The organism is Aeromicrobium sp. YIM 150415 (genome assembly GCF_016918125.1).
Classification (GTDB): domain Bacteria; phylum Actinomycetota; class Actinomycetes; order Propionibacteriales; family Nocardioidaceae; genus Aeromicrobium; species Aeromicrobium piscarium.
The window spans coordinates 1-57,671 of sequence record NZ_JAERWM010000005.1 but is presented as its reverse complement, the minus strand read 5'-3'; the positions used below and the strand labels follow the sequence as shown (position 1 = coordinate 57,671).

General features: G+C 68.4%; 50 protein-coding genes (1 of these 50 running past the window's edge). 19 read left to right on the top strand and 31 right to left on the bottom strand.

The genetic code is table 11. The features are described 5' to 3' along the window. From JL108_RS03675 to JL108_RS03665, 3 genes are all read left to right on the top strand, one after another. Nucleotides 1-179: the final stretch of an IniB N-terminal domain-containing protein gene (locus JL108_RS03675; RefSeq protein WP_205197140.1), read on the top strand. 2,242 nt of this gene lie to the left of the window's left edge; the window shows 179 of its 2,421 coding nt (coding positions 2,243-2,421); its start codon lies beyond the left edge, outside the window; its stop codon occupies nt 177-179. A 97-nt stretch (nt 180-276) separates the two neighbouring features. Beyond that, the gene (locus JL108_RS03670; protein WP_205197139.1) at nt 277-2,121 is read left to right on the top strand and encodes a dynamin family protein; all 1,845 of its coding nucleotides are present in this window, start codon (nt 277-279) and stop codon (nt 2,119-2,121) included. Further along, nucleotides 2,118-3,617 (top strand): dynamin family protein, encoded by a 1,500-nt coding sequence (locus JL108_RS03665; protein WP_205197138.1) that lies wholly within the window; start codon nt 2,118-2,120, stop codon nt 3,615-3,617. Before JL108_RS03670 ends, JL108_RS03665 begins: the two co-directional genes overlap by 4 nt. Here the strand turns inward: JL108_RS03665 and JL108_RS03660 are convergent. Continuing rightward, complete coding sequence (locus JL108_RS03660; protein ID WP_205197137.1) at nt 3,604-4,272, bottom strand: hypothetical protein; 669 nt, start codon at nt 4,270-4,272, stop codon at nt 3,604-3,606. The genes JL108_RS03665 and JL108_RS03660 overlap by 14 nt on opposite strands. Further along, the gene (locus tag JL108_RS03655; protein WP_205197136.1) at nt 4,269-5,042 is read right to left on the bottom strand and encodes a thioredoxin domain-containing protein; all 774 of its coding nucleotides are present in this window, start codon (nt 5,040-5,042) and stop codon (nt 4,269-4,271) included. Before JL108_RS03655 ends, JL108_RS03660 begins: the two co-directional genes overlap by 4 nt. A gap of 184 nt (nt 5,043-5,226) precedes the next feature. Between JL108_RS03655 and helR the strand changes: the two genes are divergently transcribed. Next, complete coding sequence (helR, locus tag JL108_RS03650; protein WP_205197135.1) at nt 5,227-7,386, top strand: RNA polymerase recycling motor ATPase HelR; 2,160 nt, start codon at nt 5,227-5,229, stop codon at nt 7,384-7,386. Between the two features lie 71 nt (nt 7,387-7,457). On the opposite strand, the gene JL108_RS03645 is transcribed toward helR, so the two are convergent. Genes JL108_RS03645 through JL108_RS03625 form a run of 5 tightly spaced genes read right to left on the bottom strand, consistent with a single transcriptional unit; the run spans nt 7,458 to nt 12,108 of the window. Next, nucleotides 7,458-9,821, bottom strand: coding sequence for an excinuclease ABC subunit UvrA (locus JL108_RS03645; protein WP_205197134.1), 2,364 nt, complete (start codon nt 9,819-9,821; stop codon nt 7,458-7,460). Between the two features lie 4 nt (nt 9,822-9,825). Continuing rightward, nucleotides 9,826-10,236, bottom strand: coding sequence for a VOC family protein (locus tag JL108_RS03640; protein WP_143912283.1), 411 nt, complete (start codon nt 10,234-10,236; stop codon nt 9,826-9,828). Nucleotides 10,237-10,241: 5 nt separating this feature from the next. Next, entirely contained in the window at nt 10,242-10,688 is a 447-nt protein-coding gene (locus JL108_RS03635) for a helix-turn-helix transcriptional regulator (protein ID WP_205197133.1), read from the bottom strand. A 27-nt stretch (nt 10,689-10,715) separates the two neighbouring features. Then, nucleotides 10,716-11,501 (bottom strand): alpha/beta fold hydrolase, encoded by a 786-nt coding sequence (locus tag JL108_RS03630; protein WP_205197132.1) that lies wholly within the window; start codon nt 11,499-11,501, stop codon nt 10,716-10,718. 25 nt (nt 11,502-11,526) lie between these two features. Next, complete coding sequence (locus JL108_RS03625) at nt 11,527-12,108, bottom strand: DinB family protein (RefSeq protein ID WP_205197131.1); 582 nt, start codon at nt 12,106-12,108, stop codon at nt 11,527-11,529. Nucleotides 12,109-12,415: 307 nt separating this feature from the next. Between JL108_RS03625 and JL108_RS03620 the strand changes: the two genes are divergently transcribed. Next, nucleotides 12,416-13,483 (top strand): alpha/beta hydrolase, encoded by a 1,068-nt coding sequence (locus tag JL108_RS03620; RefSeq protein WP_205197130.1) that lies wholly within the window; start codon nt 12,416-12,418, stop codon nt 13,481-13,483. Between the two features lie 3 nt (nt 13,484-13,486). On the opposite strand, the gene JL108_RS03615 is transcribed toward JL108_RS03620, so the two are convergent. Beyond that, on the bottom strand, nt 13,487-13,978 hold the full coding sequence (locus tag JL108_RS03615; protein ID WP_205197129.1) for a phosphoribosyltransferase: 492 nt from the start codon (nt 13,976-13,978) through the stop codon (nt 13,487-13,489). 17 nt (nt 13,979-13,995) lie between these two features. Between JL108_RS03615 and JL108_RS03610 the strand changes: the two genes are divergently transcribed. The 5 genes from JL108_RS03610 (at nt 13,996) to JL108_RS03590 (ending at nt 18,895) form a co-directional block, all read left to right on the top strand. Further along, a complete protein-coding gene (locus JL108_RS03610) occupies nt 13,996-14,646 on the top strand; it encodes an MBL fold metallo-hydrolase (RefSeq protein ID WP_205197128.1) in 651 nt (216 codons plus the stop codon). Between the two features lie 56 nt (nt 14,647-14,702). Next, a complete protein-coding gene (locus JL108_RS03605; protein WP_143912272.1) occupies nt 14,703-16,238 on the top strand; it encodes a UDP-N-acetylglucosamine 1-carboxyvinyltransferase in 1,536 nt (511 codons plus the stop codon). Between the two features lie 164 nt (nt 16,239-16,402). Beyond that, complete coding sequence (locus tag JL108_RS03600; RefSeq protein ID WP_205197127.1) at nt 16,403-17,167, top strand: glycerophosphodiester phosphodiesterase; 765 nt, start codon at nt 16,403-16,405, stop codon at nt 17,165-17,167. Then, entirely contained in the window at nt 17,164-18,474 is a 1,311-nt protein-coding gene (locus JL108_RS03595; RefSeq protein WP_240190605.1) for an MFS transporter, read from the top strand. Before JL108_RS03600 ends, JL108_RS03595 begins: the two co-directional genes overlap by 4 nt. A 34-nt stretch (nt 18,475-18,508) precedes the next feature. Next, on the top strand, nt 18,509-18,895 hold the full coding sequence (locus JL108_RS03590; protein WP_143912266.1) for an RNA polymerase-binding protein RbpA: 387 nt from the start codon (nt 18,509-18,511) through the stop codon (nt 18,893-18,895). On the opposite strand, the gene lnt is transcribed toward JL108_RS03590, so the two are convergent. Beyond that, a complete protein-coding gene (gene lnt, locus JL108_RS03585; protein WP_205197123.1) occupies nt 18,892-20,349 on the bottom strand; it encodes an apolipoprotein N-acyltransferase in 1,458 nt (485 codons plus the stop codon). The two genes, JL108_RS03590 and lnt, sit on opposite strands and share 4 nt — an antisense overlap. Further along, complete coding sequence (locus JL108_RS20410; protein WP_205197121.1) at nt 20,346-21,431, bottom strand: Xaa-Pro peptidase family protein; 1,086 nt, start codon at nt 21,429-21,431, stop codon at nt 20,346-20,348. The genes lnt and JL108_RS20410 overlap by 4 nt, the downstream gene beginning before the upstream one ends. Nucleotides 21,432-21,511: 80 nt before the next feature. Here JL108_RS20410 and JL108_RS03575 point away from each other — a divergent pair, with 80 nt between their 5' ends. Both JL108_RS03575 and JL108_RS03570 read left to right on the top strand, forming a co-directional pair. Next, nucleotides 21,512-23,095, top strand: a complete 1,584-nt coding sequence (locus JL108_RS03575; RefSeq protein ID WP_205197119.1) for a M28 family peptidase — start codon at nt 21,512-21,514, stop codon at nt 23,093-23,095. Between the two features lie 22 nt (nt 23,096-23,117). Further along, nucleotides 23,118-24,086 carry a 5'-3' exonuclease gene (locus tag JL108_RS03570; protein WP_205197117.1) on the top strand — a complete coding sequence of 323 codons (969 nt, stop codon included), beginning with the start codon at nt 23,118-23,120 and terminating at the stop codon, nt 24,084-24,086. Nucleotides 24,087-24,297: 211 nt separating this feature from the next. On the opposite strand, the gene JL108_RS03565 is transcribed toward JL108_RS03570, so the two are convergent. The 8 genes from JL108_RS03565 to JL108_RS03530 form a co-directional block, all read right to left on the bottom strand. Next, the gene (locus JL108_RS03565) at nt 24,298-27,018 is read right to left on the bottom strand and encodes an RNA helicase (protein ID WP_205197115.1); all 2,721 of its coding nucleotides are present in this window, start codon (nt 27,016-27,018) and stop codon (nt 24,298-24,300) included. A gap of 54 nt (nt 27,019-27,072) precedes the next feature. After that, nucleotides 27,073-27,876, bottom strand: a complete 804-nt coding sequence (gene tatC / locus JL108_RS03560) for a twin-arginine translocase subunit TatC (protein ID WP_240190604.1) — start codon at nt 27,874-27,876, stop codon at nt 27,073-27,075. Nucleotides 27,877-27,950: 74 nt separating this feature from the next. Further along, nucleotides 27,951-28,214, bottom strand: coding sequence for a Sec-independent protein translocase subunit TatA (locus JL108_RS03555; protein WP_143912254.1), 264 nt, complete (start codon nt 28,212-28,214; stop codon nt 27,951-27,953). An 8-nt stretch (nt 28,215-28,222) separates the two neighbouring features. Then, nucleotides 28,223-29,182 (bottom strand): YafY family protein, encoded by a 960-nt coding sequence (locus tag JL108_RS03550; RefSeq protein ID WP_205197111.1) that lies wholly within the window; start codon nt 29,180-29,182, stop codon nt 28,223-28,225. Continuing rightward, on the bottom strand, nt 29,179-30,135 hold the full coding sequence (locus JL108_RS03545; protein WP_205197109.1) for a YafY family protein: 957 nt from the start codon (nt 30,133-30,135) through the stop codon (nt 29,179-29,181). Before JL108_RS03545 ends, JL108_RS03550 begins: the two co-directional genes overlap by 4 nt. Nucleotides 30,136-30,148: 13 nt before the next feature. After that, a complete protein-coding gene (locus tag JL108_RS03540; protein ID WP_205197107.1) occupies nt 30,149-31,063 on the bottom strand; it encodes an FKBP-type peptidyl-prolyl cis-trans isomerase in 915 nt (304 codons plus the stop codon). Nucleotides 31,064-31,149: 86 nt separating this feature from the next. Beyond that, nucleotides 31,150-32,511 (bottom strand): Pup--protein ligase, encoded by a 1,362-nt coding sequence (gene pafA / locus JL108_RS03535; RefSeq protein WP_143912246.1) that lies wholly within the window; start codon nt 32,509-32,511, stop codon nt 31,150-31,152. 140 nt (nt 32,512-32,651) lie between these two features. Continuing rightward, a complete protein-coding gene (locus JL108_RS03530) occupies nt 32,652-35,621 on the bottom strand; it encodes a hypothetical protein (protein WP_205197105.1) in 2,970 nt (989 codons plus the stop codon). A gap of 289 nt (nt 35,622-35,910) precedes the next feature. Between JL108_RS03530 and JL108_RS03525 the strand changes: the two genes are divergently transcribed. Then, a complete protein-coding gene (locus JL108_RS03525) occupies nt 35,911-36,201 on the top strand; it encodes a GIY-YIG nuclease family protein (protein ID WP_143912243.1) in 291 nt (96 codons plus the stop codon). Between the two features lie 266 nt (nt 36,202-36,467). Here the strand turns inward: JL108_RS03525 and prcA are convergent, their stop codons facing one another. The 8 genes from prcA to JL108_RS03485 all read right to left on the bottom strand — a co-directional run bounded on the left by prcA (nt 36,468) and on the right by JL108_RS03485 (nt 44,393). Then, complete coding sequence (gene prcA / locus JL108_RS03520; protein ID WP_205197103.1) at nt 36,468-37,160, bottom strand: proteasome subunit alpha; 693 nt, start codon at nt 37,158-37,160, stop codon at nt 36,468-36,470. Beyond that, nucleotides 37,157-38,005 (bottom strand): proteasome subunit beta, encoded by an 849-nt coding sequence (prcB, locus tag JL108_RS03515; protein WP_143912239.1) that lies wholly within the window; start codon nt 38,003-38,005, stop codon nt 37,157-37,159. Before prcB ends, prcA begins: the two co-directional genes overlap by 4 nt. Continuing rightward, nucleotides 38,002-38,196, bottom strand: a complete 195-nt coding sequence (locus tag JL108_RS03510; RefSeq protein WP_205197101.1) for a ubiquitin-like protein Pup — start codon at nt 38,194-38,196, stop codon at nt 38,002-38,004. Before JL108_RS03510 ends, prcB begins: the two co-directional genes overlap by 4 nt. A gap of 59 nt (nt 38,197-38,255) precedes the next feature. Next, complete coding sequence (dop, locus tag JL108_RS03505; protein ID WP_143912236.1) at nt 38,256-39,773, bottom strand: depupylase/deamidase Dop; 1,518 nt, start codon at nt 39,771-39,773, stop codon at nt 38,256-38,258. A gap of 334 nt (nt 39,774-40,107) precedes the next feature. Further along, nucleotides 40,108-40,557, bottom strand: a complete 450-nt coding sequence (locus JL108_RS03500) for a GNAT family N-acetyltransferase (RefSeq protein ID WP_205197100.1) — start codon at nt 40,555-40,557, stop codon at nt 40,108-40,110. A gap of 47 nt (nt 40,558-40,604) precedes the next feature. Then, the gene (gene arc / locus JL108_RS03495; RefSeq protein WP_205197098.1) at nt 40,605-42,323 is read right to left on the bottom strand and encodes a proteasome ATPase; all 1,719 of its coding nucleotides are present in this window, start codon (nt 42,321-42,323) and stop codon (nt 40,605-40,607) included. Between the two features lie 253 nt (nt 42,324-42,576). Continuing rightward, nucleotides 42,577-43,464: a tRNA (adenine-N1)-methyltransferase gene (locus JL108_RS03490; protein WP_205197096.1), complete on the bottom strand. Its 888-nt coding sequence runs from the start codon at nt 43,462-43,464 to the stop codon at nt 42,577-42,579. Beyond that, nucleotides 43,461-44,393 (bottom strand): site-2 protease family protein, encoded by a 933-nt coding sequence (locus tag JL108_RS03485; RefSeq protein WP_205197094.1) that lies wholly within the window; start codon nt 44,391-44,393, stop codon nt 43,461-43,463. The genes JL108_RS03490 and JL108_RS03485 overlap by 4 nt, the downstream gene beginning before the upstream one ends. A 69-nt stretch (nt 44,394-44,462) precedes the next feature. On the opposite strand from JL108_RS03485, the gene JL108_RS03480 reads away from it, so the two are divergent. Beyond that, the gene (locus JL108_RS03480; RefSeq protein ID WP_240190603.1) at nt 44,463-45,380 is read left to right on the top strand and encodes a PD-(D/E)XK nuclease family protein; all 918 of its coding nucleotides are present in this window, start codon (nt 44,463-44,465) and stop codon (nt 45,378-45,380) included. On the opposite strand, the gene JL108_RS03475 is transcribed toward JL108_RS03480, so the two are convergent. Further along, complete coding sequence (locus JL108_RS03475; protein ID WP_143912224.1) at nt 45,338-45,985, bottom strand: HAD family phosphatase; 648 nt, start codon at nt 45,983-45,985, stop codon at nt 45,338-45,340. The two genes, JL108_RS03480 and JL108_RS03475, sit on opposite strands and share 43 nt — an antisense overlap. 163 nt (nt 45,986-46,148) lie before the next feature. Between JL108_RS03475 and metH the strand changes: the two genes are divergently transcribed. Together metH and JL108_RS03465 are read left to right on the top strand one after the other, a co-directional pair. Beyond that, on the top strand, nt 46,149-49,823 hold the full coding sequence (gene metH, locus JL108_RS03470; RefSeq protein ID WP_205197214.1) for a methionine synthase: 3,675 nt from the start codon (nt 46,149-46,151) through the stop codon (nt 49,821-49,823). A gap of 44 nt (nt 49,824-49,867) precedes the next feature. After that, nucleotides 49,868-50,710 (top strand): PAC2 family protein, encoded by an 843-nt coding sequence (locus tag JL108_RS03465; protein WP_205197092.1) that lies wholly within the window; start codon nt 49,868-49,870, stop codon nt 50,708-50,710. 364 nt (nt 50,711-51,074) lie between these two features. Here the strand turns inward: JL108_RS03465 and mgtE are convergent, their stop codons facing one another. Next, nucleotides 51,075-52,409, bottom strand: coding sequence for a magnesium transporter (gene mgtE / locus JL108_RS03460; protein WP_205197090.1), 1,335 nt, complete (start codon nt 52,407-52,409; stop codon nt 51,075-51,077). Continuing rightward, nucleotides 52,406-53,635: a cysteine--1-D-myo-inosityl 2-amino-2-deoxy-alpha-D-glucopyranoside ligase gene (mshC, locus tag JL108_RS03455; protein WP_205197088.1), complete on the bottom strand. Its 1,230-nt coding sequence runs from the start codon at nt 53,633-53,635 to the stop codon at nt 52,406-52,408. Before mshC ends, mgtE begins: the two co-directional genes overlap by 4 nt. A 30-nt stretch (nt 53,636-53,665) precedes the next feature. On the opposite strand from mshC, the gene corA reads away from it, so the two are divergent. Beyond that, the gene (gene corA / locus JL108_RS03450; protein ID WP_205197083.1) at nt 53,666-54,634 is read left to right on the top strand and encodes a magnesium/cobalt transporter CorA; all 969 of its coding nucleotides are present in this window, start codon (nt 53,666-53,668) and stop codon (nt 54,632-54,634) included. Here the strand turns inward: corA and bluB are convergent. Together bluB and JL108_RS03440 are read right to left on the bottom strand one after the other, a co-directional pair. Then, entirely contained in the window at nt 54,612-55,286 is a 675-nt protein-coding gene (gene bluB / locus JL108_RS03445; RefSeq protein ID WP_205197081.1) for a 5,6-dimethylbenzimidazole synthase, read from the bottom strand. The genes corA and bluB overlap by 23 nt on opposite strands. Before the next feature lie 3 nt (nt 55,287-55,289). After that, nucleotides 55,290-56,126 carry an undecaprenyl-diphosphate phosphatase gene (locus tag JL108_RS03440; protein WP_143912179.1) on the bottom strand — a complete coding sequence of 279 codons (837 nt, stop codon included), beginning with the start codon at nt 56,124-56,126 and terminating at the stop codon, nt 55,290-55,292. A 48-nt stretch (nt 56,127-56,174) separates the two neighbouring features. On the opposite strand from JL108_RS03440, the gene JL108_RS03435 reads away from it, so the two are divergent. Together JL108_RS03435 and JL108_RS03430 are read left to right on the top strand one after the other, a co-directional pair. Beyond that, nucleotides 56,175-57,116: an aldo/keto reductase gene (locus JL108_RS03435; protein ID WP_205197079.1), complete on the top strand. Its 942-nt coding sequence runs from the start codon at nt 56,175-56,177 to the stop codon at nt 57,114-57,116. A gap of 8 nt (nt 57,117-57,124) precedes the next feature. Further along, nucleotides 57,125-57,310 carry a DUF5703 family protein gene (locus tag JL108_RS03430; protein ID WP_143912176.1) on the top strand — a complete coding sequence of 62 codons (186 nt, stop codon included), beginning with the start codon at nt 57,125-57,127 and terminating at the stop codon, nt 57,308-57,310. Nucleotides 57,311-57,671: the final 361 nt, after the last annotated feature.

Here is a 57,671-nt window from a genome sequence, read left to right as displayed (position 1 = left end):
ACTACGAGCAGGGCGCCGTCAACTCCTACGGCGGCGACTTCTACCAGGACGGTGGCGGCAGCTCCTACGGCGGCGACTACTACGAGCAGGGCTCGGGCAACACGTACGCGCCGACGGACACCACGATCGACACGACCGTCAACGATTACACCTACGACTACGACTACAACGCGGGCTGACCCCGGACGGTCTCCGGCCGTTGCGAGCCTGACGGTTCGCAACGGTCGGAGGTCTGGTTCCGGTGTCATCCCATCCCCGCGCCTCAGAGGAGCCCACGTGTCAGCGTCTCCCGTACCCCACGATTCCCCCTCCCTCGACGAGATCGTCGAGCGGCTGGGCACCTTCGCGACCTCGCACGGCCGGCCCGAGCTCACCACGCGACTCGACGAGACGCGCACGCTCGTGAACGACACCGCCGTCCAGGTGGTGGTCGTCGGTCAGTTCAAACAGGGCAAGAGCGCCCTGGTGAACGCTCTCATCGATGCGCCCGTCTGCCCGGTCGACGATGTCGTGGCCACCGCGGTGCCGACCTCCGTGAGCTGGGGTGAGCAGCCGAGCGCGCTGCTGGTCACGGAGTTCGAGGAGGAGCAGGCCTCGATCCGCACACCGATCGACCCACGGCAGCTGCGCCGCCATGTCACCGAACTGGCCGGCGAGACGGGATTTGCGGGCTCGCTGCACGCCGAGGTCCGGCTGCCCCGCTCCTTCCTGGCCGACGGATTGGTTCTGGTGGACACGCCCGGAGTCGGGCGGGCCCAAGCCCAGATCTCCACGAACCTCACCCTGCTCCCACAGGCCGATGCCGCCATCATGCTCTCGGACGCGACACAGGAATTCACCCAACCGGAGATGAGCTTCCTGAGACAGGCTGTGGCCCTGTGCCCGCGCATCACCTGCGTCGTCAGCAAGATCGATCTGCAGCATCAGTGGCGGACGATCCTCGATGCTGACCGCGAGCACCTCGCCGCGGCCGAGATCGAGGTGCCGTTGCTCGCGACATCCGCGCTGTTGCACGATCTGGCGGGCCGCGAACATGACGAGGAGCTCGCGCGGGAGGCGCAGGTCGCCGCACTCGGCACCCATCTGCACGATGTCGTCCGCGCGGATGTCCTGGCGGAGCGTCGACGTGCCGCAGCCACCGATATCACCGGCGTCGGGGAGCATCTCATGATGGTGCTGCAAGCGGAGCTGCGCGCCCTGGGGGCCGCCTCCGGTGCGGCCGAGGTGGTGCGCGAGCTCGAGGACGCCCGCGATGTCGCCGACCAGCTCACCCGTCGTTCGGCGCGCTGGCAGCAGACGCTGTCCGACGGTGCTGCCGAGCTCGTCTCGGATATCGAGTTCGACCTGCGCGACCGCTTGCGTGCGGTCGGACGCGAGGCGGAGCAGTTGATCGAAGACTGCGATCCCGGCGAGGTGTGGGACGACGTCGGCCTCTGGCTCGCGGAGTCGGTCACGCAGGCGGTCTCGGACAACTTCGTCTGGGCCCATCAACGCAGCGAGCATCTGGCCGAGGTGGTGGCCCGCCATTTCTCCCTCGACGGCCGAGCCGCGCTGCCCGATCTGACGCTGGACGGTGCCGAGCAGGCGCTGCGAGCGATCGGCGGGTTGGAGTTCGTGCGTTCCGGCCGGCTCTCGCTGGGCCAGAAGGTGATGGTCGGCATGAAGGGGTCCTACGGCGGCATCCTCATGTTCGGGCTGATGACCAGCCTCGCCGGGATGGCTCTGGTCAACCCGCTCTCGGTGGCCGCCGGTCTGATGATGGGCGGATTCGCCTACCGGCAGGATGCCAATCAACGGCTCGAGCAGCGGCGCAACGAGGCGAAGATGGCGGTACGGCGACTGATCGATGAGTCGATCTTCCAGGTCGGCAAGGAGTCGCGAGACCGCATGGGCCGGATCAAGCGGGTGCTACGCGACCACTTCTCGGAGATCGCCGAGGATCTGAAGCGTTCACTCGCCGAGTCGGTGCGGGCGGCGAAGGACGGGGCCGCGCTGCCCACCGACGAGCGGTCTCGCCGGGCCCTCGTTCTCAGCCGCGAACTACGAGAGATCCGCGAGTTGTGCCGCCAGGCCGGCGCCGGCGCGGCCCCGGCCCTGACGCAGGAGTTGACATCAGCATGAGAGGTCCCCTGGACTCGGCACGAGCGGTGGTGGCGGCCGCGCGGCGGCTGTATGCCTTCGATCCCACGGCGATCGCTGAACTCGATGAGCTCGATCGGCGACTCGACGGTCCCCTGCGCATCGCCCTCGTCGGCTCGGTCAAGGCGGGCAAGTCGACATTGCTCAACGGCCTGCTGGGCGAGCGGATCGCCCCGACGGACGCCCGCGAGTGCACCCGTATCGTGACCCGCTATCACTACGGGGCCACGCCGTCGGTGCGCGGTCTGCTCACCGACGGCACCCCGGCACTCTTGCCCGCACAGCGCCAGCCCGGCCGTCTCGAGCTGGCATTGCAGGGGCTCTCCCCCGACGAGTTCGAACGCCTCGATGTCAGCTGGCCGGCCCCCGGTATCCAGGGGGTGACCTTCATCGACACCCCTGGGACGATCTCGGTGACCGAGGACGTGTCGAGCCAGACCGACCGCTTCCTCTTGCCCGAGCACGGGGCGACCGGGGCGGATGCGGTGGTCTATCTCCTGCGGTCATTGCACGACTCAGATGTGCGCTATCTGCAGACCCTGCACGATCGCACCCGTCATGGCAACGCGGCGATCGGCGCCATCGCGGTGCTCTCTCGCGCCGACGAGCTCGGCGCCGGGCGACTGACCGCCATGGTCTCGGTCAACGAGGCCGTGGAGCGGCTCCGTGATCATCCCGCACTGCACGGTGTGTGCGAGACCATCGTGCCGGTCGCCGGCCTCCTCGGCACCGGTGCGATGACCCTGCGCCAGTCCGATTTCAGTGTCTTCCGCAGCCTGGCCACCCGTCATCCCGACGAGACCCGTCAGCTGATGATCAGCGCCGAGCGGTTCCTGGCGACCCCCGACGACGAGCTCCCCAGCGAGCGGGTGCGGGCCGATCTGGTCGACCGCTTCGGCATGTACGGGATCCGGCTCGCGTTGGCAGCGGTACGCGGCGGTGTCGATGACGCGGGCGAGCTGGCCGAGGAACTGCTCCGCCGCAGCGGCCTGGAGGAGCTCCGTCGGGTCATCGACGTGCATTTCGTGCAACGTCAGTCCGAGTTGAAGGCCCACTCCATCGTGCTCGCGGTGCATCGCTTCGTGCGTTCACGTCCGGTGCCCGGCTCCGATGAGATCGTGGTGATGGCCGATGAGCACATGGCGGGTGCGCACACCTTCGCGGAGACCCGCCTGCTGGGGCGGATCGCCGCGCGGCGGCTGCACCTGTCGGCGGACCTCGCCGATGAGCTGGAACGGCTCGTCGGCGGTCACGGTGGCAGCCCGGAGTGTCGGCTCGGTGTCGACGGCGAGGAGCTGTCAGCCCAGGAGCTGATCGACCTCGCGATCCATCATCTGCAGCGGTGGCGGGAGCTGACGGTCAATCCGCTGGTGGATCACGAGACCTACCGGGCCGCGAAGACCGCCGAGCGCAGCTGCGAGACCATCATCGTCACGCTGATGGGGCGTGAGCACCGGGCCTCGGTCACCTTCGGTTGAGATCCTCCGGGTCATCCTCGGTCACCTGCGCGTCAGGGGGCGAGGCGACCGGATGCTCCGGGGCCGTGTCGTCCCGGCGGATCAGCGGAGCCGGATCTCGCCGATCGGGCTGACGCCACCAGTCCGAGACCGCCGGCGTGCACACGAGCACGACCGCGACCACGAGGCAGAGGACGGCGACGGCGCTCGCCGCGAGATCGCCACGGCCGAGCGCGCGGATCGACGTGCTGAGCACGGCGACCGGCAGGTAGAGCACCACGGATATCACGAACAGCACCCGCGCCGAACCGGACCGGCGTCGGGCCACCGACCGGATGGTCACCGCCTGCATCAGGGTCAGCAGGACGCCGAGCCCGGCGACCACCCCGATCAGCACCCGCACGGCGCGCCGGATCTCCCCGTCGGTGTAGTCGGCCTCGAGATCGGTGGGTAGCGCCTCGGTGACGGTGTCGCGAACGTCGCCGAACTGCCAGGCGGCCAGCGCGGTGAGCGCCAGGAAGATCACGACCGCCGTGAGCACCAGCCAGACCGCGACCGTGACGCGACGGGGACGCTCGATCGGCGGCTGGGGGGTGAAATTGCTGGCGAAGGAGGGGCGTTTCGGGGCGCCCGATCGATCGACATCCCAGGAGGGTCCGGGGTTCGGCTGGTTCACTGGGCCGCCTCGATCGCGAACTGGAGCTCCTCGGGGCCGGGAATGGACTCGGTGCCGTTGTCGCTGCGCACCACGTTCATGCCGCCGATCCGGACTGTCGGCGTGGTGGTGACATCCGCGGCGCGGCCCTCCTCGAGGGCGCGCTCGACCCAGGGCGTGAAGGTACGGTCGGCGACGCAGTCGGTGACGTCCCCGGCGCCGGCCTGGGTGGCGAAGGCGATCAGCTGGTCGTCGCTGAGCCCCGCGCCGCCCTCGGCAGGCTGGTTCTGCAGCAGCAGGTCGTGCATCGCGGCATAGGCGGCGACTCCGGCATCATCGGCGACGCACACGGCGGCGTTCGCGGCACGCTGGGCGTACTCGTCGGTCGAGGCCTCCAGCAGGAAGGTGAAGGGGTGGTACGTGATGCTGACGGTCCCGTTCGCGACCTGCTCGGCGAGGAAGGGACCCGACTCGTCGTGGAAGGCCTTGCAAGAGGGGCAGAGGAAGTCCTCGAAGATCTGCACGTCGACGGGGGTCGTCCCCACGGCCTCGCTACCGGCGAGCTCGGGAGTGAGCGTGAACCCGTAGTCATCGGTCGCGTTCTCGGGGACGGCGATACCGGTGTCCTCCTCGCTGGCACGCAGCTGGCGCCATCCGAGGAGGGCAAGGGCCACGACGACGATCAGCACGATCAAGACGGTGGCCACGGAGCGCCGACGGCGAGCCTTCCGCTGATGGTTCTGACGGATCTTGTCCGCCAGCGCCTGGCGTTGGGCGTTGCCGTCACTCATGACGCTCCTCACTCGATGGTCGTGCGTAGACAGTATGCCGCTCTCAGGGGGCAGATGGAGTGAGGCATGGCGGAGAACATAGCCCTGCCATCTCCAAGATATATCGCGCACGGGGGCTTGCCGCAAGCCCCCGTCGAGGGTCCAGAATCCTCATCTGATGCGATCTCCCCACACTCCTGAATCCATGTCCCCGTCCCCTGACTCGTCCCCTGTCTTCGCGCTGCCGGACAGCCGTATGGCGAAGGCGCAGACCGCGCTCATCCACGCCGACGAGCTGCGCTTCGCCGAGCTCGCCACCGTCATCGCGGAACGGCTCCGCGAGCTCACATCACGGCGCGACGCGGCGCTCCGAGCCCCTGCCGGCCCGGGCCAGGCCGCGCTCGACCGCGATCAGGAGGTGCGTCGTCTCGACGCGGAGACGCGCCGGCTGCGCCGCTTCGCCCCCGAGATGTGCCTCGGCCGGATGGCGCCCGCGGATGCTCCCGATGCCCCCGTCTACATCGGAAGGATGGGCCTCACCGCTCCGGACGGTCGCCGTCTGCTGATCGACTGGCGTTCGCCCGCAGCCGAGCCCTTCTTCGCCGCCACCCCGAGGCGGCCGATGGGTCTAGTGAGCCGTCGGCGCTACCGCTGGAGTGACGGCCGGGTCGTCGACTACTGGGACGAGGTCCTCGCCGGCGACGGATCCGAGGATCTCGCCCCAGACGAGGACTCGGCGCTCCTCGCGTCTCTCGTGCGGAGCCGCTCGTCGCGGATGCAGGAGGTTCTCACCACGATCCAAGCGGACCAGGACGCGATCATCCGTGCTTCCTCGGCGGGCGCGCTGGTGGTCGACGGAGGCCCTGGGACCGGTAAGACCGTGGTCGCTCTGCACCGGGCCGCCTATCTGCTCTATGCCGATCCCCGGCTCGGGGAGGGGCGCGGTGGCGTGCTGGTGATCGGTCCGCACCGGCCCTACCTGGCCTACATCGGCGATGTCCTTCCGAGTCTGGGCGAGGACGGAGTCTCGACCTGCACCGTCGGGGACCTGGTGCCGGGCCTACCGGACGTGCCGGCGGAGGCGGACGAGGAGGTGGCGCGGCTCAAGGCACAGGCGGCCATGGTCGAGGCGATAGAGCCGGCCGTCCAGCTCTACGAGGAACCGCCCACGGAGTCCCTGGTGGTGGAGACCCCCTGGGCTGATCTGCTGCTGCGACCCGCCGACTGGGCCGAGGCCTTCGCCTCGGCTGATCCTCAACGGCCGCACAATGACGCGCGCGACGAGGTCTGGGAGGCGGTACTCGCGATCCTCGTCGACGGTCGCCCCGAGATGGAGGTGTCCGTCGAGGAACTGGTGCGGGTGCTGCGGCGAGACGCCGGGCTCGCTGAAGCCTTCGACCGGGCCTGGCCGTTGATCGATCCCTACGATCTCGTCGGCGATCTCTGGGAGGTGCCGGCGTATCTGCGCCGGTGCGCGCCGTGGCTCACCGCCGACGAGGTTCGATCGCTCCAGCGGGCCGAACCGCGGGCCTGGACTGCCTCGGACCGTCCGCTGCTGGATGCGGCACGTCGCCGGCTGGGCGACCCACATGCCGCGTGGCGTCGTCGCCGCCATGGCGCCGCCCTCGCCGCCAAACGTGAGGAACGTACGCGGGTGATCGACGATCTCATCGCGGCCGACGACTCCGAGATGCTGGTGATGTCGATGTTGCGTGGTGACGACCTTCGATCAGTGCTCGACGATGAGGCACCGTTGGAGGACCAGCGTGAGCCCCTCGACGGGCCGTTCGCGCACCTCATCGTGGACGAGGCCCAGGAGCTCAGCGATGCCGAATGGCAGATGGTGCTCAGCCGGTGTCCGTCCCGGAGCGTCACCATCGTGGGCGACCGGGCCCAGTCGAGACGGGGCTTCACCGAGTCGTGGGAGGAACGACTACGGCGCGTGGGCATCGAGACGATCGAGCAGGCCTCCCTCACGGTCAACTACCGCACACCGGCCGAGGTCATGGAGGAGGCTGCTCCCGTCATCCGCCGGGTGTTGCCGGACGCCAATGTGCCGATATCGGTGCGGTCGAGCGGCCTTCCCGTCCTTCACGGACATCCTGACGATCTCGAGCACCTCCTCGATGACTGGCTCGCAGCCCACGCGGAGGGGACGGCCTGCGTCATCGGGGGCACCGCGGTGGATCTTCGTGACCCGTCACGAGTGCGACACCTCTCCCCCGCGCTCGCCAAGGGGCTCGAGTTCGACTTGGTCGTCCTGCTCGATCCCGATTCCTTCGGCGACGGCATTGAGGGCGCCGTCGACCGCTATGTCGCCATGACCCGCGCGACACAGCGGCTGGTCATCCTCCACTCGCGGTGAGCTGACGAAGGATGTGACTCCGCGGTAGCCATCGCGACCGCGGAATCACATCTTCCGTCGTCACACACCCGCTAGCCGACGTACTCGGCGAGATGCTGCCCGGTGAGCGTCGACGCCTCCGCGACCAGCTCGGCCGGCGTGCCCTCGAAGACGATGAGTCCGCCGTCATGCCCCGCGCCGGGACCGAGGTCGATGATCCAGTCCGCATGGGCCATGACGGCCTGATGGTGCTCGATGACGACGACGGACTTGCCCGTGTCGACGAGGCGATCCAGCAGCCCGAGCAGCTGCTCGACATCGGCGAGGTGCAGGCCGGTGGTCGGCTCGTCGAGGACGTAGACATCGGCCTTCTCTCCCATCTGCGCGGCGAGCTTGAGCCGTTGACGCTCACCACCGGACAGCGTCGTCAACGGCTGGCCGAGCTTGATGTAACCGAGGCCGACGTCGGCGAGCCGGACGAGGATCTTGTGGGCCGCCGGAATCCTGCCATCGCCCGCTCCGAAGAACTCCTCGGCCTGGCCGACCGACATCGCGAGCACCTCGCTGATGTCCTTGCCACCGAAGGTGTACTCCAGCACCTCGGCCTGGAACCGCTTGCCATCGCAGACCTCGCACGGCACGGCCACGCCCGCCATCATCGCCAGATCCGTGTAGACCACGCCGGCGCCCTTGCAGTGCGGGCAGGCACCGTCGGAGTTGGCGCTGAACAGTCCGGGCTTCACCCCGTTCGCCTTGGCGAAGGCCTTGCGAATCGGGTCGAGCAGGCCGGTGTAGGTCGCGGGATTGCTGCGTCGCGAGCCCTTGATCGCGCCCTGGTCGATGACCACGACTCCCTCTCGCCCGGCAATCGATCCATGCACGAGCGAGCTCTTGCCCGAACCCGCCACCCCGGTGACGGCGCAGAGGACACCGAGCGGAATGTCGACATCGACCTCTCGCAGATTGTGGCTATCGGCGCCGCGGACCTCCAGGGTCCCGTTCGCGGCCCGCACCTGCGGCTTCAGCGCGGCCCGGTCATCGAGGTGCCGACCCGTGAGCGTGTCGCTGGAGCGCAGGCCCTCGACGGTCCCCTCGTAGACCAGCTGGCCGCCCTCAGTGCCCGCTCGGGGCCCGAGGTCGACCACGTGATCGCCGATCGCGATCGTCTCGGGCTTGTGCTCGACGACGAGCACCGTGTTGCCTTTGTCGCGCAGTTGCAGGAGCAGCTGGTTCATTCGGGCGATGTCGTGCGGATGCAACCCGATCGTCGGTTCGTCGAACACGTAGGTGACATCGGTGAGCGAGGACCCCAGGTGGCGGATCATCTTGGTTCGTTGAGCCTCACCCCCGGACAGGGTGCCCGACGGCCGGTCCAGGCTGAGATAGCCGAGACCGATCTCCACGAAGGAGTCGAGAGTCTCCCGCAGGGCCTCCAGCAGCGGCCCTGCCGAAGGCTCGTCGAGTTCGGCGACCCAGGCCGCCAGGTCGCTGATCTGCATCGCGCACAGCTCCGCGATGTTCCGGCCACGGATTCGCGAGGACCGGGCCAGCTCGCTCAGCCGAGTGCCATGACATTCGGGACAGTCCGTGAAGGTGATCGCCCGGTCGACGAAGGCCCTGATGTGCGGCTGCATCGCCTCGCGGTCCTTGGACAGGAAGGACTTCTGGATCTGCGGGATCAGTCCCATGTACGTGAGATTGATGCCTTCGATCTTGACCTTGGTGGCCTCCTTGTACAGGAGATCATCGAGCTCGGTATCGGTGAAGGCAGAGATCGGCTTGTCCGGGTCGAAGAAGCCGCAGCCGCGGTAGATGCGTCCGTTCCAGCCGTCCATGCTGTACCCCGGCACGGTGACAGCACCCTCGTTGAGGGACTTGTCGGCATCGAACAGCGCCGACAGATCGAAGTCGCTGACCCGGCCGGTCCCCTCGCAATGCGGGCACATACCGCCGGTGATGCTGAAATCGCGGCGTTCCTTGACCGTCTTGCCGCCCCGCTCGAAGTTGACGGCACCCGCGCCGCTGATCGACGCGACGTTGAAGGAGAACGCCTGCGGGGAGCCGATCTGCGGCTCCCCGAGCCGGCTGAACAGGATGCGCAGCATCGCGTTGACATCGGTGACGGTGCCGACCGTCGAGCGGATATTGGCTCCCATGCGCTCCTGGTCGACGATGATCGCCGTCGTCAGCCCCTCGAGCACGTCGACATCGGGACGGGCGAGGGTCGGCATGAAGCCCTGCACGAAGGCGCTGTAGGTCTCGTTGATGAGACGCTGCGACTCCGCGGCGATAGTGCCGAACACGAGCGAGCTCTTGCCGGATCCCGAGACGCCGGTGAAGACGGTGAGACGTCGCTTCGGCAGTTCGACGTCGACATCTCGCAGGTTGTTCTCCCTGGCCCCGCGCACGCGGATGACGTCGTGGCTGTCGGCGGCGGGGGCAGGGGGCGTGGTCATCGATTCACTCTCGTTCCTGGATGCGGATCATATTGCCGGCGGGGTCGCGGACGGCGCAGTCGCGTACACCGTAGTCCTGGTCGATGGGCTCCTGAACGATATCGGCATCGTGCCGTTGCAGGCGCTCGAAGACCTCGTCGAGGTCGCTCGTCGCCAGGACGAGCGAGGAGAAGGTGCCCTTGGCCATCATCTCGCGGACGACGGTCAGCTCCTCAGGCGTGATACCCGGGTCGGCGGCGGGTGGGAACAGCACGATCGAGGTGTCGGGTTGATCCGGCGGCCCGACCGTGATCCAGCGCATGCCGTCGTACCCGACGTCGTTGCGGACTTCGAAGTCGAGGACATCGCGGAAGAACGCCATCGAGGTCTCGGCGTCCTCGTGAGGCAGGAAGGTGACGTGGATTCTCAGGTTCATGAGGCTCACAGTAAAGCCGCGGGCGCGGTGGACGCTTCTTGATTCCTGATCGGTCGGGTGACGCGTTTGGTGACGAGGGAGGGCACGCCGGGGAGTCCGGTGCCCGAGCGTCGCTGGTAGACACTCGGCGGCTCGCCGACGAGCTCGCTGAACCGGGTGCTGAACGTACCGAGCGAGGAACAGCCGACCGCGAAGCAGACCTCCGTGACGCTGAGATCGCCCCGCCGCAACAGCGTCATCGCCCTCTCGATCCGCCGCGTCATGAGATAGCTGTAGGGGCTCTCGCCGTAGGCCAGCCGGAACTGCCGGCTCAGATGGCCCGTCGACATGTGCACGTCGCGGGCCAGGGAGGGGACGTCCAGGGGCTGGGCGTAATCGCGATCGATGCGGTCGCGCACACGCCGCAGCAGCGTGAGATCGCGCAGCCGCTGTTCGACGGCATCATCGGCCATGGCTGTATCGTGCCACGGCTCGGGAGCTCAGTCGTTGCTGAGGAAGGCGCGCAGGATCGCGATGAACGACTCGGGCTGCTCGGAGTGCACCCAGTGGCCGGCATCCTTGACCGTGACCTGTGTGGTGCGGGGAAAGAGCTCGCGCATCCGGCCGGCGTGCTCGGGCCGAATGTAGTCCGACCTCTCCCCCGCCACCCAGAGCGTCGGCCCTTCGAAGACGGCATCGATCTCGGGGAAGTCTCCGATCCGATCCAGATCTCGGCGGAGTACGGACAGGTTGGCCTGCCAGGCGAAACCGCCGTCGTGAGGTCGCAGATTCTGCAGGAGGAATCCTCGGACCCGCTCGTCGCCGATGCGTCCCGCGAGGGCGGTATCGGCATCCGACCGCCGTTCGACGGAGTCGAGATCGAGCGCTGCCAGGCTGCCGAGGAGATGCTCGAACTCGTCAGCCCCTTCGCTCACCGCCGGTGCGATATCGACGATGACCAGCCGGTCGATGAGGTCCGGGTGGCGAAGGGCGGTCATCATGGCCACCTTCCCGCCCATCGAGTGGCCGACGAGGTGGACGCGCCGATCGGGGAAGACCTCGCCGATCGTGTCCGCGACCGTATCGGCCATCGTCACGTAGTCGACGCGCTCGGTCCACGGCGAGCGGCCGTGGTCGGGCAGGTCGACGAGCAGCGACCGGAACTCCGGTTCGAGCCCTTTGGCGATCTGGGTGAAGTTGCGTCCTTGTCCGAACAGCCCGTGCAGGAAGACCACGGGGGTCCCGGAGTCGCCGATGAGGCGGGTGTACAGCGTCGGCTCGGTCACGCGCCCAGCCTAGTGACGACCTCGATCAGGCGAAGTGCTCGGCCTCCGCGCTGATCTTGTCGACATAGGCGCGCCACCAGGTCGTGTCGCGACCGTCGCCGGACGACTCGGCTGTCGCACCGTCGAGCTGCTCGCGCAGGATGTCGAGCTGTCCCGCGTGCTGAGCGGTCTCGGAGATGACGTGCACCGCGAGAAGGCCGAGGGTGGTGTCCCGGGCATCGGGTCGCCACCACGGGACGGTCACTGGCGTGTCCAGCGGCAGCTCCCGCAGGGAGGCGAGGGATGCCTCCTCGACCTGGTCGTACAACGAGATCACCGACTCGCTGGACATGTCCCGCTCGACCCAGAGGTCGGCGTTATCGGTCATGCTCTCCTCGTCGTCCCACGTGATGACCTCGGCGGCAGGGCTCGTGCGTCCCGGCAAGGTCACCAGATACCCGTGCTCGACCGTCGCCAGGTGCTTGACCACTCCGAGCAGATTGGTGCCGGTGGGCGTCAACGGACGCCTCAGGTCGTACTCGCTCACGCCGTCGATCGTCCGGTGCACCGAGCGATGGGCCCTGCGCAGGTAGTGCTCCAGCACGTCTTTCCAGCTCGTCTCGTCCATAGCCCTCACGGTAGTCGTGACCTCTGACGTAAGCGTGGTCTCGCTACGCTGCTCGTCCCCAGCAGCTACTCGACCACCGAAGGTCGGGAGCGGTGGTCGAGTAGCGACCGCGAGCTCTGCGAGCAGGACGCAATGGAGCCGTGACAGGAGGGGCGTAGCCGTCACGGAGCGAAACCCACGTCACGTAGGCGTGGCCTCGCCCCGATGTGAGACGTGACACACCCATGGTCCCCCTCTCTGACACAATGCGGCCATGCCCAGCTCGCATCCGGACGTCCAGCTCTCGTCGCCGATCCGCTGAGCCGCGATGACCACGCTGGTGATGGCACTGTCCGCCCTGCTCGCGTTCAGCGTCGTCCTCGCCCTGTGGCCCGCCCGCGCCAATCCTCTGGTCGCGACGATCAGCTTCTACGCCGGCGTGGCGACCTCCGAGCTGCCGTTACAGGTCCTCGCACTCACCGTGTTCCTCCTCGCGTCGACCGTCGCGCTCGGCGAGATCAGCGTCGTCGCCGTCCTCCTGCTCGGCTGTTCGCTGCTCGGCGGCGTCGCGCTGCTGGGCCGCGCCCTCGCGGCACGGAACGTGCTGGAGTCCGCCGTCCGCGCTGTCGGTGGCATCCCGGCTCGGCGCCCGCGCCCCTGGGCGAGCCTCGCCTTCCGCCCTTGGCCGCGTCTGCCCAGGGGCGTGGAGCGCCACGGCGCGATCTCCTATGGGCCGTATGGGGAGGCCAATCGGCTCGATCTCTACCGTCGCCGACGCCGGCCTCCGGGTCCCGCACCGGTTCTCGTCCACGTGCACGGCGGCAGCTTCCGTCGAGGCCGGCGCTCGCAGGACGCCCGGATGCTCCTGTACCGGCTCGCACGCCGGGGTTGGGTGACCGTCTCGCCGGATTATCGGCTGCTTCCTGCCGGAGAGTTCCCGGCGAATGCCGATGACATCGTCGAGGTCGTGACCTGGCTCCGCACGCATGCCGAGGAATTGGACGTCGATCCTGAGCGCATCGTGCTCGTGGGCAGCTCCGCCGGCGCGCATCTCGCGGTGCTGTCTACCCTGCGTGGCGCGCAGGTACGCGCACTCGTCGGACTTTACGGCTACTACGGCGCCCAGCGGACACGCTCCGATGTCCCCTCGGACCCGACCAGGTACCCGGCCGACCAGGCACCGCTCACGCTCCTCGTCCACGGCGATGCCGATTCCTTCGTCGACATCTCGGGCGCTCGGCGGTATGCGGAACATCGCCGGATGCTGTCGGGCGACACCGTGGCGCTGGCCGAACTGCCGGGGGCGCAGCACGGCTTCGACCGCTTCGCGTCGCTGCGGTTCTCGGCCGTGTGCGACGCGATCGAGGACTTCGCGCACGCCGCCTTCAGCCGCTGACGCTCAGGCGTCGGCGACGCCCGATCGCGAGGTGATCACCGGCTCGCTCGACCACGGGAAGTTGATCCACAGATCGGTGCGACGCCATACGTAGTCGGGCGCGATCAGGGATCTCGGCTTCTCGTAGATGACCGCCGACCGCACCTCGGCGGCATGCCCGCGGCAGACGTTGACGACCAGCTCGAGGGTCCGACCGCTGTCGGCGACATCGTCGACGACCAGCACGCCGATGTCGTTGAGCTCCGCGAGATCCAGGAAGGGCGGCAGCAGTTGCGGAGCCGGGAGGGTCGTCCCGACACCCGTGTAGAACTCGACATTCATCGTGAAGAGGTTCTTGCAGTCCAGCGCATAGGCGACGGAGCCGGCGGGAATCAGACCGCCGCGGGCGACCGCCAGCACCACGTCGGGGACGAATCCGCTGTCGGCGACCGACTGGGCGAGCTCGCGCACCGCCGTGCCGTACCGCTCCCAGGTGAGGATCTCCCGCTGCGTCATGCGGACATCGTGCCACGATGGACGACATGTTGGTCACTCGTTACGGGCACGCTGCCCTTCTCGTGGAATCGGGCGCGACACGCATTCTGATCGATCCCGGCACCTTCAGCCGCGACGCGGTCTTCGACCTGACCGGGCTGGACGCCATCGTCGTGACGCACCAGCACCCCGATCATGTGGACCCCGACCGCATCGGGGGCCTGCTGGAGGCCAATCCCGGTGCCACGCTGCTGGCCGACCCGGAGACCGCCGAGCGCCTCGGCTCGCCGTGGCGGGCGCACCGCGACGGCGAGCTCACCCTGGTCGGCGACCTGGAGCTGACGGGCGTCGGCGAATGGCACGCGGTCATCGCCGAGCCGCTGCCCAGGGTCGCCAATGTGGGCGTGCTCGTCACCGCATCGGGTGAGCCGACACTGTTCCATCCCGGCGACAGCTATGCCGTCGCTCCCCCGGAGGTCGACGTGCTGGCGGTTCCGCTGTCCGCTCCGTGGACCAAGGTCGCCGAGACCATCGAGTTCGTGGGGCGCGTCGGCCCGAAGGTCATGTTCCCGATCCATGACTGCACCGTCTCCGAGGCCGGACACGGCGTCTACTGGCAGCATGTCAGCCGTTTCGGTGGTGTGCCGGATGCGCGAGACCTCCCTCAGGACGGCACGCTCGACATGTGACGATCGACGCACGCGCTCGACGCGACTCTATCTCACACATGAGATAGCCTCGAAACATGACGGAACGAGACGACTACCTCGGACGCATCGGGACCCTGATCCGCGATGCGCGCCAGCACTCCGGTCTGACCCAGGCGCAACTCGCCGCCCAGCTCCGCACGAGTCAGAGCGCCGTCAACCGCATCGAGAAGGGCCAGCAGAACCTGACGCTGGACATGCTCGCGCGGATCGGTTCGGCTCTCGACTCCGAGATCGTCAGCGTGGGCACCTCCGGGCCGAGCCACCTGCGGGTCAAGGGCGGCACGACACTCCAGGGCTCGATCGACGTCAAGTCGAGCAAGAACGCCGGCGTGGCGCTGCTCTGTGCGTCGCTGCTCAACACCGGTACGACGGTCCTGCGCAAAGTCGCGCGCATCGAGGAGGTCAACCGCCTGCTCGAGGTGCTGGACTCCATCGGCGTCAAGACCCGCTGGCTGAACGAGTACAACGATCTCGAGCTCGTCGTGCCGGAGAAGCTCAACCTCGCGGCGATGGACGCCGCCGCCGCGCGCCGCACACGCAGCATCATCATGTTCCTCGGCCCCCTCATGCACCGGGTTCCCGAGTTCGAGCTTCCCTATGCGGGAGGATGCGATCTCGGCACCCGCACGGTGGAGCCGCACATGACGGCTCTGCGTCCCTTCGGCCTGAAGGTCATCGCCACCGAGGGCAGCTACCACGCGTCCGCCGCGCAGGGCACCGGTCCCGAGCGTCCGATCGTCCTCACCGAGCGCGGCGACACCGTGACGGAGAACGCGCTGCTCGCCGCGGCCCGCTACGACGGAGTCACGGTCATCCGCAATGCCAGCTCGAACTACATGGTCCAGGACCTCTGCTTCTTCCTGGAGAAGCTGGGTGTCCGAATCGAGGGCATCGGCACCACCACCCTGCGCGTGCACGGTGAGCCGGACATCCGCACCGATGTCGACTATGCGCCGAGCGAGGACCCGATCGAGGCGATGAGCCTCATCGCGGCCGCCATCGTCACCAAGTCCAGCATCACGGTCTGCCGGGTGCCGATCGAGTTCATGGAGATCGAGCTCGCGGTGCTCGAGGAGATGGGCTTCGTCTACGAGCGGTCGGCCGAGTACATGGCCGAGAACGGTCAGACCCGCCTGGTGGACATCACCACGCATCCGTCGCAGCTGAGGGCGCCGATCGACAAGATCCACCCGATGCCGTTCCCCGGCCTCAATATCGACAATCTGCCGTTCTTCGCCGTCATCGCGGCGACCGCGGACGGGCAGACGATGCTGCACGACTGGGTGTACGAGAATCGCGCCATCTACCTGACCGAGCTCAATAAGCTGGGTGCGAGGGTCAAGCTGATGGATCCGCACCGGGTCCTCATCGAGGGTCCGACGCATTGGAGCGGCGCCGAGCTCGTGTGCCCGCCCGCGCTGCGTCCCGCCGTGGTCATCCTGCTCGCGATGCTGGCCGCCAAGGGCACCTCGGTGCTGCGCAGCGTCTATGTCATCAATCGCGGCTACGAGGATCTGGCGACCAGGCTCAACGCCCTGGGCGCCGAGATCGAGACCTTCCGCGATATCTGAGCGTCCGCACGGGCGGCGGTCGCCTCTCAACCTTTCGCAGGCTGCCGCGGTAGACCGTCAACCCCATCCGCGGTCGATGGGGTTGACGGTCTACCGCCCGGACGCGAGCGCGGCGACGGCGAGGCGTCGTCCGTGAGCGGGAGCCCTCCCCTAGCGTGGGAGGCGTGAATCGCTCGCCGGCCTACTTGGACGCTCCCACTCCCCTGGCCTTCGCCCATCGCGGCGGCGCCCGTACGGCCGGCAACGCGGGGATCGAGAACTCGCTCGCCGCCTTTCGCCACGCGGTCGAGTCAGGTTACCGATACCTCGAGACCGATACCCGCGCCACGAGCGACGGCGTCGCCTACGCATGCCACGACGCGCGCCTCACGCGCCTCGCCGGCGACGACCGGGCGATCAGCGACCTCACGTCCGCCGAGCTCGACGCGATGCTCCTCGGGGACCGTGAGCCGATCGTCCGGCTCGACGAGCTCATGTCGGCGTTGCCCGACGCCCGCTTCAATATCGACGTCAAGTCTGCCGACGCGATCGACCCCACCTGCGACGTGATCGAGCGCCTCGGGGCCGTCGACCGCGTGTGCCTGGCCTCGTTCTCGCATCAGCGTTTGACGGTCCTGCGTTCCCGGCTGCCGGAGGCCGCCACGAGCGCGTCGTCCCGCGAGGTCGCGCGGGTCGTACTGGGCCTCCGAGCGCCCGGCGGGGTCGACTGCCTACAGGTGCCGGTCAAGCGCGGGCCCGTCCCCATCGTCACCCGGCGGCTCCTGAAGCGCGCGCACGCCGCCGGCATCCAGGTCCACGTCTGGACCATCGACGATCCCGTCGAGATGCACCGGCTGCTGGATCTCGGTGTCGACGGGATCATGACCGACCGCACAGACCTGCTCAAGGACGTGCTTCTCGCCCGCGGAGAATGGAACGAGGCCCCATGAAGAAGGTCATCGCCTGGAGCCTCTGGGACTGGGGTTCGGCAGCGTTCAACGCGGTCATCATCACCTTCGTCTTCTCGGTGTACCTCGTCGACGGCGTCGGCGACGATCTTCCCGGGCCGATCTCCGCCAGTACCTGGTACGGCTGGGCGATCGGTGCCGGGGCCTTCGTGATCGCGATCTCCGCCCCCGCTCTCGGCCAACGGTCGGATGCCCGTGGCCGTCGCAAACGCACCCTCGCGCTGCTGACCGGCCTCGTGGTGACGCTCACAGCCGCCCTGTTCTTCGTCGAGGACGACTACCACTACCTGTGGTTCGGGCTGCTTCTCGTGTCGCTGGCCTCGATCGCCTTCGAGCTCGCGCAGGTCCCGTACTTCGCGATGCTGCGTCAGGTCTCCACGCCGGACAATGTCGGACGCATCTCTGGCATCGGCTGGGCCTTCGGCTATCTGGGCGGCATCGTCCTGCTGCTGATCTGCTACTTCGGCTTCATCACCGGCGACGGCGGCATGCTCGGTCTCTCCACCGATAACGGATGGAATATCCGGCTGGTGGCGCTGGTCGCCGCGGCATGGTTCCTCGTGTTCGCGATCCCGTTGTTCTTCGCCGTCCCCGAACTCCCTGCCAGCGCCACCCCGGACAGCGCCGACGTCGGCTTCGTCGAGTCCTATCGGGTGCTCTGGAGAGAGCTCAAGGCGATGTGGGCCGGCGACCGCGATGTGCTGAGATTCCTCATCGCGAGCGCGTTCTACCGCGACGGCCTCTCCGGTGTGTTCACCTTCGGCGGCATCCTCGCCGTCAGCGTCTACGGCATCGATACCGCCGATGTCATCCTTTTCGCCATCGCTGCCAATGTCGTGAGCGCTGCGGGAGCCTGGGTAGCCGGCTACTTCGACGACAGCTGGGGGTCACGGCGGGTCGTCGTGGCCTCGTTGGTCTCGATGCTGGTCGTGGCGGTCGTCCTGCTGTTCGTCAGCGGTCCGCTGATGTTCTGGATCTTCGGCCTGGCCCTGTGTCTGTTCGTCGGGCCCGCCCAGGCCGCCTCCCGCACCTACCTGACCCGGGCGACCCGCACCGGCAAGGAGGGCCAGAACTTCGGCCTGTATGCGATGACCGGGCGGGCGGCGTCGTTCATGGCGCCCAGCCTCTTCGGCCTGTTCGTGCTGATCGGCGGGGCGGATCGTTGGGGAATCCTCGGGATCATGATCGTCCTCGGCATCGGGCTCGCGCTACTGCTGCGGGTCCCCGAACTGGCTCACGCGGACGACGATCGCTTCTCAGGGGAATCTCACGGCGATGGCGTACGTTGATAGGTAGAGACGACCACGAAAGGGGAACGCGAGCATGGCTGAACGAGCACTGCGAGGCGCCCGACTCGGTGCCCAGAGCTTCGAAGACGAGCGCGGCGTGGAGATGGCTCCGCGCCAGGAGGTCGAGTACGCCCTCGCCGACGGCCGCACCTTCACCGTGACGATGTCGGAGGAAGCGGAGATCCCCGGTGAGTGGGAGGACCCCAAGTCCGGGCAGATGGGCCGCCTGGTCGGTGCCGACGCCTCCGGCAACGACAAGGACGAGAAGCCCATCCGTACGCACTGGGACATGCTCCTCGAGCGTCGCTCCGTCGATGAGCTCGAGGACCTCCTGAGCGAGCGACTGGAGCTGCTGCGCGGCGGCGAGATCGGCCCGCCGCACCTGCACCGACGCTCGGCGAGCAAGAAGAAGACCGCTTAACCGCGGCGACGGGCGGCCCGCCAGGCCGCCACGACGCCGACCAATGCCAGCCCGGCGATGAGCCCCTCCAACGGAGCGGCGAGTCGCTGGGCTGGTGTCGTTCCGGTGGCCCCGGTGATGTCCTCGATCATGACCGTCGGCTCCAGAAGCGGTGCCTCCGTGACGACCTCGCCGTCGGGCGCTACGACCCCGCTGATGCCATTGGTCGACGGCACCACGACATAACGTCCGGTCTCGATGGCCCGCAGACGGGAGATGTTCCACTGCTGGCGCAGCTGCGAAGTACCCTCGAAACTCGCATTGCTCGTCTGCACCACGAGGAACTCGGCACCTCCCCCGATCGCCTCGCGCACGATGCCGTCATAGGCGATGTCCCAGCAGATCGTGTCGCCGATGACGGCCCCGCCGATTCGCAGGTCGCCCGGCTCGTCGCCCGCGAGCATGTCCCGTGGGATATCTCGGTCGATCCTCGGCACCAGATCGCCCAGTTGCTGACGCAACGGCACATACTCCCCGTAGGGCACCAGCTTGCGCTTGACGTAGGTCTCCTGATGTCCCCGCGGGGTCCAGACGAAACCGGCGTTGTAGGCCGTCGTGGAGGTGGGGCCGTTGAGGATGCCGGCGGCGAGGATGGGTGCGCCCACGTCGCGCGAGGCCTCGGTGAGACGATCGCCCGCCCACGCCTCGGTCAACGGATCGATGTCCATGGCGTTCTCGGGCCACAGCACCATGTCCACCGGCTCGTCGATCCCGGCGGTCGCCTCCAGATGCAGTTCGAAGATCTCGCCGCGCGGCCACTGCAGGAACGGTCCGGGGGTGCCGCCCTGCACGACCGCCACGCGGTGGCTCTCCCCCGCCCCCGCCAGGCCCACGGGAAGCAACGCGCCGCACAGCAGCACCGCTCCCGTGGCACCGGCCACCGGCACGATCCGCCGCGGCCGTTCGGCGGCGAGGACGAACAGGGCCGCGACCAGGGCGAGGACGAAGGTCGTCGCCGGCATGCCCACCAGACGCACCAAGGATTCGACGGGCGTGTCGATCGCCGTGTGGGCCAGACGACCCCACGGGAAGCCCGAGAGCGGGATGGCTCCGCGCAGGCTCTCACCGGCCGTCCAGACCGCCGCCATCCAGAGAGGCCATCCCGGCAGCCGCAGCACCGCGCGCAGTGCCCACGCGATCAGCACGTAGAAGACCGCCTGCGCCATGACGAGCGCGATCCAGGCGGCGGGGTCGACCGCGTTCATCCACCAGATGAGAGGCCCCATGTACCCCCACCCGAAGGCGAACCCCGCGATGAGGACGGTGAGCACCCGGGAGGCGGCCATCCGACGCAGGAGCCAGCACCATCCGGCGACGGCGACCACCATGGCGCCGGGGAAGTCCCAGGGCGCGAAAGCCGTCGACGCGATGACGCCGGCCAGCGCGGAGCCGACGATCGCGAACAGTGGGTTCACGGCAGACGCACGAGATCCCGTGATGTCGTGTTGACGACCTCGAGGCCGTCGTCGGTACAGATCGCGATGTCCTCGATGCGTGCCCCGTATCGGCCGTCGAGGTAGATGCCCGGCTCGATCGAGAAGGCCATGCCCGGCTCGAGGAGACGGGCACTGCCCTCGACGATATAGGGCTCCTCGTGCGTCTCCTGGCCGATGCCGTGGCCCGTGCGATGCACGAAGCGGTCGCCGTAGCCGGCCCCGGCGATGATCTCGCGGCCGACCCGGTCCACCGATTCAGCCGTCACGCCGGGACGCGCGTGTTCGCGCTGGGCCGCTTGTGCGCGCTGCAACACCTCGTAAAGAGCGGCGAACTCCGCATCGGGCTCACCTCCGACCACATAGGTACGGGTGCAGTCCGAGCAGTAGCCCTCCGGAGTCGTGCCGCCGATGTCGATCACGACGGGGTCACCGGCCTCGATGACCCGGTCGGAGAGCTCGTGGTGCGGCGAAGCACCGTTGGGTCCCGAGCCGACGATCACGAAGTCGGCCGTCACGTGGCCCTCGGCGAGGATCGCACGGACGATGTCCTCGCCGACCTCCCGCTCCGTGCGCCCGGCACGCAGCCATTCGCCCATGCGTCGGTGGACGCGGTCGATCGCGGCTCCGGCCGCGCGGAGGGCCTCGATCTCGGAGGGCTCCTTGCGCATGCGCAGTTCCGCGACGATCTCCCCACCGAGCACCTGGTCGGCACCGGGGATCGCCGCGCCGAGCGCGAAGACCCTGGCGGCCCACATGTGATCGTCGAGCGCGACGACCTCGACGTCCCCGACGAGGCGCGCGACGAGCTCGAAGGGATCCTCGGTCTCCTGCCAGGTGGCGATCGGCAATGCGACACCCGCGGCCACGGCTGCGGGACGCTCCAGATGCGGCACGACGAGGGTGGCCTCACCGCGCGCCGGGAGCACGAGGCAGGTGAGTCGCTCGAGCGGCAGGGCGTGATAGCCGGTGAGGTAGCGAAGATCGGCTCCCGGGGTCACCAGGAGCGCGTCGACGCCGCGATCGGACAGGAGGGCTTGAGCACGGGCGAGACGATCGGTCACATCCCCGAGCCTATCGACTCGGCGGTGGGTCTCTGCTTATGGTGGGGCGAAATCGTTCATCGACGGATTCGGGGGGATCCATGAAACGTCTTCTGTGTGCTGCCGCCGCGGCAGCCCTCGCCGGCGGCCTCGTCGCCGCCCAACCCGCTACCGCCAAACCGCCCAAGCCCGATGACCGTGCCGCCCAGGCCCAGAAGGTCGTCGACGGCGTTACCGTCAACGGCATCTTGCGGCATCTGCGTCAGTTCCAGGTCATCGCCAATGCGCATGACGGGAACCGGGCCTCGGGTCTTCCCGGACATGAGGCGTCGGCCGACTATATCGAGACGCAGCTGCGGCGCGCCGGCTATCAGGTCGAGCGACAGACCTTCACCTTTCCGTTCTTCCAGGAGCTCGCTCCGTCGGTCCTTCGTACCGAGGCCGGCGACATCGAGCATCACACCTTCACCTACTCCGGCGGGGGTGACGTGACCGGCACGGTGGCGCCGACCAATGACATCGTCATCCCGGCCACACCCGAGCCGAGCAGCACCTCCGGATGCGAGGCGTCCGACTTCGAGGCCGCGCCGGAGGATCCGGCGATCGCGCTCGTGCAACGCGGCACCTGCGATTTCGCCGTGAAGGTCGAGAACGCCGTCGCCGCCGGATACGACGCCGTCATCGTCATGAACGAGGGCAACCCCGGTCGCACGGATATCGCGACCGGGACGCTCGGCGCGCCCCAGGAGGTGCCCGTCGTCGGCATCTCCTATGACGACGGTGTCGCTCTGGCCGAGGCCGCGGTCACCGCGACCGTCACGACCGAGGTCGAGTCCGATCCCGATCGCGAGACCTTCAATCTCATCGCCGAGCTCCCCGCGCGCCACCAGCACGCGAAGGGCCCCGGCATGGGCAAGGGCCCGAAGAAGCCGCCGCAGGTCCGCGAGGACGAGGCGATCGTGGTCGGCGCCCACCTCGACAGCGTGACCGAGGGGCCCGGCATCAACGACAACGGCTCCGGCAGCGCCGGCATCCTGGAGATCGCCCTGCAGCTCAGCCGCACGGGCGTCGCCGACCGGCTCGAGCGGCCCGTGCGTTTCGCGTGGTGGGGTGCCGAGGAGCTCGGATTGCTGGGCTCGGAGCACTATGTGGCCAGCCTGTCGCCCGATGAGCTCGGCTCGATCTACGCCAATCTCAACTTCGACATGATCGGATCTGAGAACTACGTGCGCTTCCTCTACGACGGCGACGGCTCGGCGGGAGGCCCCGCGGGTCCTCCCGGATCAGGCGAGATCCGCGACATCTTCGCCGGCTTCTTCGAGCGGCAGGGCCTGGCGTGGGAGCCCACGGAGTTCGACGGCCGCTCCGACTACGGACCGTTCATCGCAGCGGGCATCCCGGCAGGCGGTGTCTTCAGCGGCGCCGACGGCATCAAGACCGAGCAGGAGGCGCAGATCTACGGCGGAACGGCCGGTGAGATCTACGATTCCTGCTACCACCAGCTGTGCGATGACATGACGGCGATCAACACCAATGCCCTCCACGAGCTCGGCGACGCGGCTGCCTGGGGAGTCGCACAGCTCGGACTCGGTCAGCCGCTGTACCCGGACATGAGCCGGGCGCCGTACTCCCAGCAGCTCACCACGCCGGACTTCGACTACAAGGGAGGTCTCGCCGTCCGCTGACGGACCACTAAGATCGACCAGCATGACCGGTCGATTGATCCTGTTGGACACCGCGAGTCTGTACTTCCGTGCCTTCTACGGCATACCGGACTCGCTGAAGGCCCCGGACGGCACTCCGGTCAACGCCGTCCGGGGCCTTCTCGATTTCGTCGCCACCCTCGCGACGCAGTACGAGCCCGAGGCGATCGTCGCGTGCTGGGACGACGACTGGCGTCCGCAGTGGCGGGTCGATCTCCTGCCCTCGTACAAGGCGCACCGGGTCGAGGAGGAGACGAGCGGCGTCGACGTCGAGGAGACGCCCGATGCGCTCTCACCCCAGGTTCCGCTCATCGCCGAGGCTCTCGGGTTGCTCGGCATACCCGTGGTGGGCGCCGCCGAGGCCGAGGCCGACGATGTCATCGGCACGCTGGTCCACCGGTGGGACGGCCCGGTCGAGGTCGTCACGGGTGATCGCGACCTGTTCCAGGTCGTCGACGACTCGCGCGGCGTTCGGGTGCTCTATACGGCGCGGGGCGTCGGCAAGCACGATGTGGTGGATGCCGCGTGGGTTCGCGACAAGTACGGGATCGAGCCGCACCAGTACGTGGACTTCGCGGTGATGCGCGGTGACGCCTCCGATGGCCTGCCCGGTGTGGCGGGCATCGGCGACAAGACGGCCGCTGTGCTCTTGGGCGAGTTCGGCGACCTCGAGACGATCGCCGCCGCGGCCGCCGACGAGACCAGCTCCATCAAGCCTCGCCCGCGGCGATCGCTGCTGGAGTCGTCCGACTACATCGCCAGCGCCGTGCGCGTCGTACGTGTGCGGGATGATCTCGCCCTCGCTCCCCCAGCGGCGCTGCCGGTGTTCAGCGAGGAGCAGGCAGCCGAGTTCACCACATTCGCCCAGACCTGGGGCCTCGGCGGCTCCGCCGACCGAGTCGTCGCTGCCCTCCGTGCCGTGGTCTCGCCACGCCACGATCGCGCGGAGGGGCAGGGTCCGGTGGTTGAGTAGTGACCGCGAGCTTTGCGAGCTGGTCGCGTATCGAAATCACCTTCCGTAACGTGGTCTCGATATGCTCCGGTCGCGAAGCGACCTCCACTACTCGACCACCGAGGGTCGGGTCCGGTGGTCGAGTAGCGAAACCACCTTCCGCGACGTGGTCCGGTCGCGGAGCGACCTCCACTACTCGACCACCGAGGGTCGGGTCCGCGGAACCATCGGCTCAGGTCATCAGGCTACTGTAGGCGACGACTCCGCGACGCAGGTCGGCCAAGGCGTCTCGGGCCGTCTCGCGCAGGGTTCCCGGGCCGGCCGCATCGGCGACCTGGCCCATCAGATCGAGGAGCTGCTTCATCGCGCGGACGAAGTCCCCCGCCGCCATCTGCGTGTCGCGCAGGACCAGGTCCAGCGAGGAGCCCTTCGACCACGACCACACCGCCTGCGCGAAGCCCGCGTCGAGCGGGCGCAGGAACTGCACCCGGTGCTCGCGTTCGACCTGCATCAGCTCGTCGGTCAGCCCCTGCAGGCGCTGCACCGCGTCCACGGTCGCGCCGGTGGGCAGCACGGGCGCGGGAGCATCGTCGATACGCGACTCGAAAGTCAGGGTGCTGACGACCGCCGCGAGCTCGCCGCTGTCCAGGCCGTCGAAGGCACCCGACCGGATCCCCTCAGCGACGACGAGGTCCACATCGCTGTAGATGCGCTGCAGCCGCTGGCCGGCTGGGGTGACCTCGTCGCCGGCGAGATACCCGAGATCGTCGAGGACCTCGCAGACTCGGTCGAACTGGCGGGCCACCGAATTGGTCTGCCGCTCGACGCGGCGGCGTTGGGAGGCGGTGTCCCGTTCGAGCTTGAGATAGCGCTCGGCCCAGCGTGCGTGGGACTCGCGATCCGGGCAGTCGTGGCAGGGGTGGGCGCGCAGCTTCGCGCGCAACTCGGGGATCCGCGGATCCTCGCCCGATGCGCCTCCGCGAGTCGGGGATGCCGAACGCAGATGCTCGGTCTTCTCGGCCCGTTGCCGGAGCGTCGAGGCCAGATCACGTCGCGACTGCGCCTGCCTCGCGTTGAAGGACTTGGGCACGCGCATGGTTCCGCGCGCCTGAACCGGCGTCGGGAAGTCGACGAGCGCCAGGCGTCGCGCATGCCGGTCGGCCGTGAGCACATACGGGCGCGGGCCGTCCTCGCCTCCTCCGGTGCCCGGATCGAGCACCACCGCCACCCCGGCCCAGCGTCCCGCCGGGACATCGATGATGTCGCCGGTCTTGAGCTGGCGGAGCGAGGCGACCACCTCGGCACGTCGCTGCGCCTTGCGCGCCTTGGAGCCGTGCTGCTCGACCTCCTTGAGCTGGCGGCGCAGCTCCATGTACTCGCCGAAGTCGCCGCGATCGCAGGTGGCCGCCTCGCGATAGCCCTCGATCGCCTCGTCCGCCTTCTGCACCTGCTTGCTCAGTCCGACGACGGCGCGGTCGGCCTGGAACTGTGCGAAGGACTGCTCAAGCAGCGAGCGGGCATGCTCCCGCCCGACCTGGTGCACCAGGTTGACCGCCATGTTGTACGAGGGATGGAAGGACGACACGAGCGGATAGGTGCGCGTCGAGGCGAGGCCCGCGACATGCCGCGGGTCGAAGCCTGGCTGCCACAGCACGACGCCGTGCCCCTCGATGTCGATGCCGCGCCGTCCCGCGCGTCCCGTCAGCTGGGTGTACTCCCCCGGCGTCAGATCGACATGCGTCTCGCCGTTCCACTTGCTGAGCCGCTCGATGACGACCGATCGCGCGGGCATGTTGATGCCGAGAGCGAGGGTCTCCGTGGCGAACACGATCCGGATGAGGCCCCTGCTGAAGAGGTCCTCGACGATCTCCTTGAAGGTCGGGAGCATCCCGGCGTGGTGCGCGGCGATGCCTCTCCCGAGCGCCTCACGGAAGTCGTGGAAGCCGAGTACCTGCAGATCCTCATCGGGCAGATGCGTGGTGGCCGCGTCCACCGTGCGATAGATCTCCGAGCGTTCCTCGTCGGTGGTGAGGATCAGCCGGGCATGGAGACACTGCTCCACCGCCGCCGCGCACCCGGCACGGCTGAAGATGAAGCAGATGGCCGGCAGCAGCCCCTCGGCGTCGAGCTTCTCCACGATGTCGACGCGGTCGGGTGTGCGATAGCGGGTACGGGGGCGACGCTGACCCTTGCCGGGCCGCCCGCCCTTGCGCGCCCGAGACAGTTGCCAGTCCTCACGCGCCATCCGCTCGAGGACGTGGTTGACCTTCTGGCCGTCCTCCTCGAAGAGCGGATGGAGGCGGCGGCCCGCCATGACGTGCTGGTAGAGCGGTACGGGACGCCGCTCCTCGACGATCGTGACCGTATCTCCACGGACCTCGGTCAGCCAGGCGCCGAACTCCTCGGCATTCGAGACCGTCGCCGACAGGGAGATCACCGCGACCGAGTCGGCGAGGCCGATGATGACTTCTTCCCAGACGGCACCGCGGAAGCGATCCGCCAGGTAGTGGACCTCGTCCATGACCACGAAGCCCAGGCCGTCGAGCGTGCGCGAGCCGGCGTAGATCATATTGCGCAGGACCTCGGTGGTCATCACGACGATCGGAGCCTCGCCGTTGACGGTGTTGTCGCCGGTCAGCAGCCCCACGCTGTCAGCACCGTAGCGGTCCTGCAGGTCGTGGAACTTCTGATTCGACAGCGCCTTGATCGGCGTGGTGTAGAAGCACTTGCGGCCGGTGGCCAGGGCCAGATGCACAGCGAACTCGCCGACGATGGTCTTGCCCGATCCGGTCGGCGCGGCCACCAGCACGCCGTGCCCGTCCTCGACCTGCTGGCACGCGGAGACCTGGAAATCGTCGAGCCCGAAGCTGTAGAGATCGCGGAAACGGGCCAGTTCGGGGTAGCGGCGATCCGCCCTCGCCTGGGCGAATCGCTCGGCCGGGGACGACGTCATGACTCCAGCCTACGGGGAGAGCCGATCCGGACGAGGAGGCTCCGCCAGCAGGCTCTAAGAATCGAGCGGGTCGGGCTGGTCGATATCGGACGCGTCCTCGATCGCCGAGGCCTGATCGTCATCGGCCCCATCGGTGCGGCGCCGCGCGCGCCGCCGGTCCGTGACCCACGCGATGGTTTCCGAGATCAGGTAGAGCACGGTCATCGGCACCGCCAGGAAGAGCATCGTGAGCGGATCGACCGTCGGCGTCGCGACGGCCGAGAAGATGAAGATGCCGACGATCGTCCACGGCCGCGCTCGGGCCAGCTGCCGCGCTGAGACCGCTCCGATCCGGTTGAGCAGCACCACGATCAGCGGGATCTGCGCCGCCACACCGAAGACGAGCATGATCCGCAGGATGAAGCTCAGATACTCGCTGCCGGAGATGATGTTCTCCCAGCCCTGCGGCACGAAGCCGATCAACAGCTCCACGGCCGTGGGCAACACCCAATAGGCCGCCGCCGCGCCGCCGATGAACAGCGGGGCACCGAGACCCGTCAGGACGACCGCCCAGATCTTCTCGTGGCGGTGCAGCGCAGGCAAGACGAAGCCCCAGATCTGCCACATCCACAACGGGCTGGAGATGATCAGACCGACGATCAGCGAGGTCTTGAGCTGGAACTGGAACGCTCCGCCCACGCCGCCCATATTGAGGATCGTCGAGATGCCCTGCTCCTCCAGCGCCGGCCGCGCGCGCTCGATCGGCTGGGTGAGGATGTCGAGGATGGGGGTATAGAGCAACCAGGCGACGATCACCCCGAGAAGGATGCACAGCAGTGCGCGGGTAAGTCGGCTGCGGAGCTCGCGCAGATGCTCCATGAGCGGCATCTGGCCGCCTGAACTCGCCGCCGCACGAGGCTTCCTCGACGGGCGGTCGCGGCGTCCGAGCACCGTCAGTTCGGGTCAGTGCGGTCGCGCGTCACCTCGGCCGGATCGACGGTCTGCGGACGCTGCTCCGCGACCGGCGGCTGCTCCTCGCGCGCCGAGGATTCGAGACGATTCTCGTCCTCGTCCTGGCCTGCCTTGACCTCGGACTTGAAGATCCGCAGCGCCCGTCCGGAGCCCCGGGCCAGTTCGGGCAGCTTGCGCCCGCCGAACAGCAGAACCACGATGCCCAAGATCACCAGGATCTCGGTAGGTCCGATTTGCCTGAACATGATGCTCCTCAGTCGATGACTATCCCAGTGTACGCGTCGAGCGCGGCGCGAGCCTGGGCGGACACGTCTTCGCGCAGCGACGTCGGCTCGATCACGCGCACCGTGGTCGCATGCCGCAGCACCAGGCGACGCAGCCAGGCCAGATCGGTCCCGTACAGCCGTATCCGAGCGCTCCCGTCGGGCCTCTCCTCGATCACCTCGGCACCGTACTCGTCGATGAGCCAGCGTGCCTCCGGCGAGAGCTCCAGCACGGCATGGGGTGTCTCCGGACCGGGCACGAACACGGCCTCGACCGTGGCGGAGGCCTCGCTCGGACGGATCGCGACCGGGGTATCGAGCTCGGTCGCCTCGGTGATGCGGTCGAGGCGGAAGGTCCGGGTGTCCTCGGCCAGATGACACCACCCGCTGACATAGAGCTGACCGCGCGCCGTGAACACCTTGTGCGGATCGACATCGCGCGAGGTCGTCCGATCCCGCGATTCGGTCGCGTACACGATGTGCAGACGATGTCCGTGCGCGTGCGCGGACAGGACGGTGTCCTTGATCCGGGAATCGACAGGCGGCAGGCGCACGTCCACGGGGGCGAGCGCCCCCACCTCGCCCTCCAGCTTGGCGAGGGCCCCGTCGACGGCCGGCAGCTGATCTCCGGTCGCTGTGTCTCGCAGCGTCCGTAGCGCGACGATCAGCGCGGACGCCTCGCGGGCGCTGAAGGCGAGCGGACGGGTCATGAAGTCGGCATCGCGCAGGAACACGACCCCGTCCTCCTCTAAGGCGCCGACGTCGATGTCGATCAGATCGCCGTGGTACTCCCCCACTCCGGTCATCATGAGCAGGGACAGATCCTTGGTCACCTGGGCCACGCTCACGCCGAAGGCGTCCGCCACCTCGGTGACGGGGATGCCCGCATTGCTCTGCAGATAGGGCACCATCGCGAGCATGCGCTGCACACGCTGGACCGAGGTGCTCATGCGCCGCTCACCGCCGATCGGAGCAGGCCGATGACGGCATCGCGCAGCTCGGCGGGTTCGAGGACGACGACATCGGGCCCGAACGAGGCGACCTCGCTCGCGAGCACCCGGGTGGACGCATAGGGCACGCGGAGGACGTCCCATTCGCCGTCGACGCCGGTGATCTCCCGGGCTTCACGGCGCAGGCTGTTGGCGCGCCCGCGGCGGATCCGGAGCACCGCCGCCTCCGTGGGCTCCGGGGGCAGTAGGGCGCCTGCGAGCTCGCGAAGGTCGATCCCCGCGGGCACCTCGACCGCACCGGGCTCTTCCAGCGTCTCGACCTCGCCGTGGATCCGTGAGAGCCGGAAGACGCGGGGCGCGTCGCGGTCGCGATCGAAGCCGAGGACGTACCAGCGGTCACGCACCGAGATCATGCCCCAGGGCTCGACCTCGCGCCGCGCCTGCTGGCCGTCCGGCTTGCGGTACTCGAAGGCGATCGGCTGACGCCGGGTCGCTGCCTCGAGCACGGCGTCGAAGGCCGGCTCATGTGTGGACAACCGCGGCTCGACCATCCGCAGCTGATCGGTGGCCACGTCGACGCCGATCGAGCGAAGCTTGGTGATCGCGGTCGCCGACTCGCTCGCGAGGCTCGCACGGTCCCACACCTGCGCAGCGAGACCGACGACGGCAGCCTCCTCGCGGGTGAAGGAGATATCGGGCAGCTCGGCGTCATCGCGACGGATCCGGTATCCGGGCTCATCGTCGAAATAGGCGTCGCGGTTGCCCGTCTCGATGACGATGCCGAGTTCGCGCAGCTCCTCCTTGTCGCGCTCGAACTTGCGCTCGAACGCGCTGGGGCTCGCCTCGCGATACTCCGAGATGGCACCCCGGATCTGATCCTTGGTGAGGTACTGGTTGGACGCGAGCAGCAGGAAGAAGAGGTTCATGAGCCTCTCGGTCTTCCGCTGCGCCATATGCCCGAGGATGTCAGAAGGCGTCGAGGACGTCGACCACGAAGGCCAGATCGCCGTCGGGGCGACCCTGTGCGGCGGCGTCCTCGCCGTAGGCGGTGTCGACCGGGCACTCCAACAGCAGGCGACTGCCGACCTTGGCACCGACGAGGGTCTCGTCCCAGCAGGGGATGACCTGACCCTGCCCGATCGGGAAGGTGCTCGGCGCACCGCGCTCCCAGGAACCGTCGAAGACCTCGCCGCTGGGGTACTTCGAGCCGACGTAGTGGACCACGACGGTCTGGCCCGAGGCGACCTCGTCTCCCTCGCCCTCGATGAGCACCTCGGAGACCGCCTTGCCGTCGAAGGCCTGCGGGCCTTCGCCTTGCGCGACGCCGGAGGGATGGTCGTCATCGTCGTACTCCACCGTCGGGCTCTGAGGCGCGAGCTCCTGCTCCGCTCCCTCGGCCGACTCGGGCACCTTGCTGAGGACATCGAAGAGGAAGACCATCGTGTCGGTCTCCTCCAGTCCGATATTGGTGGGGTCTTGCAGCAACGACGCGCCGTCCTCCCCGGTGACGGCGATGAGGACGCGGGAGCCGACCTTCTGGTCCTCCAGGCCCTTGGTGAAGCCGGGCAGCGCGGTCTCGTTGAGGGTCAGCACCATCGGACGTTCGTTGGCGAAGGAGTTGTCGAACTCCGAGCCGGTGCGGCCGTTGACCGCGATGTAGTTGACCTTGACAGTGTCACCCTCGGCGATGTCCTCGCCGTCTCCCTCGTCGACGACCTCGCTCGTGGTCTCGGCCACCGAGAAGTCCTCGGGAACCTCGAGCGACGGAGTGTCGTCACCGGACACCTCGACATCGTCCAGGGAGGAACCGGATCCTCCCCCGCACGCCGAGACAGCCAGCAGAGCGATCAGCGTCGTCAGAACACCGAGAGACTTGCGCACGTGGGGATCCTTCGCATCGGGGTAGCTGCGGGCCGAGCACTACCCTAGCCCGCGCCGCCCAATCGGCAGGCGGCACCTGATCGGGTTCACATGCTGTCGATGAGCCGCTGCACGCGATCGTCCGTGGCGCGGAACGGGTCCTTGCAGAGCACCGTGCGCTGCGCCTGATCGTTGAGCTTCAGATGCACCCAGTCGACGGTGAAGTCCCGGCGGCGTTCCTGCGCCCGCGTGATGAACTCGCCACGCAGGCGTGCACGAGTGGTCTGCGGAGGGATGCTCTTGGCACGGAAGACCGACAGATCGTCGGTGACGCGTGCGACGGCTCCACGTCGTTCCAGCAGCGAGAAGACGCCCCGATCGCGACGGATGTCGTGGTAGGCGAGGTCGAGCTGGGCGACCCGCGGATCGCTCCACGCCAGCCCCCGCTGCTCGCGGTAGCGCTCCAGCAACCGGTACTTGATGACCCAGTCGATCTCGCGGTCGACCAACGACAGGTCGCCTGACTCGACCGCCTTCAGGGTGCGCTCCCAGAGGTCGAGGATCCGGTCCGTGGTGGGCGTACGCATGCCCTCGCGATCGATGAAGTCGGCCGCCTTGGAGAAGTACTCGTTCTGCAGTTCGAGGGCCGACAGCTCCCGGCCGTTGGCCAGCTGGACCGTGCGGCGACCGGTCATGTCGTGCGAGATCTCGCGGATGGCCCGGATCGGGTTCTCCAGGGTGAGGTCGCGCATCACGACTCCGGCCTCGATCATCCGCAGGACCAGATCGGTCGTGCCCACCTTGAGCAGGGTGGTGGTCTCACTCATATTGGAGTCCCCGACGATCACGTGCAGCCGGCGGAAGCGCTCCGCGTCCGCGTGCGGCTCGTCGCGCGTGTTGATGATCGGGCGCGACCGCGTGGTGGCGCTGGAGACGCCCTCCCAGATGTGCTCGGCCCGCTGACTGACCGAGTAGACCGTGCCGCGGGGCGTCTGCTGGACTTTGCCGGCGCCGCAGATGATCTGACGCGAGACGAGGAAAGGGATGAGGACATCGGCCAGCCGGGTGAACTCTCCTCCGCGACCCACGAGGTAGTTCTCGTGGCATCCGTAGGAGTTGCCCGCCGAGTCGGTGTTGTTCTTGAACAGGTAGATGTCGCCCTCGACGCCGTCCTCGCGGAGACGTTCCTGCGCGTCGAGCATGAGTCCCTCGAGGATGCGCTCGCCGGCACGGTCGTGCGTGACCAGCTCTGTGACGTCATCGCACTCGGGCGTCGCGTACTCCGGGTGGGAGCCGACATCCAGGTACAGCCGGGCCCCATTGCGCAGGAAGACATTGCTGCTGCGCCCCCAGGAGACCACGCGCCGGAACAGATACCGCGCGACCTCGTCGGGCGACAGCCGACGCTGGCCGTGGAACGAGCACGTCACGCCGTACTCGTTCTCGATACCGAAGATTCGCCGCTCCATGGACTCACCCTAGTGCGCGTCTCCCAGGCCGGCCGGGAGGCGAACTGCTACGGGCGGTGCGTCATCACGCACGTCAGACCTGGGCGGTGAGCCATCCCACACTTCCCCGGTTGCTGTGCGGGATCATCCACCGCCGCGGCTCAGGGGCCGATCGATGCGCCGGTCGACGAACGCCGAGGGGAACGGAGGCGGGCGAGACCCGCGATGACGACCAGTCCGCCGGCGGCGAGGGGCACCCACACGATCCAGGCCGGGATACCCAGATGGGTCGAGATCCCCAACGTGCGGGCGAGAGTCCAGGGCAGGATGCCGAGCTCATCGCTCCACGTGCGCAGCACCGGATCCAAGCCCGCCACGGCCAGGGCACCGCCGAGCCCGAGCAGGACCGTGCCGAGGCTGAGCAGCACAGCCCCTCGCCGTCGTGCCGCCATCGCGACGGCGGCCGACCCCCATCCGGCGAGCACGGTCGTCGCGATCAGGTACGCCGTCCGGGCACCCTCATCGGTCCACGCGGCGGCCCAGTAGCCGGAGGGACCGTGCCCGCTGAGCGCGTACAGCACGAGGGCGCTGTGCACGAGCGAGACTCCGCCGAGGGCCGCCGCCCAGCGCCGCCGCGAGCGTCGCGAGGTGACGAGGCACAGCATCGTGAGCCCGACCGCCCAGCAGGCCGCGATCGTGGCCCCGTGCACCGGTGCCCGGCCCCACCCCCACATCGCCTCCGTCGCGATCACCACGAGACCCGGCAGGACCCCGAGCGCCAGCGCCGATCGGTCCGGGCGTACGGCCCACGGCCGGACGAGGCCGCTCCAGTGCCATCGAGCGAGCGCGAACACCCCGGCTCGCAGACCGGTGAGCGCGGCGACCGCACCGAGCAACAGCCACCCGACCACCAAGCCCAACAACACCGATGCTGCGGTCGCGATGAGTTGATCTCGTTCCTGCCGGTTCATCGCCGCATCGGCGGCGACGGTGTTGTAGGCGGGGAGGTCGACCCGATCGCCGTAGGTCTCCGCATGCGCGTCACGGGCCTCGCGGTACCGCTCGCGAGCTCGGTCCGCCGCGACGGCATGGGCCTCGTCACCGGTGCGCACCCAGGCTGCGTGGTGCAGAGCCGTCGAGCGGAACCAGCTGAGCATCTCCAGCAGCGAGACCTCGTATTGGAGGGTCTCGGTCGCATTCGCCTGGCTCGTCTGGTCGTTCCAGCTGCTCGCCGGGGTGCCGCGCACCTGGCGGAGCATCGTGCGCGCGGTCGCGACCGCGTCGCGGCCCTCCTGCACGGACTCGCCCACCTCGTCGCCGACCACCGTGCCGATCACCGACCAGGTGGCGGTGTCGCCGGCGAGGACGTCCCACTCGAAGATCCACATCATCGGCGGTGGGAGCAGTCCGAGGGCGTGGACCCGCTTCTCGGCGAAGGCGCCGATGTACAGGCCATCGAGGATCGCGCTCCGTGACACGCCCAGGGCGGCGGCGACGGCCTCCTGGGTCGAGGGGATCCGGGAGACGGCGGAGCGGATCCAGTCGCCGCTGATATCGCCGGGCTCGGCGTCCAGATCACGCGCCCAGCGGCCGATGCCGTAGGTGTTGAGGTCGTACAGCGGCCACCAGCCGCGCTCGAGGTACAGGGCCATGGGCCCGGCGCGCCACGGCCCACCGTCCTGGGTCCAGGTCCAGACCCCCTCGATCCCGTCATTGGCCGCGACGGCCTCCTTCAGCGCGGTGCCGTGGAGGGCGGTGAGGTCATTGGCGAGCACACCCATGCCCTCGTACTCCCGGCGGCTCTGGAACTCGATGATGCGGCGTTGACCGGTCTCCCCGAGCGTGGCGTTGAGCGGAAGGTGACTGTAGAAGTCGCCGTCGCTGTACTTCGTCGAGACGATCAGGCGATCGCTGTCGATGCCCTCGAACACCCTCCGGTAGAGCTCCGGATCGGTGTGCAGCGCGCCCACCTCGCCCACCCCGACGCTCCAGGTCCGGAACACCAGCTCACGTCCAGCCCGCTCATGGGCATCGAGCAGCCCTGACAGCATCGCTCGGGTCTGCTCCACCGACGTGACCGCGAGCGCCGAGCGCTCGTCGCGCCCCGCGACGTCGTAGACGTCACCGGCCTCGCCAATCCGCACGACGGTGCCGGCCAACTGAGGCATCGCGGCATAGACCTCCTCGAAGGCCGTCCCATAGGTGTCCCAGAAGGCCGGCAGACTCGTCTCGAGTCCGCCGAAGCGCCCCCGCAGGTAGCGTTCCAGAGGATCATTGAGCGCGAGCATGTCGGTGCGCAGATAGACGTCCAGGCCGCGGTCGCTCGCGTACTCCCACCAGGGGCCGAAGGCCTCGCGCATCGCCATCGCCCGAGCCCGATGCGTGCGGTCCGAGGCGTCCGCGATGTCGTCGAAGCGCACGTACTCCAAGAACCCCGGAACCGCCATCGCGTTGTAGCCGTTCGCCACCGACTGGCGCACGAAGCGCTCGAAGGCCGGGCGATGGCGTTCCAGCGCCTCGGTGTCGATGTACGGAGCCTCCGCGAGGATGACGTCCTCGAAGGCACGACTCGCATGGCCGTAGTCGTCGCCGCCGCGCCATTGCGACTCGCGGGCCCGGACACCCACGGCACCGAAGTCGACCATGCGGGTCGGTAGGTCCGGTGCGATCGCCTCGGTGACCCAGGGCTCGCGCCCGGATCGGATTCGGTCGGCGAGGGCCACCAGTCCCTGCGCGGCACCACGCGCCGACGACGCACGCAGGATCCAGCGTCCTCCGTCGACGGGAACGAGCCGCGAGCTCTCCTCGCCGTCTCCCTCGGTGTCCGCGTCGACCTCGACCGTCAGCGTCGGCTCGTCGGCGATCGACACCCAGCGTGGGGCTGGGCGCTGACGCGAGCGCAACGCGTCCCCGAGCACCTCAGCGGCCTCGACGACGGCGGGATCGTCATCGACCGAGATGGAGACGATCGCGGGTGCCTCGACGGGATCGACGGCCTCCGCGACCGAGGGATCCTCTCGGATCGCCGAGCCGTCCTCGACCCGCAGATCCAGCACCGAGGAGACCTGGCCCGCCACGAGCCAGCCGACGAGGGCCGAGAGCACGAGACACGCCACCGACCGCCAGATCACATGGGCATCATAGTGACCAGCCGGCACCCCGCCCGCCACTCACCAAGCCTGGTCCGCCAAGGAGGTCGCTCAGCGACCGACTGATGGAGCCATCGCAGAACGGGCGTAGCCGCGATGGAAGGCGGAGCCCGAGGCGGGTAACGCAAGCCCGCGACCTCACCACGCCTCGGGGTCCTCGTCCCTCGGACCCCTCACGCTCAGGCGCTAAACGCCTTCGCTGGCGAGCGGGGAATCGTCCGCCTGTGGACAGACCCCGCGGCGTGTCACCTGAATCCGCGACGATGGGGAAATGCCTTTCACCTACGTTCTCACCTGCGCGGACGGCACCTTCTATACCGGCTCCACTTGGGATGTCCGCGCGCGCCTACGACAGCACCAATCCGGTGAGGGTGCCGCCTATACGCGGCGCCGCCAACCGGTACGACTCGTCTACTACGAGGAGTACGAGCGCATCACCGACGCCTACGCCCGCGAGAAGCGCATCCACGGCTGGACCCACGGAAAGAAGCGTCAACTCGTCCGTTCTGGTCCGGGCACCCGCGTCGAGGACGACAGCACGCTGTGGCAAATTGAGCAGTAGCCGCCAAGGAGGTCGCTCAGCGACCGACTAATGGAGCCATCGCTGAAGGGCCGTAGCCGCGACGGAAGGCGGAGCCCGAGGCGGATGACGCAAGCATTCGATCTCGCTACGCCTCGGGGTCCTCGTTCCTCGGACCCCTCACGCTCAGGCGCAGAGCGCCTTCACTGGCGAACGAGACACCCGCTCGCCAAGGAGGTCGCTCAGCGACCGACTAATGGAGCCATCGCAAGCCCGCGACCTCACCGCGCCTCGGCGAGCGTGGGTGATCAGTTCAGTGCTTCGGCCACCTGGCGGTCGGCGAGTCGCTTGAACTTTCGCGGCTGGGTGCGGGTACGGTCCAGGACCGCGACCTCGAGATCCTGTGCCGGGATCTGCCGTCCGCCGTTGCCGTCCTGGCCGAGGGCGGTCGCCGCCAGCCGCAGGGTCGTCGTGAGGTCCTGGTCGGCGGCGTAGTTCTCCCGCAGATAGGCCTCGACATTCTCACTCTGGCCGCCCATGACGCCGAATCCCTGGACATCGGCCACAGAGCCGTCATAGGTGAGTCGGTAGATCTGGTCCTCGGTGGCGTCGTCGCCCACCTCGGCGACGAAGATCTCGACCTCATAGGGCTTCTCCGCCCCGGAGGAGAAGATCGTGCCGAGTGTCTGGGCATAGGCATTCGCGAGGCTGCGGCCGGTGACATCGCGGCGATCGTAGGAGTAACCGCGGATATCGGCCAGGCGGACGCCGGCGATGCGCAGGTTCTCGAACTCGTTGTAGCGCCCGACCGCGGCGAAGCCGATGCGGTCGTAGATCTCGCTGACCTTGTGCAGCGCACGCGACGGGTTCTCCGCGACGAGCACGATGCCGTCGACATAGCGGATGACCACCACGGATCGCCCGCGGGCGATCCCCTTGCGGGCGAAATCCGCCCGATCCTTCATCAGTTGCTCGGGCGAGACATAGAACGGCGCTGTCATCGCGACTCCCCTCCCTCGGTCAACGGAGCGGCGGGGCCGTCGGGACGGTGCATCCGCCCGCCGATCACCTCGTCGGCGATCCGTGCGGTGGCCGCTTCGTCCCAGGCACGGTAGCCGTCGGCGGTGATCACCGAGATCAGCGGGAAGATCCGGCGCGTCAGGTCGGGACCGCCGGTGGCGGTGTCGTCATCGGCGGCGTCGTACAGAGCTTGGATGACCGCCGTGACGGCCTCGGACTCGGACATGCCCGGCCGGTACAGCTTCTTCAGCGATCCGCGCGCGAAGGTCGAGCCCGAGCCCACCGAGTGGAAGGTGCGCTCCTCGTTCTTGTTACCCGTCACGTCGAAGGCGAAGATCCGGCCGCCCTCGCGCTCCAGATCGAAGGCGGCGAACAGCGGCACGACGGCCAGTCCCTGCATCGCCATGCCCAGATTGCCGCGGATGAGCGCCGCGAGACGGTTCGCCTTGCCGTCGGTCGAGAGGGTCGTCCCCTCGATCTTCTCGTAGTGCTCGAGCTCCACCTGGAAGAGACGGGTCATCTCCACGGCTATCCCGGCGGTCCCGGCGATGCCGACGCACGAGTACTCGTCGGTGGCGAAGACCTTCTGGATATCACGCTGAGCGATCACATTGCCCATGGTCGCGCGCCGGTCGCCGCCCATGACGACGCCTCCCTCGAAGGTCGCCGCGACGATGGTGGTGCCGTGGGCGGCCTCGAGCTGACCTGCCGACACTCCCTGCGCTCCGGGCAGGAGCTGCGGCGAGTGGCTCGTCAGGAACTCCGTGAACGAGGAACTACCGACCGCGCCGAAGGCACCGTCCAATCGGCCGCTGCGCTCGCTCATTCGCCACCCTTCTGGACGAAGCTGCGCACGAACTCCTCGGCGTTCTCCTCCAGCACGTCGTCGATCTCATCGAGGATGGAATCGACATCGTCGTCGAGCTTCTCCTTGCGCTCGGCATCCACGGTCGACTCGGTGACCTCGTCGGTCTCCTCGGCGCTCTTACGCGTGCTCTTGTGCTGGTGCTCGGCCATATCGTCACCTTAGTCCAATCTCCCCCGAGACCGCAGCGTCCTCGCAGCGGCTCGAGCCGTCACCCTCCGGTGATGGCGCTGAACAGCTCGCCGGCATCCCGGCTCTGCTCGAACAACGCCTCGACGTGCTCGGCTGTTCCCCGTAGCGGCTCCATCATCGGGACACGTTGCAGGGAGTCGTGACCGGGCAGGTCGAAGATCACCGAATCCCATGATGCCGCCGCCACCGACGAGCTGAATCTCTCGAGGCAACGCCCACGGAAGTAGGCGCGTGTGTCGCGAGGCGGAGCCGTTACCGCCGCCTCGATCGTCGCATCGTCGACGAGGCGATCGATGCGTCCGGCGCGGTCGAGACGGTAGAACAGCCCCTTGTCGAGGCGGATGTCGTGATACTGCAGGTCCACCAGGTGCAACTTGGCGTGATCCCAGTCCAGGCCGTCACGTTCGCGGTACTGCTCCAGCAACGAGAGCTTGGCGACCCAGTCGATCTCGCGCGAGCACTCGAAGGGGTCTCGTCCGAGCCGCGTCAGGACGCTCTCCCAGCGATCCAGCACGGCGATGGTCTGCTCGGGCTCGGGATCGTCATCGCCCAGTTTGTCGACATAGGCACGAGCCTTCTCCAGATAGAACCACTGCAGGTCCAGGGCCGTCAGCCGGCGACCGTCGGCGAGCTCGACGGTGGCGCGCAGCGTCGGATCATGCGAGATGGCGTGGACCGCGGCGACCGGATCGGCCAGCTCGACCTCCTCGTCGATCAGGAACTCGTCCTCGATCATCGCCAGCACGAGCGAGGTGGTGCCGTGTTTGAGGAAGATCGAGACATCCGCCAGATTGGCGTCGCCCACGATCACGTGCAGCCGGCGGTACTTCTTGGGGTCGGCGTGAGGCTCGTCGCGCGTGTTGATGATCGGGCGCTTCAAGGTGGTCTCCAGCCCGACCTGCTCCTCGAGGTAGTCGGCTCGCTGGCTGAGCTGGAAGGCGTGCACCGAGCCGTCCTGCTGCTGGCCGACCCTGCCGGAGCCGCAGATGATCGCCCGAGAGGCAAAGAACGGCGTGAGATGCCGGATGATCTGGACGAATGGGACATCGCGGCGCATGAGGTAGTTCTCGTGCGAGCCGTAGGAGGCACCCTTGTTGTCGATATTGTTCTTGTACAGCACGATCGGCGCGACACCGGAGATCTGCGCCGCCAGCTCAGCGCCGCGGCGCATGACGTGTTCGCCGGCGCGCTCCCACCGCACGACATCGAGGGGTGTGGTGACCTCGGGACTCGAGTACTCCGGATGGGCGTGGTCCACGTAGAGCCGGGCACCGTTGGTGAGGATGATATTGGCCAGACCGAGATCCTCGTCGGTCAGCTGCGAGGGGTCCGCGGCCTCCCGGGAGAGATCGAAGCCGCGGGCGTCGCGCAGCGGGCTCTCCTCCTCGTAGTCCCACTGCGCGCGACGGGTCAGGCCGTGCGCCGCCGCGTAGGCGTTCACGACGTGGGTCGCCGCGATCATCGGGTTGGCCTGGGGCTGGCCTTGCACAGCGATGCCGTACTCGACCTCGCTGCCCTGGATACGTCGGACCGTCACATCGCCAGCTTAGAGGTTGCTCCAGTAGTCAGGGCATCTCGATGATTGAGTAGCCGCTGGGGGCACCTCCCGCTTGCGGGGTGGAACGAGCGGCGTTGGAGCCGTGACAACAGAGGCGTAGCCGTCACGGAGCGAAATCACGCCGGGATGTGGTCTCGATACGCTCCCTCGTCCCTCGGTCGCACTCGACCACCGAGAAAGATACGCTCCCTCGTCCCTCGGTCGCACTCGACCACCGAGAAAGATACGCTCCCTCGTCCCTCGGTCGCACTCGACCACCGAGAAACAAGCTCACTAACCGGCGCGACCTCTTAGAGGCTCCGCAAGCAGGCCCTCAGGGCGTGACGGATGCCGACTGTGCCGATTCGAGACGCTTGGCGAGGTGCACGCTGTCGTCGTAGCCCGCATAGAACCCGAACGGCTCGACCGACTCATAGCCGCACGAGCGGTAGAGCGCGATCGCCTCGGGCTGTTCGAGGCCGGTCTCCAGCACGAGCCGCGTGATCCCCGCGGCCGCCGCAGTCCGTTCCAGCTCCGTGAGAACGACGCGGGAGTATCCGCGGCCCCGCAGGGCGGGACGCACGTACATGCGCTTGATCTCGGCATCGCTCGGCCCCGCCGGGCCACCGCGACGCCAGCCGCCCATCGCCGCGACCGCACCGTCGACGTATCCCGCGAGGAACATGCCGCGGGGCAGCACGAACTCGGCCGGGTCGATCGGCGAGGCGTCCCCGTCCGGGCCTCCGTAACGTCGGCGGCACTCCTCCTGGACCTCCGCGGTCATCAGTGCGACATCGGGCGCGTCATAGGTCGTGACGCGCAGAGGGAGACTCAGAGGTACTGCCCCGTGTTGGCGACCGTGTCGATCGAGCGACCCGGTTCGTTGCCGCCCTTGCCGGTGATGAGCGTGCGGATGAACACGATCCGCTCACCCTTCTTGCCCGAGATACGGGCCCAGTCGTCGGGATTGGTGGTGTTCGGGAGGTCCTCGTTCTCCTTGAACTCGTCGACGCAGGCCTGCATCAGGTGCTGCACCCGCAAGCCCCGCTGATCGTGTTCGAGGAGGTCCTTGATGGCCATCTTCTTGGCACGGTCGACGATGTTCTGGATCATCGCGCCGGAGTTGAAGTCCTTGAAGTACAGGATCTCCTTGTCGCCGCCGGCGTAGGTGACCTCGAGGAACTGGTTGTCCTCGCTCTCGGTGTACATGCGCTCGACCGTGCGCTGGATCATGCCCTGGACGCAGGCCGTGCGATCGCCACCCCATTCGGCGACGTCGTCGGCGTGCAGCGGCAGCCGATCGGTCAGGTACTTGCTGAAGATATCGCGGGCGGCCTCGGCATCGGGGCGTTCGATCTTGATCTTGACGTCGAGCCGTCCGGGGCGCAGGATCGCCGGGTCGATCATGTCCTCACGGTTCGAGGCGCCGATGACCAGCACGTTCTCCAACCCTTCGACGCCGTCGATCTCGCTCAGCAGCTGCGGCACGATCGTGTTCTCGACATCGGACGACACGCCGGAGCCACGGGTGCGGAACAGCGAGTCCATCTCGTCGAAGAACACGATCACCGGGGTGCCCTCGCCGGCCTTCTCACGGGCGCGTTGGAAGACCAGCCTGATGTGCCGCTCGGTCTCGCCCACGTACTTGTTGAGCAATTCGGGTCCCTTGATGTTGAGGAAGTAGGAGCGACCCTCCTCCCCCGTCTTCTCGGTGACCTTCTTGGCCAGGCTCGACGCCACGGCCTTGGCGATCATCGTCTTGCCGCAGCCCGGCGGCCCGTAGAGCAGGACACCCTTCGGCGGCTTGAGCTCGTGCTCGACGAAGACCTCCGGATACAGATACGGCAGCTCGACGGCGTCGCGGATGTTCTCGATCTGGCCGGCGAGCCCGCCGATGCTGGTGTAGTCGATATCGGGGACCTCTTCGAGGACGAGCTCCTCGACCTCGCTCTTGGGGATCCGCTCGAAGACGTAGTTGGACCGGTTGTCGACCAGCAGGGTGTCACCGGCACGCAGCCGCGTGCCCACGAGGCTCTCGGCCAGCCGGACGACGCGCTCCTCATCCGCGTGACCGATGACGAGGGCGCGGTCGCCGTCCTCGAGGAGCTCTTTGAGCATGACCACCTCGCCGACGGACTCGAAGTCCAGCGCGGCGACGACGTTCATGGCCTCGTTGAGGATGACCTCCTGACCCTTGCGCAGATCATCGCGGTCGACCGCCGGGCTGACATTGACGCGCAGTTTGCGGCCGCCGGTGAAGACATCGACCGTCTCGTCGTCATTGTGCTGCAGGAAGGTGCCGAATCCGGTCGGCGGCTGAGCCAGCCGGTCGACCTCCTCCTTGAGGGACATGATCTGATCGCGTGCCTCGCGCAGTGTCGAGCTCAGGCGCTGGTTCTGCGCGTCGGACGAGGCGAGCTTGGCCTCGAGCTCGGAGACCCGCCGGTCACTCGCCCCGGAGGAGGCGAGTCGTCGGCGCAGCTGCTCGAGCTCGGCACGCAAGAAGGCCACCTCGTCGGACCCGCCGGAATTGAACTGCTCGGTGTTCATGGGGTCACCTCCTGTTCGGTGTACCCGACATTACCCGTATCGCGGTGGCCTTCGCCCCCTTCGACGCGCCGCTCCTTCGCAACTCGACCCACGACGACGAACCCAGCCCGCGACGACGAAGGATGCGCCTCGGTGGTGGTCATCGCGACCGCCGAAGCACATCCTCGGTCCCGGCTCGACGAAGGATGTGCGTGCGTGGCGGCCGGGGCGACCACGAAAGCACATGCTTCATCGCCCACCCGACCGTGCGTGATCAGTCGTCGAGGTCGGCGGGGCGGGGTCCGAGGTAGTCCGGGCCGTACGCACCGGGAGCGGGTCTGCGGGACTTGCCGATCGAACGGTGGCCGGGGGCCATCCGCCGCGCGGTCACCAGGAACGCGGTGTGGCCGTTCATCTTGTGGTCCGGGCGCACCGCGAGCCCCTCGAGATGCCAGTCGCGGACGAGGGTCTCCCAGGCATGAGGCTCGGTGAAGCCACCGTCCGCGCGCAACGTCTCGACGAATCGGGACAGCTGGGTCGTGGTGGCCACATAGGCGCACACGATGCCCCCGGGCACCAGCCGTTCGACGGCGAGCGGCACGCAGCTCCAGGGGTCGACCATGTCCAGGATCAGCCGGTCGACCTCGGTCTCGCTCATCGTCTCGCGGACGTCACCGACGGTGAGCGACCAGTTGGCCGGCTCCTCTCCCATGACCTGTTCGACATTGCGCCGGGCGGTCTCCGCGAAGTCCTCACGCAACTCGTACGAGCCGACCCGGCCGTCATCGCCCACGGCACGCAGCAGATAGGTGGTGAGGCTTCCCGACCCGGCTCCCGCCTCGACGACGCGAGCGCCCGGGAAGATATCGGCCATCGCCACGATCTGCGCGGCGTCCTTGGGATAGATGATCGCCGCGCCTCGGGGCATCGAGACGACGTACTCGAACAGCAGCGGCCGGAAGGCCTGGTACGGGTGTCCGAGCGCCGTCTCGACGACGATGCCCTCGGGCTGCCCGAGGATATCGTCGTGACGGATCTGCCCCTTCTTGGTGGAGAACTCGCGTCCGGGGACGAGTTGGATGTTGTGGCGGCGACCCTTGGGGTCGGTGAGGCGCACCCAGTCTCCTTCGCCGAAGGGACCACTGCGTCGCGGGCCGGTCACCGCATCTCCTCTCGATAGGCACGGTCGACGCTGGCGGCGTCGAGCCGACCGACGACGGTACCGTCCGGCTCCACGAGCGCGTACACGCGGGCCGGGTGCTCGACCATGGCGATCAGAAGGCGGCGTCCCGACAGGCTCGCGGGGAGGGCGATGGCCTCCGGGGGCGGCTCGGCGTCGACCGCCAGGTCCCGGGCGACGATCCGGTCGACGCGGGTGAGCCGGCGACCGTGCGCCAGCGCGCCGGAGGACCCTTGCCAGAGGAAGATCGCCACGACGCCGAACAGCAGGGCACGGGTGAGGTGGAAGGGCTCGAGCCGGTCCACGGTCAGTACCGCCCAGACCACCAGTCCGACGGCGGCGAGTCGTCCGAGCCATCCGGCTGCCAGCACGCCACGGGACTCCGATCCGGTCGCTCCCCAGATCAGGGCCCGGAACACCCGGCCGCCGTCGAGCGGGAGGCCGGGCAGCATGTTGAAGCCCGCGACGAGGATGTTGATGAAGCCGACCGACCACAGCACGGCATAGACCAGTCCGGAGGGAAGCTGGAGGGCAGACCACCAGGCGGCCACGCCGACGACCAGGGAGGCGAGTGGTCCGACGATCGCCGTGACGAATTCCTGAGTCGGCGAGCGGGACTCGCCCTCCAGGTGGGTCTCGCCCCCGAGCAGATGCAACGTCACCGAAGGAACGCGCATGCCGAAAGCGCGCGCCGCGACCACATGGGCGATCTCGTGCAGCAGGATCGATGCGTAGAGCGAGGCGACGAAGACTCCCGCTACCGCGTAGGGATTGCCGCCGAGCCGTTCGAACTGCGGCGCGAACACGATGACCAGCAGGACACCCATGACGAGCAGAGACGGACGGATGAGGATGTCCGCGCCGGCGATGCGACCGATGCGCCAGGCACCCCGGGGACGTCGCTCGCTCACGGGCACTACGGTACAGACCTCCCGCGCGGCATCGCGGAACTGTCGGCGGCCGGCCGTACCGTGGATCGCATGACCGAGCGAAGCGAGGGAACCATGACCGAGCGGAGCGAGGGAACCATGAGGGTGGTGGAGGCGCCTGCCGCCCCACGTGCCGTCAAGCGGTCGTTGTCGCCGAGCCGCGCGGGCGACTTCACCACCTGCCCGCTGCTTTACCGCTTCCGCACCATCGACCGCCTCCCGGAGCCGGCCGATCCCGTCGCGGCCCGGGGCACGCTCGTGCACGCCGTGCTCGAGGCACTGTTCGACGTACCCGCGCCCGAGCGCACCCTTGAGCGCGCCCGCGAGCTCCTGCCCGACCAATGGCAGTCGATCCGCGAGGAGGATCCTCGGCTGACCGACCTGTTCGACAGCGGTGCCGATGCCGCGGCCGAGGCCGAGTGGCTCACCTCCGCGGAAGGCCTGCTCGGTGCGTACTTCAGTGTCGAGGACCCTCGGTGGCTCGAGCCCGCGGCTCGCGAGGAGCGTGTCGCCCACACCCTCGACTCCGGACTCACGCTGCACGGCATCGTCGACCGCATCGACATCTCTCCGGAGGGCCTGATCCGCGTCGTCGACTACAAGACCGGGCGCTCCCCCGGGCCGATGTTCGAGGACAGGGCGATGTCTCAGCTCAAGTTCTACGCCCTCGTCGTCTGGCGCACGCGTGGCGTGCTGCCGACACTCCTGCAGCTCTACTACCTCGCCGACCGGTCCGTGCTGTCCTACACACCGACGGAACAGGATCTGCAGGTGACGGAGCGCCGGCTCACCGCGCTGTGGCAGGCGATCGCCGACTCCATCGAGAGGCAGGATTTCCGGCCGTCGACCGGGCCGCTGTGCCGTTTCTGCGCGCACCAGTCCCGGTGTCCGGAGTTCGGCGGCACACCGCCGGAGTTCCCCGAGCTTCAGTTGGTGGACGCGAGGGCCCAGAGCGAACCGGGCGTCTGACCGTCGAGTGAGCGCAGGATGGTCCGGCGCGTTGCCTCCGGCACGTTGACGGCGTGCGGCACGGCCACCACGACGCATCCCGCCGCGTTGGCCGATGTCGCGCCCGTCTTGGAGTCCTCGATCGCGAGGCAGCGTTGCGGCTCGACCCCGAGCCGGCGAGCCGCCAGCAGATAAGGCTCGGGATGCGGCTTGGCGTGATCGACGGCATCCCCGCTGACGAGCACGTCGAAGCCGAGGGCCTCCATCACGGGTGCGGCGAGGCTCGCGTAGGACATCGTCACCAGGGCCTGGGGTATGCCCGCGTCGGTGAAACCGCGCACCAGGTCGACAGCGCCGGGCCGCCACGGCAGTCCCTCGCCGAGGCGCGCGGTGACTCGGCCGATCATGTAGTCGACGATCTGCTCAGGCGTCATCGCGGAGTCCAGCCGCCGACGGATGTAGGCGCCCGCCTCGAGCAGGCCGCTGCCGACGAGTGCGAGGCTGTCTTCCTCCGTCCACGGCCGGTCGTGCTCCGCGGCCAGCTCGTGCTCGCTGGCGATCCAGAAGGGCTCGGTGTCGATGAGCGTGCCGTCCATGTCCCACAGGACTGCGTCAGGAAGTGTCACCACTCCACCGTATGATGTCCAGAGAACGAACGATCATCGTGGCCGAGGCGAGCCCGCCGTAGGCTGGACGTACCCGTACTCCACCTAAGGTTCTGCCGCTGTGCCTGCCATTTCCGTCCCCTCGTTGCACCGCCCCGACGCGACCGAGACCCTGCGAGCGCTCATGACCGAGCGCATCCTGGTCCTCGACGGCGCCATGGGCACCGCGATCCAACGCGACCGGCCCGACGAGGCCGGCTATCGCGGAGAACGCTTCGCCTCGTGGAGCTGCGATGTCGGCGGGAACAACGATTTGCTCACGCTGACGCAGCCCGACATCATCGGCGGCATCCACCGCGAGTACCTCGAGGCCGGCGCCGACATCATCGAGACCAATACCTTCAGCGCGAACGCGATCTCCCTGCGCGACTACGACATGGTCGAGCTCGCCTATGAGCTCAACTACGAGTCCGCCCGGCTCGCCCGCGCCGCGGCCGATGCCGTCGCGGAGGACACCGGTCGTCCGCGGTTCGTCGCCGGCGCGCTCGGTCCCACCACGCGCACCGCGTCCATCTCTCCGGACGTCAATGACCCGGCCGCCCGCAATGTCAGCTACGACGAGCTCGTCGACGCCTACTCCACCGCCGTCCGTGGGCTCGTCGACGGCGGCGCCGATCTGCTGTTTGTCGAGACGATCTTCGACACCCTCAACGCCAAGGCCGCGATCTTCGCGATCGAATCGGTCTTCGACGAGTACGACCGGCGTTGGCCCGTCGTGATCTCCGGCACGATCACGGACGCCTCAGGGCGCACGCTGTCGGGACAGACCGTCGAGGCCTTCTGGAACTCGGTCCGTCACGTGCAGCCGCTGCTCATCGGCCTCAACTGCGCCCTCGGCGCGGACGAGATGCGTCCCTATGTCGCGGAACTGTCGAGGATCGCGGACTGCTACGTCTCCTGTTACCCGAACGCCGGCCTGCCGAATGCCTTCGGCGAGTACGACGAGCTCCCCGAGCAGACCGCCGCGGTCATCCGCGACTTCGCCGCGAGCGGCTTCGTCAACGTGGTCGGCGGCTGCTGCGGCACCACGCCGGCGCACATCGCCGAGATCGCGCGCCAGGTCAGCGACGCGGCGCCCCGCGTCCCCGCGACCCGGCAGCAAGCACTGCGCCTGTCCGGCCTCGAACCGTTCGTGGTCACCGAGGACTCGCTCTTCGTCAACATCGGCGAGCGCACCAATATCACCGGATCGGCGCGATTCCGCCGCCTCATCAAGGACGACGACTATCCCGCGGCCCTGGAGGTCGCGCGCCAGCAGGTCGAGAACGGCGCGCAGGTCATCGACGTCAACATGGACGAGGGCATGATCGACGGCGTCGCGGCGATGGACCACTTCGGCAAGCTCATCGCCTCCGAGCCGGACATCAGCCGGGTCCCCGTCATGGTCGACTCCTCGAAGTGGGAGGTCATCGAGACCGGGCTCAAGACGATCCAGGGCAAGCCGATCGTCAACTCCATCTCGATGAAGGAGGGCGAGGAGAAGTTCATCCGGGAGGCCCGCCTCTGCCGTCGTTACGGCGCCGCCGTGGTGGTCATGGCCTTCGACGAGGACGGCCAGGCCGACAACCTCCAGCGCCGCCAGGAGATCTGCGGCCGTGCCTACCGCATCCTGACCGAGGAGGTCGGGTTCCCGTCCGAGGACATCATCTTCGACCCCAACGTCTTCGCGGTGGCCACCGGTATCGAGGAGCATGCCGAGTACGGCATGGACTTCATCGAGGCGACCCGCTGGATCAAGCAGAATCTGCCCGGTGCGCTGGTCTCCGGCGGTATCTCGAATGTCTCCTTCTCATTCCGCGGCAACAACGCCGTCCGCGAGGCGATCCACGCGGTCTTCCTGTACCACGCGGTCGCCGCCGGACTCGACATGGGAATCGTCAACGCCGGCGCTCTCGTCCCGTACGACACGGTCGACGAAGAACTCCGCGAGCGCATCGAGGACGTCATCCTCAATCGGCGCGACGACGCCACCGAGCGACTGCTGGAGATCGCCGGCGACTACGCCGGCACCGGTGAGCAGGTCGAGGCCGCCACCGAGGCCTGGCGTGAGCTTCCGGTCGACGAGCGCATCACCCACGCGCTCGTCAAGGGAATCGACGCCCACGTGGAGGCCGACACCGAGGAGCTGCGGCAGCTGATCGCCGATCGCGGCGGCCAGCCGATCGAGGTCATCGAGGGCCCGCTCATGGGCGGGATGAACGTGGTCGGCGATCTGTTCGGCTCCGGCAAGATGTTCCTGCCGCAGGTCGTCAAGTCCGCGCGCGTGATGAAGAAGGCGGTCGCCTATCTGATTCCCTTCATCGAGGCCGGGCAGAGCGCGGAGGAGGCGGCCCGCAGCAACGGCACCGTGATCATGGCGACCGTCAAGGGTGACGTGCACGATATCGGCAAGAACATCGTCGGCGTCGTGTTGCAGTGCAACAACTACGACGTGATCGACCTCGGGGTGATGGTGCCCGCACAGAAGATCCTCGATGCCGCCAAGGAGCACCGGGCCGACATCATCGGCCTGTCCGGGCTCATCACGCCGTCGCTGGACGAGATGGAGAGCTTCGCCGGCGAGATGCAGCGCCAGGGGCTCGACATCCCCTTGCTCATCGGCGGCGCCACCACCTCGCGTGCTCACACCGCCGTCAAGGTCTCGCAGAAGTACGACGGCCCCGTCGTGTGGGTCAAGGACGCGTCGCGATCGGTGCCGGTCGTCGCCAATCTGCTCTCCGACGAGCGCCGCCAGACCCTCCTGGCCGAGGTCGAGGCCGACTACGCCTCGCTGCGCGAGCGGCACGCCGCCAAGCGCGATGCCCGGCCGATGCTGCCGATCGCCGAGGCGCGTGCCGATGCGAGTCCGCTCGACTGGAGCGACTACACGCCGCCCGTGCCGGCGGCTCCCGGTATCCACGTGCTGTCGGACTACCCGCTGGACGAACTGCGCGACTACATCGACTGGCAGCCGTTCTTCAACGCGTGGGAGATGAAGGGCTCGTTCCCCGACATCCTGAACAACCCGGCCAGCGGCGAAGCCGCGCGCAAGCTGTGGGACGACGCCCAGCGGATGCTCGACGAGCTGATCGAGGGACAGTGGCTGACCGCCAACGCCGTGTTCGGACTGTTCCCGGCTGCCGGTGACGGCGACTCCACCCAGGTGTACGCCGACGAGTCCCGTACCGAGGTCCTCGCGACGCTGCACCATCTCCGTCAGCAGACCGAGCACCGCGCCGGCGTCCCGCATCGTTCGCTCGCGGACTTCGTGGCGCCGCGCGACACCGGGCTCGCCGACCACATCGGCGCCTTCGCCGTCACCGCGGGTCTGGGCAGCGGCGACAAGGTGGCGCAGTTCAAGGCCGAGCTCGACGACTACAGCGCGATCCTTCTCGAGTCGCTCGCCGACCGGCTCGCGGAGGCCTTCGCCGAACGACTGCACGAGCGCGTCCGCGTCGAGTTCTGGGGCTACTCCCCCGATGAGAAGCTCACCAATACCGAGCTCATCAAGGAGCAGTACGACGGCATCCGCCCGGCTCCGGGCTATCCGGCCTGCCCCGAGCACACCGAGAAGCAGACGCTCTGGGAACTGCTCGATGTCGAGAAGACGGCGGGCATCGAGCTGACCGAGAGCATGGCCATGTGGCCGGGCGCCTCGGTCAGCGGCTTCTACTTCTCGCACCCGCAGTCGCAGTACTTCGTCCTCGGCCGGATCGGCCGTGACCAGGTCGAGGACTACGCGCACCGCAAGGGATGGACGATGGCCGAGGCGGAGCGGTGGCTCTCGCCGAACTTGGGCTACCAGCCCGACGAGGACTGAGGGAGTCGCGTGAGTCCGCGGCTCCTACGGCCTAGGCTGATCTCGTGACTGCGAACTCGAATGACACCTTGCGGGACCCGTGGCTCGTCGCCGCGTTCGAAGGCTGGAACGACGCCGCCGACGCCTCCAGCGACGTCATCGCGCACCTCATCGACGAGTGGGACGCGGAGGTCTACGCCGAGTTCGACGGTGACGACTACTACGACTTCCAGGAGACCCGCCCGATCATTCGGGGCGCGGACGACGCCCGGCGCATCGACTGGCCGACGCCGACCGTGTATCTGGCGAGGCCGCCGCACGGCGACCGCGACGTGCTCCTGTTGCGCGCCCCCGAGCCGCATCTGCGCTGGCGCGCGTTCACTCGGGCGATCCTGGAGCTGGCGACGATGTCCGGAGTCCGGGACATCGTGTGCCTCGGAGCGCTGCTGGCCGACACTCCGCACACCAGGACGGTGCCGTTGACGGGGTCGTCGACCTCTCCCGTCATCGCCGAGAAGCTCGCGGTCGCGTCGTCCGCCTACAGCGGTCCGGTCGGCATCACCGGGGTCGTCGCGCACGAGGCGGCCGTCGGCGGCTTCGGGTCGACATCGCTCTGGGCGGCGGTGCCGCACTATCTGGCCGAGCCGCCGTGTCCCAAAGCCACCTTCGCGCTGCTCGGTGCCCTGGAGGACACCCTCGGGACCCCGCTCCCCGCGGGCGAGCTCGGCGAGCTCGCGGCGGCGTGGCAGCGCGGGGCCGATGAGATCGCCCAGCAGGACATCGAGATCGCCGAGTACGTGCAGTCCCTCGAGGAGGAGCACGATGCCGGCAACACGCCCGAGTCCTCCGGCGATGCGATCGCTCGGGAGTTCGAGCGCTATCTGCGACGCCGCGACCTCGGCTCCTGAGCCCGGTCCTCGGTGGTCGAGTAGTGGAGGTCGCTGGAGCGAGGCCACGTTCGGTGGGTGGTTTCGATACGCGACCAGCTCGCTGCGCTCGCGGTCACTACTCAACCACCGATCCCGATCCTCGGTGGTCGAGTAGCCCCGTCCGCTCTGCGGGCGCGGCGTATCGAGGCCACGCCGGGGTGAGGTTTCGATACGCGACCAGCTCGCTGCGCTCGCGGTCACTACTCAACCACCGATCCCGATCCTCGGTGGTCGAGTAGCCCCGTCCGCTCTGCGGGCGCGGCGTATCGAGGCCACGCCGGGGTGAGGTTTCGATACGCGGGCTCGTTCCTCGCCCGGCTACTCAACCACCGAACACCCCCGCTCAGATGCCGAGCACTGCCGAGGCGATGAGGAAGTAGACCACCAGCCCGGAGGCATCGCAGAAGGTCGAGATGAAGGGCGTCGAGAACACCGCCGGGTCGGCGTGCAACGTCCGGGCGACGAGCGGCATGCAGCCGCCGACGGCCGCCGCGATCGTGCAGACGGACAGCAGCGTGAGCCCGATGACCAAGCCGAGATCGAATCCGTAGACCGCCCCCGCCAGCACGAAGCCCAAGGTGCCCAGCAGACTCCCCATGAGGACGCCCACGGCGGACTCACGAAGGAAGATCCGCCGTACATCGCGGGTGCGCACGTCCCCGAGGGCAAGCGCGCGGGTGACCGTCGTCGCCGCCTGGGCGCCGGTGTTGCCGGCGGTGCCGGTCAACAGCGGGATGAAGAGGGCGAGCGTGACCACCTGCTCGAGCTGGCCCTCGAACAGCTCGAGCACCTGGACGGTCAGTATCGCCGAGATGGCGAGGACGAGCAGCCAGACGACCCGCGAACGCGCGAGCCGGACGACCGAGGTCGCCAGATACGGCCTCGCCAGTGGCTCCGTCGCGCCGCTCCGCGCGGCATCGGTGTCCGCCTCCTCGGCGAGGATCTCGCGGGCGGCCTCCAGGGTCAGCACTCCGACGACGCGATCCTCCTCGTCGACGACAGCGGTCACCGCCGCGCCGGAGTCCACCACCTGCACAGCCGCGTGCTCGGCATCGTCGTGCACATGCAGCGCCACACCGCGCCGCTGCAGCTCGGCGACTGGCGCATCGAGGTCCGAGCGGAGCAGCGCCCCGAGGTCGACCATGCCCAGGAGGATGCGCTCAGGACTGCACAGCGGCAGCTCCGCGAGGGAGTCGGTGGGGATCGGCGTGGCCCGGATGCGGCGCAGCGACTCGCGCACGGTGTCCGCGGGATGCAGCAGCACCAACTCGGGCGACATGCGCCGGCCGAGAGATCGCGGCGGATATCCCAGCACGACGCCGGTCAGCTGCTGCTCGGGGCCGGAGAGTCCCCGCATCAGCCTGGAGGCGACGGCGGCCGGCACCTCGTCCAGCACCTCCACGCGCTCCTCGGGATCGAGCTCCTCGAAGAGCCCGCGTACCTCGTCATCGCGCAGCTCGCCGATGAGCTCGGCCTGCAGCTCCGGATCGAGCGCCTCGAAGACCGCCATCGCGGCGTCCTTGTCCAGGAGACGGAACACCACGGCGCGGTAACCGGCCGGCAGTCGCTCCACGATCGAGAGCGACTGGGCGATACCGATGCCGTCGAGGGCGTGCGAGATCGCCGCGAGGTCCCCGGCGTCCACGAGCTCGGAGAGCTGCTCCGGGGTCGGCGTCATCGGCGCAGGTCCACGCCCAGCAAGGCGTCGATCGCCAGCGCGACGTCGGCGGGTGCCTCGGGGTCGTCACCGTCTCCCGCGGCCCAGGCATCGACGGCGGCAAGGGCCCGGGGCGCGTTCAGATCGTCGGCCAGCGCCTCACGCAGTTCGGCGATCACCGCGGCGGCAGGCAGGGCCGTGGCACGCTCGGTGGCGGCCCGCCAGGTCTTGAGGCGCCCGATCGCGGCGTCGATCTGCTCACCGGTCCACTCCCAGTCGCCGCGATAGTGGTGCGCGAGGAGAGCCAGGCGGATCGCCGCGGGCTCGTGACCATCGGCCCGGAGCCGCGAGACCAGCACCAGATTGCCCTTGGACTTCGACATCTTCTCGCCCTCGAAGCCGACCATGCCCCCGTGCACGTAGTACCGCGCGAACGGGGCTCCGGTGGCCACAGCGGCCTCGGCCGCGCTCATCTCGTGGTGCGGGAAGACCAGGTCCGAGCCGCCGCCCTGCACATCGAACGTGCGACCGAGATGCTCCAGGGCGATGGCGGCGCATTCGATGTGCCATCCCGGCCGGCCGTCGCCGAACGGGCTCGGCCACGACGGCTCGCCGGCACGCGCCGCCTGCCAGACGAGACAGTCGAGGGGATCGCGCTTGCCCGGACGATCGGGGTCGCCCCCGCGCTCGCCGAACAGCCGTCGCATCGTCGTCTCGTCGAAGTTGCCCACCGAGCCGAAGGCGTCGTCGGCATGCACGTCGAAGTACAGATCGCCGTCGACCTCGTAGACGGCACCGGCCTCACGTAATGCCGCCACCATCTCGATGACCGACGGGATGGCCTCCACGGCGCCCACGTAGTCGTCGGGGGCGATCACCCGCAGCGCCTCCATGTCCTCGCGGAACAGCTGAGTCTCCCGCTCAGCGAGCTCCTGCCAATCCATGCCCGTCGCGGTCGCGCGCTCCAGCAGCGGATCGTCGACATCGGTCACGTTCTGGGTGTAGGCCACGTCCAGGCCGCGATCCCGCCACACACGCTGCAGCAGGTCGAAGGCCAGATACGTGTTGGCGTGACCGAGATGCGTGGCGTCATAGGGCGTGATGCCGCAGACGTAGAGCCGGGCCCGTTCCGGAGGGTCGATCTGCTGGAGCGCTCCAGTCGCCGAGTCGTGGACGTGGACCGCGGGACCGTACCCGTAGCTACGTTCGGCGAGCGACGGGACAGCGGGAGACGGCCAACTCTGCATGGGTCGAGCGTATCCGGGCACAATGAGCGAGTGATCATCGACTGCGCGATCTACCGTGACGGCGCGCGGGCGCGCACCGTCGATCCGGGCGACGGCCCCCAAGGCCTGGGTTCCGCCGTCGAATCCCTTGGAGACGACGAGTTCCTGTGGATCGGCGTCGACGACCCGGGACCCGAGGAGATCGAGGATGTGGGGCGTGCGCTGAGCCTGCATCCGCTGGTCGTCGAGGACATCCTCGAACCGCACCAGCGCCCCAAGATCGACCGGTATCACGACTATCTGCTGGTCTCGCTGCGCGGTGTCAGCTACGCGGATGACGAGGTGGAGACCCACGAGGTCGACGTCTGCGTCAGCGCCCGCTTCGTCCTGACGGTCCGGCACGGCGGCCCGACCCTCGCGCAGGCCCGCGCCGAGCTCGAGGCGGACCCCGAACGACTGCGTCACGGCCCGGTCTCGGTGCTGCACGCCGTGCTCGACCGCATCGTCGACGGGTACGACGATGTGGCCGCCGAGCTCGAGACCGATGTGGAGGAGGTCGAGGTATCGGTGTTCTCCGAGGAGCGCACCCGCGATTCCAACCGCATCTACCGGCTCAAGCGCGAGTCCCTGGAGTACCGCCGCGCGGTGCTGCCCCTGCGCGAACCCCTCGCCCGTCTGGTCGACGCGGTGACGCCTCGGGAGGCGGGCCCGTACTTCCGCGACGTGTCAGGCCATCTGCAGCGCGCCGTCGACGCCATCGAGGCCGTCGACAGCCTGCTGGACAATGCGCTCTCGGCACATCTCGCCCAGCTCTCCATCCAACAGAACGACGACATGCGCAAGCTCACCGCCGGTGCGACGCTCTTCGCGATACCCACCGCGATCGCCGGCATATACGGGATGAACTTCCACGACATGCCCGAGTTGCGCTGGCCCTTCGGCTACCCGCTCGTCCTGGTGATCATGGCTATCGGCTGTGGCTACGCCTATCTGCGGTTCAAGCGCTCGGGGTGGCTGTAGGCGCCCCTCCGCCGGGCCAGCCGTTCTCGGCGAGTAGCTCCTCCAACGGCTGCGCCGTCGTCCATCCGGTCTCCTCGAGCATCGGCCGTGCGTAGAACTCGTCCACCGGGCCGAGGCAGAGCAGGGCGATCGGCTCGGCGCCCGGCGGGAATCCCAGCAGTGTCCCCAGACGCTCGGGGTCGAACAGCGAGACCCATCCCATGCCGAGGCCCTCGGCCCGCGCGGCGAGCCACAGGTTCTGGATGGCGCACGACGCCGAGGCCAGATCCATGTGCGGCATGGTGCGGCGTCCGAAGACGTGGCGCTCACGGTCCTCCGTGAGCGCCACCACCAACAGCTCGGCACACTCGGCGATGCCCTCGACCTTCAGTCGGGAGAACTCCGCGCCACGATCGCCCAGCGCCTCGGCGGTCAGCTCGGTCTCCTCGCGGACCAGATCGCCGATCGCGGCTCGCAGGCCCGGATCGGTGATGCGACAGAAGCGCCAGGGCTGCATCAGCCCGACGCTCGGCGCCCGGTGCGCGGCCGCGAGCAGGCGCTGCAATGTCGCACGGTCCACCTCTCCCCCGGCGAAATGGCGCATGTCCCGGCGCTCGGCGATCACCCGGTACACGGCGGCGCGATCCGCGTCCGGGTAACGGTGCTCGCTCACGGGTCAGACTGCCAGGTACGACGCGGACAGCACGCCGGCGGCCAGCAGTCCCATCACCGCGAGGCCGAGCACGATCCGGTAGACCACGAACGGCGCGTACGAACGCGTGCTCACATAGCGCAGAAGCCAGTGGATGACGGCGAGACCGACCACGAAGGACACCACGGTGCCCACGATCGTCGGACCGGTGCCGTAGGCGTTCTCGGCTCCCGGGATGTCCTTGAGCTTGTAGACGCCCGCTCCGACGACGGCGGGGATGGCGAGCAGGAAGGCGTAGCGCGTGGCGGCCCGGCGCTCGTAGCCGAGGAAGAGCCCCATCGAGATGGTGGCGCCGGAGCGGGACACGCCCGGCACGAGAGCCGCGGCCTGAGCCGCGCCGAGCATCACCGCGTGTCGCATCGTCATCTGCTCGATGGCCCTGTTCTTGCGTCCGACCTTCTCGGAGATGCCGAGCACCACGCCGAGCACCACGAGGGTCGTCGCGATGATCCACAGACTGCGGAACTCACGGTCGATGAGGTCCTCGAGCAGCAGCCCGAGGATCACGATCGGCAGGGAGCCGATGATGATGAACCAGCCCATCTGCCATTCGGGTGCGCGACGTGCCTCGGCGGAGAAGACACCGCGCACCCAGCCCGACCCGATGGTCCAGATATCGCGCCAGAAGTAGAGCACGACCGCCAGCTCGGTGCCGATCTGGATCACCGCCGTGTACGCGGCACCCGGATCGCCCCATCCGAAGAGCTGCGGGAAGATCGCCAGATGCGCGCTACTGGAGATCGGGAGGAACTCGGTGAGCCCCTGGATGAGACCCAGGACGACTGATCGCAGCAAATCCACCGTGCGAGCCTACACGCGGCTCCAGGCCCGACTGGCTACCCTGCTGGCATGTTGATGCGGCGGCTGGGTGGCTCCGGACTGGAAGTCTCGCGCCTGGGTCTGGGCACGATGACGTGGGGCACGATCGTCGACGATTACGTCGCCGAGGACCTCCTCGCTGCCTTCCTCGACGGCGGCGGAACGCTGGTGGACACGGCACCGATCTACGGCGAGGGCCGTACCGAGGAGCTGCTGGGCCGGCTCCTCGCCAAGTCCGGTGCGCGGGACCAGGTGGTGCTCGCCGGCAAGGCCGGTTTGTCCCATCGCGACGGGACGGTCGTGCGCGACTCGTCACGCCGGACCCTGCTCGCCCAGCTCGATCAGTCGTTGCGCGATCTCGGCACCGATCATCTCGACCTGTGGCAGATCCATCGCTTCGACGAGACGACGCCGATCGACGAGGCGATGGCGACACTGGACGACGCGGTGCGGTCAGGACGAGTGCGCTACGCGGGTATCAGCAACTACTCGGGGTGGCAGACCTCGCTCGCCTATGCCCGCTTCGAGCGTCTGGGCGGTGGTGTCCCGCTCGTAGGCGCCCAGGTGGAGTACTCCTTGCTGAATCGCAGCGCCGAGGCCGATGTGATCGCGGCGGCGGACTATCTGGGCATGAGCGTCCTCGCCTGGTCTCCACTGGGCCGCGGCGTGCTCACGGGCAAGTACCGCGGCGGCATCCCGGGAGATTCCCGGGCCGCCGATGCCCACTGGGAGCCGTTCGTCTCGGCCTATCTGTCGGGCCCGAAGACGCGCATCGTCGATGCCGTCGCCAAGGCGTCCGAGGGCCTCGGGGTGCCGATGACGCACACCGCGCTGGCGTGGGCACGCGACCGGGCCGGTGTCGGGGCGCTTCTGGTGGGAGCGCGTACGGTGGCCCAGTTGGAGGAAGCACTGGGATCGGAGAGCCTCACACTGCCGGCACAGATCGCCGACGCCTTGTCCGATGTCTCATGAGGAGCACCATGGTTGAGTACGAGTTCTGGAACATGTCGATCTCGCGCACCCAGTCGCGGCAGGCGGTGTGCCGGATGTTGACCGATGCCGCCGAGTTCCAGGGATGGGAGCTCGACCGCCTCCGTCGCGACCGCAGCGGCGAGCGCACCGTGCGCCTCCGTCGCAAGATCATCCGCATGCGCCCCACCTTCTGACCCACTACCCCCTCCCCCACCCCAGAGCGGTGACCTACGCACGTCTCAGCTGCCGGAGCGGTGAGCTACGCACCCCTCGACCACGGCGGTCTCAATCGGTCGAAGCAACATCTTTGATGAGGAGTTGTTGTGAGGCATTCGGTGCGGACGCGTCGGCGGTTCTATGAGTTGGTGTGTTTAGAGGGTTATGGTCTGTCGTCTGCGGCGTTTGCGGTTGGGGCGGGGATGGGGTCTTCGACGAGGTGGTGGCGGCAGGCTTTCGGTATGGATATCGAGGTCAGCAAGGGTGTTCATGGGGGACCACGGATCGGTGTTGCGCGTGATGTCGATGTCAGTGATGGGCGGGTCCGGTCGCGGCGGG

Coding starts and splice junctions, on each gene's coding strand:
- JL108_RS03665 (WP_205197138.1), top strand. CDS start 2,118: ATGAGAGGTCCCCTGGACTCGGCACGAGCGGTGGTGGCGGCCGCGCGG.
- JL108_RS03655 (WP_205197136.1), bottom strand. CDS start 5,042: ATGAGTGACGGCAACGCCCAACGCCAGGCGCTGGCGGACAAGATCCGT.
- helR (WP_205197135.1), top strand. CDS start 5,227: ATGTCCCCGTCCCCTGACTCGTCCCCTGTCTTCGCGCTGCCGGACAGC.
- JL108_RS03645 (WP_205197134.1), bottom strand. CDS start 9,821: ATGACCACGCCCCCTGCCCCCGCCGCCGACAGCCACGACGTCATCCGC.
- JL108_RS03640 (WP_143912283.1), bottom strand. CDS start 10,236: ATGAACCTGAGAATCCACGTCACCTTCCTGCCTCACGAGGACGCCGAG.
- JL108_RS03635 (WP_205197133.1), bottom strand. CDS start 10,688: ATGGCCGATGATGCCGTCGAACAGCGGCTGCGCGATCTCACGCTGCTG.
- JL108_RS03625 (WP_205197131.1), bottom strand. CDS start 12,108: ATGGACGAGACGAGCTGGAAAGACGTGCTGGAGCACTACCTGCGCAGG.
- JL108_RS03620 (WP_205197130.1), top strand. CDS start 12,416: ATGACCACGCTGGTGATGGCACTGTCCGCCCTGCTCGCGTTCAGCGTC.
- JL108_RS03615 (WP_205197129.1), bottom strand. CDS start 13,978: ATGACGCAGCGGGAGATCCTCACCTGGGAGCGGTACGGCACGGCGGTG.
- JL108_RS03610 (WP_205197128.1), top strand. CDS start 13,996: ATGGACGACATGTTGGTCACTCGTTACGGGCACGCTGCCCTTCTCGTG.
- JL108_RS03605 (WP_143912272.1), top strand. CDS start 14,703: ATGACGGAACGAGACGACTACCTCGGACGCATCGGGACCCTGATCCGC.
- JL108_RS03595 (WP_240190605.1), top strand. CDS start 17,164: ATGAAGAAGGTCATCGCCTGGAGCCTCTGGGACTGGGGTTCGGCAGCG.
- JL108_RS03590 (WP_143912266.1), top strand. CDS start 18,509: ATGGCTGAACGAGCACTGCGAGGCGCCCGACTCGGTGCCCAGAGCTTC.
- JL108_RS03575 (WP_205197119.1), top strand. CDS start 21,512: ATGAAACGTCTTCTGTGTGCTGCCGCCGCGGCAGCCCTCGCCGGCGGC.
- JL108_RS03570 (WP_205197117.1), top strand. CDS start 23,118: ATGACCGGTCGATTGATCCTGTTGGACACCGCGAGTCTGTACTTCCGT.
- JL108_RS03565 (WP_205197115.1), bottom strand. CDS start 27,018: ATGACGTCGTCCCCGGCCGAGCGATTCGCCCAGGCGAGGGCGGATCGC.
- tatC (WP_240190604.1), bottom strand. CDS start 27,876: ATGGAGCATCTGCGCGAGCTCCGCAGCCGACTTACCCGCGCACTGCTG.
- JL108_RS03555 (WP_143912254.1), bottom strand. CDS start 28,214: ATGTTCAGGCAAATCGGACCTACCGAGATCCTGGTGATCTTGGGCATC.
- JL108_RS03550 (WP_205197111.1), bottom strand. CDS start 29,182: ATGAGCACCTCGGTCCAGCGTGTGCAGCGCATGCTCGCGATGGTGCCC.
- JL108_RS03545 (WP_205197109.1), bottom strand. CDS start 30,135: ATGGCGCAGCGGAAGACCGAGAGGCTCATGAACCTCTTCTTCCTGCTG.
- pafA (WP_143912246.1), bottom strand. CDS start 32,511: ATGGAGCGGCGAATCTTCGGTATCGAGAACGAGTACGGCGTGACGTGC.
- JL108_RS03525 (WP_143912243.1), top strand. CDS start 35,911: ATGCCTTTCACCTACGTTCTCACCTGCGCGGACGGCACCTTCTATACC.
- prcA (WP_205197103.1), bottom strand. CDS start 37,160: ATGACAGCGCCGTTCTATGTCTCGCCCGAGCAACTGATGAAGGATCGG.
- prcB (WP_143912239.1), bottom strand. CDS start 38,005: ATGAGCGAGCGCAGCGGCCGATTGGACGGTGCCTTCGGCGCGGTCGGT.
- JL108_RS03510 (WP_205197101.1), bottom strand. CDS start 38,196: ATGGCCGAGCACCAGCACAAGAGCACGCGTAAGAGCGCCGAGGAGACC.
- JL108_RS03500 (WP_205197100.1), bottom strand. CDS start 40,557: ATGACCGCGGAGGTCCAGGAGGAGTGCCGCCGACGTTACGGAGGCCCG.
- arc (WP_205197098.1), bottom strand. CDS start 42,323: ATGAACACCGAGCAGTTCAATTCCGGCGGGTCCGACGAGGTGGCCTTC.
- JL108_RS03480 (WP_240190603.1), top strand. CDS start 44,463: ATGACCGAGCGAAGCGAGGGAACCATGACCGAGCGGAGCGAGGGAACC.
- metH (WP_205197214.1), top strand. CDS start 46,149: ATGACCGAGCGCATCCTGGTCCTCGACGGCGCCATGGGCACCGCGATC.
- mgtE (WP_205197090.1), bottom strand. CDS start 52,409: ATGACGCCGACCCCGGAGCAGCTCTCCGAGCTCGTGGACGCCGGGGAC.
- mshC (WP_205197088.1), bottom strand. CDS start 53,635: ATGCAGAGTTGGCCGTCTCCCGCTGTCCCGTCGCTCGCCGAACGTAGC.
- JL108_RS03435 (WP_205197079.1), top strand. CDS start 56,175: ATGTTGATGCGGCGGCTGGGTGGCTCCGGACTGGAAGTCTCGCGCCTG.
- JL108_RS03430 (WP_143912176.1), top strand. CDS start 57,125: ATGGTTGAGTACGAGTTCTGGAACATGTCGATCTCGCGCACCCAGTCG.